The organism is Paenibacillus sp. Soil787 (assembly GCF_001429545.1).
GTDB lineage: Bacteria > Bacillota > Bacilli > Paenibacillales > NBRC-103111 > Paenibacillus_E.
On sequence record NZ_LMSP01000012.1, the window covers coordinates 115,344 to 173,014 of the forward strand.

Annotated in this window: 61 protein-coding genes, 2 pseudogenes and 1 riboswitch (2 of these 64 cut by a window edge); of the genes and pseudogenes, 11 read left to right on the forward strand and 52 right to left on the reverse strand. The window is 43.4% G+C overall.

Annotated elements, in window-relative coordinates:
• From ASG93_RS13030 to ASG93_RS37175, 8 genes are all read right to left on the reverse strand, one after another.
• A protein-coding gene (locus ASG93_RS13030; protein ID WP_056832548.1) for an extracellular solute-binding protein crosses the window boundary here: on the reverse strand, positions 1–189 show its 5' end (the start). The gene continues 1,428 nt to the left of window position 1, outside the view; only the first 189 of its 1,617 coding nucleotides appear in the window; it begins with the start codon at positions 187–189; the stop codon falls past the left edge of the window.
• A gap of 46 nt (positions 190–235) precedes the next feature.
• On the reverse strand, positions 236–1,132 hold the full coding sequence (locus ASG93_RS13035; RefSeq protein WP_056832550.1) for a carbohydrate ABC transporter permease: 897 nt from the start codon (positions 1,130–1,132) through the stop codon (positions 236–238).
• Positions 1,133–1,157: 25 nt separating this feature from the next.
• Positions 1,158–2,108 carry an ABC transporter permease gene (locus ASG93_RS13040; RefSeq protein ID WP_056832552.1) on the reverse strand — a complete coding sequence of 317 codons (951 nt, stop codon included), beginning with the start codon at positions 2,106–2,108 and terminating at the stop codon, positions 1,158–1,160.
• A 171-nt stretch (positions 2,109–2,279) separates the two neighbouring features.
• Positions 2,280–3,989, reverse strand: a complete 1,710-nt coding sequence (locus ASG93_RS13045; protein ID WP_056832554.1) for a sensor histidine kinase — start codon at positions 3,987–3,989, stop codon at positions 2,280–2,282.
• 3 nt (positions 3,990–3,992) lie between these two features.
• Positions 3,993–5,540, reverse strand: a complete 1,548-nt coding sequence (locus ASG93_RS13050) for a response regulator transcription factor (RefSeq protein ID WP_056832556.1) — start codon at positions 5,538–5,540, stop codon at positions 3,993–3,995.
• A gap of 70 nt (positions 5,541–5,610) precedes the next feature.
• On the reverse strand, positions 5,611–6,264 hold the full coding sequence (locus tag ASG93_RS13055) for a M48 family metallopeptidase (protein WP_056832558.1): 654 nt from the start codon (positions 6,262–6,264) through the stop codon (positions 5,611–5,613).
• Between the two features lie 237 nt (positions 6,265–6,501).
• Positions 6,502–7,038, reverse strand: a complete 537-nt coding sequence (locus ASG93_RS13060) for an NADPH-dependent FMN reductase (protein WP_056832560.1) — start codon at positions 7,036–7,038, stop codon at positions 6,502–6,504.
• A gap of 90 nt (positions 7,039–7,128) precedes the next feature.
• On the reverse strand, positions 7,129–7,227 hold the full coding sequence (locus ASG93_RS37175; RefSeq protein ID WP_414858869.1) for an ester cyclase: 99 nt from the start codon (positions 7,225–7,227) through the stop codon (positions 7,129–7,131).
• A 397-nt stretch (positions 7,228–7,624) separates the two neighbouring features.
• On the opposite strand from ASG93_RS37175, the gene ASG93_RS35080 reads away from it, so the two are divergent.
• Complete coding sequence (locus tag ASG93_RS35080) at positions 7,625–7,777, forward strand: hypothetical protein (RefSeq protein ID WP_156410889.1); 153 nt, start codon at positions 7,625–7,627, stop codon at positions 7,775–7,777.
• 111 nt (positions 7,778–7,888) lie between these two features.
• On the opposite strand, the gene ASG93_RS13065 is transcribed toward ASG93_RS35080, so the two are convergent.
• Together ASG93_RS13065 and ASG93_RS13070 are read right to left on the reverse strand one after the other, a co-directional pair.
• The gene (locus ASG93_RS13065) at positions 7,889–8,329 is read right to left on the reverse strand and encodes a type II toxin-antitoxin system VapC family toxin (protein ID WP_056832562.1); all 441 of its coding nucleotides are present in this window, start codon (positions 8,327–8,329) and stop codon (positions 7,889–7,891) included.
• Positions 8,323–8,574: an AbrB/MazE/SpoVT family DNA-binding domain-containing protein gene (locus ASG93_RS13070; RefSeq protein WP_056832564.1), complete on the reverse strand. Its 252-nt coding sequence runs from the start codon at positions 8,572–8,574 to the stop codon at positions 8,323–8,325. The genes ASG93_RS13065 and ASG93_RS13070 overlap by 7 nt, the downstream gene beginning before the upstream one ends.
• A gap of 519 nt (positions 8,575–9,093) precedes the next feature.
• On the opposite strand from ASG93_RS13070, the gene ASG93_RS13075 reads away from it, so the two are divergent.
• Complete coding sequence (locus tag ASG93_RS13075) at positions 9,094–10,164, forward strand: SDR family oxidoreductase (RefSeq protein ID WP_056832566.1); 1,071 nt, start codon at positions 9,094–9,096, stop codon at positions 10,162–10,164.
• 57 nt (positions 10,165–10,221) lie between these two features.
• Here ASG93_RS13075 and ASG93_RS13080 read toward each other — a convergent pair whose 3' ends face one another.
• Positions 10,222–10,596 carry a winged helix-turn-helix transcriptional regulator gene (locus ASG93_RS13080; RefSeq protein ID WP_056832568.1) on the reverse strand — a complete coding sequence of 125 codons (375 nt, stop codon included), beginning with the start codon at positions 10,594–10,596 and terminating at the stop codon, positions 10,222–10,224.
• 191 nt (positions 10,597–10,787) lie between these two features.
• Here ASG93_RS13080 and ASG93_RS13085 point away from each other — a divergent pair.
• Together ASG93_RS13085 and ASG93_RS13090 are read left to right on the forward strand one after the other, a co-directional pair.
• Positions 10,788–11,583, forward strand: a pseudogene (locus ASG93_RS13085) (LLM class flavin-dependent oxidoreductase); the annotation flags it as partial.
• 253 nt (positions 11,584–11,836) lie between these two features.
• Entirely contained in the window at positions 11,837–12,226 is a 390-nt protein-coding gene (locus tag ASG93_RS13090) for a PaaI family thioesterase (RefSeq protein WP_056833444.1), read from the forward strand.
• Positions 12,227–12,693: 467 nt separating this feature from the next.
• Here ASG93_RS13090 and ASG93_RS13095 read toward each other — a convergent pair whose 3' ends face one another.
• The 4 genes from ASG93_RS13095 to ASG93_RS13110 form a co-directional block, all read right to left on the reverse strand.
• Positions 12,694–13,563 (reverse strand): phytanoyl-CoA dioxygenase family protein, encoded by an 870-nt coding sequence (locus ASG93_RS13095; RefSeq protein ID WP_056832570.1) that lies wholly within the window; start codon positions 13,561–13,563, stop codon positions 12,694–12,696.
• Between the two features lie 173 nt (positions 13,564–13,736).
• Complete coding sequence (locus ASG93_RS13100; RefSeq protein ID WP_056832572.1) at positions 13,737–15,443, reverse strand: ABC transporter substrate-binding protein; 1,707 nt, start codon at positions 15,441–15,443, stop codon at positions 13,737–13,739.
• A 96-nt stretch (positions 15,444–15,539) separates the two neighbouring features.
• A complete protein-coding gene (locus ASG93_RS13105) occupies positions 15,540–16,475 on the reverse strand; it encodes a carbohydrate ABC transporter permease (protein ID WP_056832575.1) in 936 nt (311 codons plus the stop codon).
• 12 nt (positions 16,476–16,487) lie between these two features.
• Positions 16,488–17,393, reverse strand: coding sequence for an ABC transporter permease (locus tag ASG93_RS13110; RefSeq protein WP_056832577.1), 906 nt, complete (start codon positions 17,391–17,393; stop codon positions 16,488–16,490).
• A 183-nt stretch (positions 17,394–17,576) separates the two neighbouring features.
• Here ASG93_RS13110 and ASG93_RS13115 point away from each other — a divergent pair, with 183 nt between their 5' ends.
• Together ASG93_RS13115 and ASG93_RS13120 are read left to right on the forward strand one after the other, a co-directional pair.
• Complete coding sequence (locus ASG93_RS13115; protein ID WP_056832580.1) at positions 17,577–19,304, forward strand: sensor histidine kinase; 1,728 nt, start codon at positions 17,577–17,579, stop codon at positions 19,302–19,304.
• Complete coding sequence (locus tag ASG93_RS13120) at positions 19,301–20,818, forward strand: response regulator (RefSeq protein ID WP_056832582.1); 1,518 nt, start codon at positions 19,301–19,303, stop codon at positions 20,816–20,818. The genes ASG93_RS13115 and ASG93_RS13120 overlap by 4 nt, the downstream gene beginning before the upstream one ends.
• Before the next feature lie 185 nt (positions 20,819–21,003).
• Here the strand turns inward: ASG93_RS13120 and ASG93_RS13125 are convergent, their stop codons facing one another.
• Both ASG93_RS13125 and ASG93_RS13130 read right to left on the reverse strand, forming a co-directional pair.
• Positions 21,004–21,984 carry an aldo/keto reductase gene (locus ASG93_RS13125; protein ID WP_056832584.1) on the reverse strand — a complete coding sequence of 327 codons (981 nt, stop codon included), beginning with the start codon at positions 21,982–21,984 and terminating at the stop codon, positions 21,004–21,006.
• Between the two features lie 173 nt (positions 21,985–22,157).
• Positions 22,158–22,499, reverse strand: coding sequence for a zinc ribbon domain-containing protein YjdM (locus ASG93_RS13130; protein ID WP_056832586.1), 342 nt, complete (start codon positions 22,497–22,499; stop codon positions 22,158–22,160).
• Between the two features lie 153 nt (positions 22,500–22,652).
• Here ASG93_RS13130 and ASG93_RS13135 point away from each other — a divergent pair, with 153 nt between their 5' ends.
• Positions 22,653–23,033: a hypothetical protein gene (locus tag ASG93_RS13135; protein ID WP_063891865.1), complete on the forward strand. Its 381-nt coding sequence runs from the start codon at positions 22,653–22,655 to the stop codon at positions 23,031–23,033.
• An 823-nt stretch (positions 23,034–23,856) separates the two neighbouring features.
• Here ASG93_RS13135 and ASG93_RS13140 read toward each other — a convergent pair.
• The 4 genes from ASG93_RS13140 to ASG93_RS13155 all read right to left on the reverse strand — a co-directional run bounded on the left by ASG93_RS13140 (position 23,857) and on the right by ASG93_RS13155 (position 27,869).
• Positions 23,857–24,456, reverse strand: a complete 600-nt coding sequence (locus ASG93_RS13140) for a response regulator transcription factor (RefSeq protein ID WP_056832590.1) — start codon at positions 24,454–24,456, stop codon at positions 23,857–23,859.
• Positions 24,453–25,589 (reverse strand): sensor histidine kinase, encoded by a 1,137-nt coding sequence (locus ASG93_RS13145; RefSeq protein ID WP_056832592.1) that lies wholly within the window; start codon positions 25,587–25,589, stop codon positions 24,453–24,455. Before ASG93_RS13145 ends, ASG93_RS13140 begins: the two co-directional genes overlap by 4 nt.
• 78 nt (positions 25,590–25,667) lie before the next feature.
• On the reverse strand, positions 25,668–26,723 hold the full coding sequence (locus ASG93_RS13150) for a fatty acid desaturase (protein ID WP_056832595.1): 1,056 nt from the start codon (positions 26,721–26,723) through the stop codon (positions 25,668–25,670).
• A gap of 303 nt (positions 26,724–27,026) precedes the next feature.
• Entirely contained in the window at positions 27,027–27,869 is an 843-nt protein-coding gene (locus ASG93_RS13155) for a helix-turn-helix transcriptional regulator (RefSeq protein WP_056832597.1), read from the reverse strand.
• 118 nt (positions 27,870–27,987) lie between these two features.
• On the opposite strand from ASG93_RS13155, the gene fabF reads away from it, so the two are divergent.
• A complete protein-coding gene (fabF, locus tag ASG93_RS13160; protein ID WP_056832600.1) occupies positions 27,988–29,223 on the forward strand; it encodes a beta-ketoacyl-ACP synthase II in 1,236 nt (411 codons plus the stop codon).
• Between the two features lie 97 nt (positions 29,224–29,320).
• On the opposite strand, the gene ASG93_RS37180 is transcribed toward fabF, so the two are convergent.
• From ASG93_RS37180 to ASG93_RS13180, 4 genes are read right to left on the reverse strand one after another with little or no spacing between them, the layout of a single operon-like run.
• Positions 29,321–29,563, reverse strand: coding sequence for a CLC_0170 family protein (locus ASG93_RS37180; RefSeq protein ID WP_414858862.1), 243 nt, complete (start codon positions 29,561–29,563; stop codon positions 29,321–29,323).
• Positions 29,564–29,587: 24 nt separating this feature from the next.
• Positions 29,588–30,811, reverse strand: coding sequence for a Ger(x)C family spore germination protein (locus ASG93_RS13170; RefSeq protein ID WP_056832603.1), 1,224 nt, complete (start codon positions 30,809–30,811; stop codon positions 29,588–29,590).
• On the reverse strand, positions 30,783–31,904 hold the full coding sequence (locus ASG93_RS13175) for a GerAB/ArcD/ProY family transporter (protein ID WP_056832606.1): 1,122 nt from the start codon (positions 31,902–31,904) through the stop codon (positions 30,783–30,785). Before ASG93_RS13175 ends, ASG93_RS13170 begins: the two co-directional genes overlap by 29 nt.
• Entirely contained in the window at positions 31,852–33,507 is a 1,656-nt protein-coding gene (locus tag ASG93_RS13180) for a spore germination protein (RefSeq protein ID WP_156410911.1), read from the reverse strand. Before ASG93_RS13180 ends, ASG93_RS13175 begins: the two co-directional genes overlap by 53 nt.
• Positions 33,508–33,752: 245 nt before the next feature.
• Here ASG93_RS13180 and ASG93_RS34155 point away from each other — a divergent pair.
• A pseudogene (locus ASG93_RS34155) lies at positions 33,753–33,896 on the forward strand (ATP-binding protein); the annotation flags it as partial.
• Positions 33,897–34,117: 221 nt separating this feature from the next.
• On the opposite strand, the gene ASG93_RS34160 reads toward ASG93_RS34155, so the two are convergent.
• The 20 genes from ASG93_RS34160 to ASG93_RS13270 all read right to left on the reverse strand — a co-directional run bounded on the left by ASG93_RS34160 (position 34,118) and on the right by ASG93_RS13270 (position 51,932).
• Positions 34,118–34,282 (reverse strand): YozQ family protein, encoded by a 165-nt coding sequence (locus tag ASG93_RS34160; RefSeq protein WP_162262853.1) that lies wholly within the window; start codon positions 34,280–34,282, stop codon positions 34,118–34,120.
• Between the two features lie 91 nt (positions 34,283–34,373).
• A complete protein-coding gene (locus ASG93_RS13185) occupies positions 34,374–35,336 on the reverse strand; it encodes a S8 family peptidase (protein ID WP_056832608.1) in 963 nt (320 codons plus the stop codon).
• A 245-nt stretch (positions 35,337–35,581) separates the two neighbouring features.
• Positions 35,582–35,665 carry a putative holin-like toxin gene (locus ASG93_RS37185; RefSeq protein ID WP_367618672.1) on the reverse strand — a complete coding sequence of 28 codons (84 nt, stop codon included), beginning with the start codon at positions 35,663–35,665 and terminating at the stop codon, positions 35,582–35,584.
• A 116-nt stretch (positions 35,666–35,781) separates the two neighbouring features.
• Positions 35,782–35,862: riboswitch (cyclic di-GMP riboswitch) on the reverse strand.
• Positions 35,863–36,032: 170 nt separating this feature from the next.
• Positions 36,033–37,226 carry an alanyl-tRNA editing protein gene (locus ASG93_RS13190; protein WP_056832610.1) on the reverse strand — a complete coding sequence of 398 codons (1,194 nt, stop codon included), beginning with the start codon at positions 37,224–37,226 and terminating at the stop codon, positions 36,033–36,035.
• 32 nt (positions 37,227–37,258) lie between these two features.
• Positions 37,259–38,014, reverse strand: coding sequence for a class I SAM-dependent methyltransferase (locus tag ASG93_RS13195; RefSeq protein WP_056832611.1), 756 nt, complete (start codon positions 38,012–38,014; stop codon positions 37,259–37,261).
• A 213-nt stretch (positions 38,015–38,227) separates the two neighbouring features.
• Positions 38,228–39,403: a GntR family transcriptional regulator gene (locus tag ASG93_RS13200; RefSeq protein ID WP_235550842.1), complete on the reverse strand. Its 1,176-nt coding sequence runs from the start codon at positions 39,401–39,403 to the stop codon at positions 38,228–38,230.
• Positions 39,369–40,577, reverse strand: coding sequence for a trans-sulfuration enzyme family protein (locus ASG93_RS13205; protein WP_235550843.1), 1,209 nt, complete (start codon positions 40,575–40,577; stop codon positions 39,369–39,371). The genes ASG93_RS13200 and ASG93_RS13205 overlap by 35 nt, the downstream gene beginning before the upstream one ends.
• Positions 40,577–41,407 carry a carbohydrate ABC transporter permease gene (locus tag ASG93_RS13210; RefSeq protein ID WP_056832615.1) on the reverse strand — a complete coding sequence of 277 codons (831 nt, stop codon included), beginning with the start codon at positions 41,405–41,407 and terminating at the stop codon, positions 40,577–40,579. Before ASG93_RS13210 ends, ASG93_RS13205 begins: the two co-directional genes overlap by 1 nt.
• On the reverse strand, positions 41,408–42,289 hold the full coding sequence (locus tag ASG93_RS13215; protein WP_056832617.1) for a carbohydrate ABC transporter permease: 882 nt from the start codon (positions 42,287–42,289) through the stop codon (positions 41,408–41,410).
• 64 nt (positions 42,290–42,353) lie between these two features.
• Positions 42,354–43,724 (reverse strand): ABC transporter substrate-binding protein, encoded by a 1,371-nt coding sequence (locus ASG93_RS13220; protein ID WP_056832619.1) that lies wholly within the window; start codon positions 43,722–43,724, stop codon positions 42,354–42,356.
• A gap of 251 nt (positions 43,725–43,975) precedes the next feature.
• Positions 43,976–44,521, reverse strand: coding sequence for a DinB family protein (locus tag ASG93_RS13225; RefSeq protein ID WP_056833450.1), 546 nt, complete (start codon positions 44,519–44,521; stop codon positions 43,976–43,978).
• Between the two features lie 197 nt (positions 44,522–44,718).
• Positions 44,719–45,192, reverse strand: coding sequence for a MarR family winged helix-turn-helix transcriptional regulator (locus ASG93_RS13230; protein WP_056833452.1), 474 nt, complete (start codon positions 45,190–45,192; stop codon positions 44,719–44,721).
• 94 nt (positions 45,193–45,286) lie between these two features.
• Positions 45,287–46,762, reverse strand: coding sequence for a phospholipase D-like domain-containing protein (locus ASG93_RS13235; RefSeq protein ID WP_056832621.1), 1,476 nt, complete (start codon positions 46,760–46,762; stop codon positions 45,287–45,289).
• A 199-nt stretch (positions 46,763–46,961) separates the two neighbouring features.
• Positions 46,962–47,777, reverse strand: coding sequence for a uroporphyrinogen-III synthase (locus tag ASG93_RS13240; RefSeq protein WP_056832623.1), 816 nt, complete (start codon positions 47,775–47,777; stop codon positions 46,962–46,964).
• Positions 47,778–47,843: 66 nt separating this feature from the next.
• Positions 47,844–48,062, reverse strand: coding sequence for a hypothetical protein (locus tag ASG93_RS13245; RefSeq protein ID WP_056832624.1), 219 nt, complete (start codon positions 48,060–48,062; stop codon positions 47,844–47,846).
• Between the two features lie 227 nt (positions 48,063–48,289).
• A complete protein-coding gene (locus tag ASG93_RS13250) occupies positions 48,290–49,156 on the reverse strand; it encodes an SDR family oxidoreductase (protein ID WP_056832626.1) in 867 nt (288 codons plus the stop codon).
• Between the two features lie 107 nt (positions 49,157–49,263).
• A complete protein-coding gene (locus tag ASG93_RS13255) occupies positions 49,264–49,680 on the reverse strand; it encodes an Rrf2 family transcriptional regulator (protein ID WP_056832628.1) in 417 nt (138 codons plus the stop codon).
• 68 nt (positions 49,681–49,748) lie between these two features.
• A complete protein-coding gene (locus ASG93_RS13260) occupies positions 49,749–50,105 on the reverse strand; it encodes a hypothetical protein (protein WP_056832631.1) in 357 nt (118 codons plus the stop codon).
• Positions 50,106–50,638: 533 nt separating this feature from the next.
• Positions 50,639–51,166 (reverse strand): GNAT family N-acetyltransferase, encoded by a 528-nt coding sequence (locus ASG93_RS13265; RefSeq protein WP_056832633.1) that lies wholly within the window; start codon positions 51,164–51,166, stop codon positions 50,639–50,641.
• Positions 51,167–51,425: 259 nt separating this feature from the next.
• A complete protein-coding gene (locus tag ASG93_RS13270) occupies positions 51,426–51,932 on the reverse strand; it encodes a DUF3189 family protein (RefSeq protein ID WP_056832635.1) in 507 nt (168 codons plus the stop codon).
• A 206-nt stretch (positions 51,933–52,138) separates the two neighbouring features.
• Here ASG93_RS13270 and ASG93_RS13275 point away from each other — a divergent pair, with 206 nt between their 5' ends.
• Complete coding sequence (locus ASG93_RS13275) at positions 52,139–52,321, forward strand: hypothetical protein (protein WP_056832636.1); 183 nt, start codon at positions 52,139–52,141, stop codon at positions 52,319–52,321.
• A 63-nt stretch (positions 52,322–52,384) separates the two neighbouring features.
• Here the strand turns inward: ASG93_RS13275 and ASG93_RS13280 are convergent, their stop codons facing one another.
• The gene (locus ASG93_RS13280) at positions 52,385–53,632 is read right to left on the reverse strand and encodes an MFS transporter (protein WP_414858863.1); all 1,248 of its coding nucleotides are present in this window, start codon (positions 53,630–53,632) and stop codon (positions 52,385–52,387) included.
• Positions 53,633–53,803: 171 nt separating this feature from the next.
• Here ASG93_RS13280 and ASG93_RS13285 point away from each other — a divergent pair, with 171 nt between their 5' ends.
• Positions 53,804–54,568, forward strand: a complete 765-nt coding sequence (locus ASG93_RS13285; RefSeq protein WP_056832638.1) for a C40 family peptidase — start codon at positions 53,804–53,806, stop codon at positions 54,566–54,568.
• A 43-nt stretch (positions 54,569–54,611) separates the two neighbouring features.
• Here the strand turns inward: ASG93_RS13285 and ASG93_RS13290 are convergent, their stop codons facing one another.
• The 6 genes from ASG93_RS13290 to ASG93_RS13315 all read right to left on the reverse strand — a co-directional run.
• Positions 54,612–55,157, reverse strand: a complete 546-nt coding sequence (locus tag ASG93_RS13290) for a GrpB family protein (RefSeq protein ID WP_056832640.1) — start codon at positions 55,155–55,157, stop codon at positions 54,612–54,614.
• Positions 55,158–55,165: 8 nt separating this feature from the next.
• The gene (locus ASG93_RS13295; protein WP_056832642.1) at positions 55,166–55,642 is read right to left on the reverse strand and encodes a GyrI-like domain-containing protein; all 477 of its coding nucleotides are present in this window, start codon (positions 55,640–55,642) and stop codon (positions 55,166–55,168) included.
• A 22-nt stretch (positions 55,643–55,664) separates the two neighbouring features.
• A complete protein-coding gene (locus tag ASG93_RS13300) occupies positions 55,665–56,015 on the reverse strand; it encodes a VOC family protein (protein ID WP_056832644.1) in 351 nt (116 codons plus the stop codon).
• A gap of 138 nt (positions 56,016–56,153) precedes the next feature.
• Positions 56,154–56,414 carry a hypothetical protein gene (locus ASG93_RS13305; RefSeq protein WP_056832646.1) on the reverse strand — a complete coding sequence of 87 codons (261 nt, stop codon included), beginning with the start codon at positions 56,412–56,414 and terminating at the stop codon, positions 56,154–56,156.
• Positions 56,411–56,809 (reverse strand): hypothetical protein, encoded by a 399-nt coding sequence (locus ASG93_RS13310; protein ID WP_056832648.1) that lies wholly within the window; start codon positions 56,807–56,809, stop codon positions 56,411–56,413. The genes ASG93_RS13305 and ASG93_RS13310 overlap by 4 nt, the downstream gene beginning before the upstream one ends.
• Positions 56,810–56,823: 14 nt before the next feature.
• Positions 56,824–57,671 carry the 3' portion of a rod shape-determining protein gene (locus ASG93_RS13315; RefSeq protein WP_056832650.1) on the reverse strand. 196 nt of this gene lie beyond the right edge of the window, so 848 of the gene's 1,044 nt are visible here — the last part of the coding sequence; its start codon lies beyond the right edge, outside the window; it ends in the stop codon at positions 56,824–56,826.

Genomic DNA, 57,671 nt, shown 5'->3' on the forward strand with positions numbered 1-57,671 from the left:
TTCATCCAGGTTCCAAAAGGTGAGCTTCATTTTGGACTTCGGTTTTTGTCCGCTATCCGTTGACTCGGAACTTTGTTTTTTTCCACTATCGGCAGTATCTCCTGATGATTCGCTTTTGCTGCACCCGGCCATCACGGACATGATCAAAACCGCGGACAACGCTCCAGGCATCCAACGCTTTTTATTCAATTTAACCAACCCTTTCTTTCTTTTATGTTTCTATTAATAGGGGAGATTACCCTTTAATAGCGCCAATCATAACGCCTTTGACAAAATATTTTTGAATAAACGGATATACAATCAGCATCGGAATAATTGAAAACATCACGACCGTCGCTTGCAGCTGCCTGCCGGAAAACTCTGTTTTGCTGCCTATATGTTGAATGACACTGTTAATGTCCGACATGTTGTTTTGGATAATAATTTTACGCAATACGATTTGCAGCATTTGTTTGTCCGGATCGGAGATATAGATCATGCTGTCAAACCATGCGTTCCAATGTCCAACCCCTACCCATAACGCAATCGTTGCCAAAACCGGCTTCGATAACGGAATGACGATTTGGGTGAAAATCCGCAAATATCCGGCACCGTCAACACGGGCTGACTCCTCCAGCTCATCGGGAATCGATCGGAAAAAGTTACGCATAATCAATACGTTAAAGGCTCCAATCATGCCTGGAATGACTAGTGACCAAACCGTGTTAAGCATGTGCAGTTCCTTGATGAGTAAATACGATGGGATCGTCCCCCCGCCGAACAGCATAGTGAATAAGATGAAGCTCGTAAACGCCCTGTTGAAAGGCAAATCCTTCTTCGCCAGAGGGTAAGCGGTGATCGCCGTGAAAAATATGGACAGCACGACACCGATAGCCGTTCTAACCATCGTATTCCTGTAGCCCATCCATAACGCATCGAACTTGAAGGCCAACTTATAGCTATCGAACGTCAGTTGTGTTGGCAGCAATTTAATCCCTGATGAGTAAGCTGCGCTTTTGGCTCCACCACCGTCCAAGGAAATAACAACCTGAGTCCAGAATGGGTATATGGTGCAAATCATGATGCCAGTCAAAATGACGTATATAAGGACGTCAAACATTTTGTCGCCTAGCGATTTTTTCACATTTATCATCTATCTCGCTCCTTCATAGGGCAAACTACCATATGGCATGCTCCTTTCCTCCGATCCATTTAACGATACGGTTTACGGCAAGAATCAGGAGCAGAGCGACGACCGATTTGAACAGCCCAACTGCCGTGGCATAGCTGTAATTCAGCTCAATCAAGCCTTTGCGATACACATATGTGTCAATAATATCGGATACGTTATATACTTTGGCATTGTACATATTGAATATTTGATCGAAACCAGCATCCAGAATGCCGGACATAGACAAAATCAGCATAATCGCAATGATTGGAACGAGCATGGGGATGGATATGTAAATCATCCGCTTGAACCGCCCCGCCCCGTCGATAACAGCCGCTTCGTACAACTGCGGGTCAATACCCGATATCGCCGCAAAATAAATGATCGAACCCCAGCCGAACCCTTGAAAAATGCTTGTGACTACGAGGATTGTTCGAAAATAGCGGTCGTCCGCCAAATATAACATCGGATCGCCCCCAAATAGTTTGACGATCGCATTGATCGGACCGTCCAACGAAAATATCGTAAAGAAAATACCAGCCAAGACGACCCACGATATAAAATGCGGCAAATATGAAACCGTCTGCACGACTTTTTTAAACTTCAAATTCGAAATTTCACTCAGCAATAAGGCGAAAACGATCGGTACCGGGAAGCCGAAAACAAGCTTGTATAAGCTTATGACAATCGTATTTTTCAATACCGTGTAGAAATACGAATCGTGGATGATTTTCTCAAAATGATAGAGTCCAGCCCAAGGACTTCCGAGAATGCCCTGCGTAATTTTAAAATCTTTAAAAGCGAGAAGCACGCCGATCATCGGAAGATAGTGGAAAATGATGTAATAGATGATCGCCGGGATCATCATGACGAGCAGCACGCGGTATTGCTTATATTTTTTGGTCTTTTCTCGCTTTAGCTTTCGTCTCGTGCATACGGTCGCCACAGTTTCGTTCATTGCTGTCTTTCCCTCCTTCATGTAAACGCTTCCGTTTCGATAAATAAACTATAGCATGGGCTGTAGAGAAAAAAATTATCAAATAGTAATGAAATTATTCAGTTTTTTACGGAGTTGCAAAAAAAGCCTGCCTCGCGGCAGACTTAGGTGGGAGAATGGCAGATTTACTGATCACAATACAGCATTCATGTATTGTGGAATAACGACGGTCATGACCGTACCATGGCCGATCCGGCTTTGGATGCCTATGCCGTATTCAGCTCCAAACCGCAGCTGCAGCCGTTCGTTGACGTTGTTCAGCCCGTATCCGACTGACTGCATTGTCAGTATCGTATCGATCGTCTCCTGCGGCATACCCGGACCATTGTCTTCGATTGCGAATTCGATCGTACCATGACCGAGACGGGCGCTCACTTGCAGTAATCCCCTCCCAGACGTTTTCTGGTTGACGCCGTGTTTGATTGCGTTTTCGGCCAACGGCTGCAGGATGAGATTGATCGTTGAATATTCGTAAACCGCTGCGTCGATTTCATAAACAACATCGAAGCTATATTCACCCATGACCTGAATAATTTCTACATAGGATTTGATATTTTCTAGTTCATCCCGTACGGAAATAATATTGTTGCCCCGATTAAGTGCTGTTCGGTAAAATGTCGACATCGACGTGACGACATGGCTGATGTCATGGGCATCGCTCCGCAGCGCCTTCCAATTGATGAATGAAAGCGTGTTGTACAAAAAGTGTGGATTGATTTGCCATTGAAGTGCTTTCATCTCTGCTTCTTTTTGTACGATTTTGCTGCGAAACGATTCTTCAATTAATTCATTTAGCCGGATCAGCATGTTGCCGAACCGATTCGTAAGCTCACCGATTTCATCTTTTGACGAGCTTTGCACCCGCAAGTTCAATTCCCCCATCTCGACTCGCTTCATCATGGCATTCAACCTAAAGATGCGCCGAATCATCGTTTTGGAAAATATCGAAATGATGACAAGCAAGCTGACGATACATGCCAGGATCACAATCAACGTGGCATTAATGATCGTTCCGGCGTTTGGGGACACTTGCTCGGCAGGTACGAAGCAATACATGGTCCAATTCGTTTGCGGCACTGTTTTTTTGACAAGAAACATCTCAGTTAAGCCGATCCTTAACCTTCCTTCACTTAGTTCCATCATTTCTCTAGAGTCTAAGGTGGGTATCAGCTTTGCGCTTTGGTTCGCATAAATGATCCGGTTTTGAGCATCTGCGATGACAATGCCGTAATCCTTGGACATATCGGTCACACTTCTGAAAAAACTTTTGTCATTTATACGCATATAGACAATGTTCGTATACCGCTCCGCGAAGAATTTCGGGAATTTAGCGGTTACAAACAGACCCTTATCATAAAACCATTGATTTTCGCTTCCTAGGACAGTCTCATTGTACCACGGTTCGTTTTCAACACGTTTGTAGGAAACAACGGAATCGCCGTATTCCGGGACATTGCTTTGCGTATAAAACGTTATTTTTTCAATTTCTTTATCCAGATTCATCATCATGATGAAATAAGGCGATAAGTAATTGTTCAAATCACCTGACAGGTTGACCAGATCTAGATAATCATTGGCGACGATTTTTTGAAATGTCTTGTTAAAGACAATCGACCGGATCGTATGGTTATACCGTTCGATAGAATTGTTGATGCTTTCCGAAATCGTACTGACGTTTTTGTCAATTCCTTGAAACGCCTGATAATTCAACATTTGCTTCGATTGATTGTAAGCATATAGGCCAAGCACCAAAATCGGAATAATGATAACTGTGAGATAGGACAAAAACAACTTTTGGTTAAAGCGCAGCCGATTGAATAGTCCGAATATAGTCTGTTTCACAAGTTATGTCTCTTCCCTGAATTGGGACGGGGATTTGCCATAATGGTTTTTAAACAACGAGCTGAAATAAGGAAAATTGCTGTAACCGACGTCTTGTCCGATGTCAACGATTTTTCGGTTTGTCGAACGCAGCAGCTCCTTCGCCTTTTCCATCCGGTACAATGTGATAAACTTGTTGATGCTGATCCTTTTTTGCTTTTTGAATAAGTGGCTTAAATAATTTGGCGACAAATAGATCCGTTCGGCTAATAATTCCAAAGACAAATCCGCATTGTATTCGCTTTCAATTATTCGAACAACTTCTTCAATTGCTTTCGTCATCGGTTCGGCGCCGTTTCCGCTGGATGATTCGTTTTCCTCCAAGATCGTCAGTACCACTTTGCGTAAATCATTCAGCTTTGTTGTCCTATAAATACTTTCCAAACTCACTTTGAAATTATCCGTGTTCTTTTTGGCAGAAGCATCGAATATCGCTTTGACGATTTCTGAACAAACATATTTGATGTAAATGACGGAATAATGATCGCTGCCTTGCAGAGCGTCAAACAACTGTTCGAACCGCAATCTCGCGACATCATAACGGTTGTGCTGAATATTTAACGTTAGCTCCTCCAGTCCATTGTTGACCGCTGCGGTAACATCATCCGTGGCAAATGATGTACGGTTAGCCAGCAGCACTGTTCCTTCGTCGAAAAAAAACTTATTTTCCAGCATCGATTCCATTGCATGATATTCTTTGTACAGCTGCTTCACATCGTCCACCAAGCCGCTAACCACGATACAGACTTCCTGTCCGTACTTGTCCCGGAACCATCGGATCAGTTGCTGTCCGAGCTCCGTTAACGCTTCCAGTGATTCTTCGGCAAAAGCTTCCACGAGCAGCAAACCTTGAAATTCATTCAAATGGATGAAATCAAAACCTCGACGAACCGTTTCCGCAAGCTGGCGTTCGAGATCGGGATCGAGCCGGTCAAAAAAACGGCTGCGCGAGTCCAGCATCAGCATCCTCACATAACAGTATCCATCGAACCCAGTGATCGGCATGGATAGCTCCCTTTCTTCGTCCGCGACTTCGGCTTTGCCGAGAATGAGGTCGGACATCAGCTTTTGCTTCTCGTAACGAACCTCTTTCTTCAACGCCTCTTCCATCCTATCCTGCTGCGCCTTCGACTTCAGCTCCTGCTCGCACAATTGGATGACCTGAGACACAACCTTAATAAATTCGCTCACCTGAACCGGTTTCAAAATATAGCGGATCGCTTTCAGATCGATCGCCCGCTGTGCATATTCAAACTCACCGTAAGCGCTCATGAAAATTACTTTAACCGGCCGGCCGAGCTCACGTACTTTTGCTGCAAGCTGTAATCCGTCCATCCCCTTCATTCGGATGTCTGAAAACAATATATCGATATCGTTGCTTTCGATGAACGCAAGTGCGCTTTCCCCGCTGTCCGCTTCGCTAATTTCCAAGTTCAAGCCGTATTTCTCGATTAAAAACTTGACTCCGTCCCTTTCGAATTTATCATCGTCGACCACGAGCATTTTCAGCATCGGTTCCACCGCCTTTCACGCAAAAAAATGTATTTACAAAAGGAGTTTACCATAAATTTAACACATAGTCTCAAAGTGTCATAGCATGTCCATGCCGTGCCAAATATGCTTCTTTTTCTTTATAATCCGGCATAATGCTCCCTACCCGTCTCCAAAAAGATCGATCATGATTCATATGAAGGAGATGACATAGTTCATGGATGATGACATAATCAATAACTTCAATTGGAGCCATGGCTAACCGATAATTAAAAGTTATTTTTTTATCCGAGCTGCAGCTGCCCCATTTGGTTTTGGACTCATCTACCTCAATCGTTTTGGGTTTTACTTTCAGCTCAGTTTGATAAATTTTGATTCGTTCCCCAATTATCTTCTTGCAGCTTGAGAAATAGAACTTCTTAAGATTCATTTTCAATTCTTCTTCATTTAACCCATTCGTCTCGATTAATTCCTGGAGATAAACATATTTTCCAAGATGAAGGAACTTACCATTATCCTGATACTCTCTTGTCTTTGGGATTTCTCGAGCCTTCGCAATGAGTTGTAATTTCTCTAAAATCGTTTTCCCATGATGTTTTACAGCGCTCATAACCATCTCCTTACTTGTATCATTTGGAGCTTTTACAGTTATGAAACCCATAGAATCGATATGAATCGAGATCTTTTTTCTAATTCCATATTGAACATTAAATTCTATCGTACTATTTTCAAATTCCATTTTCATAATCATCATCGTTCCTATAAGGTTATTTATAAATCGTATAAACGTATCAAATCACTAATCCGTATATTTTGCAAACAAGGATAAACGACTCCATTGTCCTTCAGGGACGAGCGCGTTTGTCAAGGTAGATGAAAAGCAAAAGTATAAAACTTATACTTTCTTCTCTACTCAAAAAAACGCTTGATCCCTGAGTTAAGGGACCATGCGTTTCTTATCTGGTAACTATAAAGTATACAACTACTGACGTAGTGTTTGGAGCGCTCCACTCCATGCGATCACTTGATCCAGCATAAGTTTGATATTCCCGAGATGCAATTCTGCTGGCTTAAATGTGCTATAATTCTCAAAATCGGTAAATATCGATAACGTTGGATGTGCTTTTACGTCAGCAACTAGTAATTCTCCTAATATTCCTCTCAAATGTTCAGCCGCTCGCGCGCCACCCGTTGATCCATAACTAATGATACCCGCAGCTTTGTTATTCCATTCTCCACGAGCTGAATCGAGTGCATTTTTCAAAACACCAGTAATGCTGTGATTGTATTCTGGCGTAATAAACACAAAACCATCCAAGCTATTCAATTTTTCAGTCCAATTTTTGATTTGTTCTTCGCTACCGGGTTCACCAAAAAAGGGCAATTTGTAATCTGCGATATCCACGATTTCATAACTTGCATCACCGCGTTTATCTGCAATTTCTTTGAGCCAATTCCCCACTTGCGGACTCATCCGGCCTGGTCTAGTACTTCCCAATATGATTCCAATTTTCAACATAAAGAGCCTCCTCGATTTAAATTCCTATTTTGAGTGTATGATTTGATTTTACAAGTATTCTTATGGGAAAAATTCACTACATCCAAGAAATTAGTTCGCTTTAATTTGACGCCACATGGTCATCATATCGATCCAACCTCGGTGTTCAGCAATCTTACCATCAACGACTCGATATTGACGGTAAAAAATACTCCTTTATGCGTACCTTTCACAACCATTCTTACAATTACTTTCTCACCTTAGGCTATGACCTCTTCCACTGTGTATCCCGCGTTTTCAGACACAGCATCTGAGAGCCCGTCACGTATTACGTGGGAAATCGATTCTCATACCCTAGTGAGTGAAAAATAAACCGAGAAAACGACGCTTCTGATTAGAGGCGTCGTTTTTCTGTCCTTTTGCAGACCACGAGATTATTGGACTATAGAGGCTGTCTGTTTATCCGCTGCCGGAATGAATGAATAATGATTATACCCAAAACCCTTCACCAAAGCAGCAGATCTACTCTAAAATCAATTCGTCAAATCCCTACTCGAATAAATGTCTATATCTTGGAAACTCTAATTCAATGAAAGGAGGTTCAAACATGGTTGAGTACACAAATATTCAAGACAATTCCGAAGAAATAATGAAGTGTATCGTTAACTGCGACACCGACACCGAGCAAGATCAGAAAAAAATAGATAAAAACCTTTTGAACAGCATCCCAAACGAAGAAGAATATATCGATGAACCTTAATTCGTTAACCGCCTAAGATGGCGGTTTTTTTTAGATGACAGGAAATTTCTTGTTCAAATGAGTCGTATCCTGTCACGACGCTGGTATTACCCACAAGTGCCAACTTACAATCTATACCTGTCCAAGAGACACACATTTTATTTCTCTCACTTGTTCCAATCGTAAATCATTGGTTATAAATAATTCAGCGCCAGCAGCGATCGCACTAGCTACAATTAATGCATCCGGAGTTTTTAAGCCATATATCCCACGTAAGTACGCAGCTCGTTCCGCTATGGAATTATCAATAGGTATAATACTGAGGTTCGGAAAATGAGTGAAAAGAAGTTTATATTGCTTTTCCAGATTCAAGTTACCCTCTCGAATGGGTTTGACCAAAATTTCTGTTAGGGAAACCGCAGAGGCTACTGCCGAAATCACCCCATTTTCAACTTCTTCTAAAATTGCTTTGGCTTTCTCACCAAAATCGGGATGCTGCTCAAAAACATATATGAACATGTTGGTGTCTAACGCTATTTTCTGAACACCTGCATAAAAGTTAGATGCTACCATTCGTCACGCTCCTTGCGAATGTAATCATCAACCGATTCTTTTTCCCATATATTTTTGCCAAGTCCCCATAATTTGTTTGAGAAAGATTTTGGTTTCGGCATAACAATAATTTCTTGTCGCAACTCATCGTACTGCCATAGTAATGAATCGCCAATATTTAGTTTTGCCCTCGTTCTTATATCTTCTGGTATTGTTATCTGATATCTTGTGCGTATTTCACTTTCAGATTTAATAACATGCTCCATTTAAATTATCTCCTTATAATTTTCTTTTATAAATAAATATATCACACAAAATTACAATTTGTCTAACAAAAACGTTTTTTATCGCAACCCATAATAAGGAAATGACAATCACACACAATTGGGTTGTGTGTGATTGGGGAAATTGCGCAAACCCGCGCCAGCACTGAGCCTCGGCTCCCCGAGCTCTCGCTGAACGCAGTTTCCACGCCTATTTGTTTGGCGGCGCCCGATTAAGCTCGGTTTCCGCGCTTAATCGGCATTGGCGCGCGGGACCGAATAAGAAAAAAAGCTAGATTAGGGTTCGCCTAATCCAGCTTTTTTTATTGTTAAATCACTATTTCGAGTTACGAGTACACTTATACTCTTCGATTTCTTACCAAATTAAATAAGATATTGGCTGTTCTCCACTGCCTTTATGACTTCAAAGTAACTATATGACATCAAAGTGCGTACTTTTCATTCCATACTCCAAAGTGCACAATGAACATGAAACCACCACGGAGTAGGAGAGGATATTTTATGAATACAAACGAAGCCACGCCACGCAAAACCGCACTTGTTGTCGGAGCTAATGGTGTTATTGGAAGTAATCTTATCGGCTATTTGGAGCAGCTCCAAGACTGGGATATCATTGGTGTATCACGACGAGGCGGGGAGTCCAACAACCGAGTCCGATATATAGCTGTCGATCTGCTTAATGAAAATGATATCCATGAGAAACTAGGAAGTCTTACGGAAGTCACCCATATCTTCTATGCTGCTTATCAAGAACGTCCTACCTGGGCCGAATTGGTCCCCCCAAACTTAGCCATGCTCGTCAACATCGTCAATGCGATTGAGCCAATCTCTCCAAGCCTCCAGCATATCAGTCTCATGCAGGGCTACAAAGTATATGGCGCGCACCTCGGTCCCTTCAAGACACCAGCCCGGGAAACTGACGCCTATCACATGCCGCCAGAGTTTAATGTCGACCAACAGCAATTCCTCGAACATCGGCAGCAAGGGCGCAGCTGGACCTGGTCTGCCCTTCGCCCTTCCGTCGTTTGTGGATTCGCTCTGGGTAATCCAATGAATCTTGCGATGGTTATCGCAATCTATGCTTCCATATCGAAGGAACTCGGGTTGCCGCTCCGTTTTCCTGGTAAGCCGGGTGCTTACAACAGCCTGCTGGAAATGACAGACGCTGGATTGTTGGCTAAGGCTACTGTCTGGGCAGCGACAGATGAACGCTGCGCGAATCAGGCGTTCAACATCACGAACGGAGATCTCTTCCGGTGGAACGAGCTTTGGCCAAATATTGCCACGTATTTCGGGCTAGAGACAGCACCTCCTCTGCAGATGTCCTTGGATGTAGTCATGGCTGACAAGGAGCCGTTATGGAACTCGATGGTGAAGAATCATGGGTTGGTGAATAACAGCTATAGTGACGTTTCCTCCTGGCGGTTCGGTGACTTTGTGTTTTCTTGGGATTATGACTTTTTTGCTGACGGCACGAAAGCACGACGTTTCGGCTTTCACGAGTTCATTGATACAGAATCAATGTTCCTAAGCATATTTGAAGATTTACGACAACGCAAAGTTATTCCATGACTAAACATAAAAAACCGGCCTCTGAAATCCAGAGACCGGTTTCTGTCTTATTACTGATCATGATTCATTCACGCCTGGTACCTTTTCTAAGATCTTGACATTATCACCGAACACTCGCTCAACATGCCTATCTCCCCATCTGCACATGATATGAAGAAGTTCCTTCAAACTCCAGCCATACTCGGTCAGCTCATACTCGACTTTTGGCGGTACCTGGTTATATGAAATTCGGGTAACAACCCCATCCTCCTCGAGTTCTCGCAGCTGCTGGGTTAGCACTTTTTGTGTAACCGTTGGCATCAAGCTTATCAGCTCACCGTTACGTTTCTTTCCGAACGTGAGATGGAACAAAATGACTGGCTTCCACTTGCCTCCGATCACTTCGAGCGTTACTTCCACAGCCGTATTATACGTTTTCCCCGGATCCAGCATAGGATTCGCATCGCCTCCCTGATCTTTACGATACCGTCTTGAGCTCATACGTGCAAGCCCTGTGTATTTTATTATCGTTCTAATGTCTTCATTACCCCCTCAATTCTCTTACTATATTTAAGAAACCATAAATAAATGAGTTAATATAGATAATGAAGGAGGCGAAAACAAGATGGCCGATATGACACTAAGACGATCCGGTTCGCGTGTATCAAGCATTCTCCACCCTCGACGGCATCTCTAACGGCCGAGCCGAAATTAGCGGGCCGGGGTTCGTTCATTGAGTCCTTTCCGCTTTTCGGATATAGTCTGGATCATTATGACGAATTGTTCGATGAAAAGCTGGAACTGCTGCTTGCGATCAGATCTTCCGAAAAGGTAACTTGGCGCGGCGGGCATCGTCCCGCCATCCAGAACCTCGGTGTCTATCCTCGGTCCGTTCAGAGTCCACTTCCGGTGTGGATCGCAAGCGGCGGGAATGCACAATCCGCTGTTCGGGCAGGAATGCTGGGTCTACCGATTGTATTCGCCATTATAGGCGGAATGCCCGAGAGTTTTGCTCCCTTAGTCGCACTCTACAAAGAGGCTGCCATGAAAGCTGGGCACGATCATGACAAGCTGTCAATTGCAACGCACTCGCACGGATTTGTCGGAGAAACGACTGAGCAAGCTGCCAATTTATTCTTCCCGTCAACACAGGCCCAAATGAACGTTATCGGGCGTGAACGGGGTTGGGGGCATAATTACAACCGCAGTACTTTTGATGCAGCACGCAGTATTCCGGGTGCTCTTTATGTCGGCGATCCCGAATACGTCGCAGAAAAGATCATTCTCCTCCGTAAAAACTTGGGGATAACTCGTTTCTTCCTGCATGTAAATGTCGGCACAATGCCGCATCGTGAGGTCATGCGGTCTATCGAATTGCTCGGATCTAGAGTAGCGCCAATTGTACGACATGAGCTTGCCCGAGTCGAGGAAAAGAAATAAGATGAGCTGTGAAGAGCCCCTCCCTCACTTCCAGCCGAGATTATGAGCCTATGTTTGTGCCGTTGGACATAAAATATTATACAATTCATATTTCTACTATCGTTCTGATTTGTATGAAGTTGTTCCGAAGTTGTTTGGTTGCTGACGGAAGGATTCGTACTATTTTCTAAACCCTAGGGAGGTTATGGTTATGATCGTATCCGAAGAAATTTATCAGTCCTACGGCATGGATAAAGATTCCTTTATTGCGTTTATGAAAGAAAGAAGTCAGAACACCGCTATCCGAACGCTAGGTATTGAAATTGTAGAGCTAACTCCTGATCGCGTTGTGATGACGATGCCAGTTGGACCGGCAACTCACCAACCAGCGGGGATTTTACATGGAGGGGCTTCTGTCCTATTAGCTGAGACTGCCGCCTCTATCGCTTCTGAAATTAATATCAATAAAGATAAACATGCAGCTGTAGGACTTGAAATTAATGCCAATCACCTCAAAAGTAAGAGAGATGGGATCGTAACAGCTGTTGCAACTCCTTTGCACAAAGGCAGGAAAACAATGGTTTGGGAAATTAAAATTTCCGATGAGAATAATCAGCTCATATGTATTTCTCGCTGTACGGTCGCTATCATTGACAAAAAATGATTATGCTTCAATAAAAATGGAGCAGCTGCCCCAAAAGTGATATTAGGGGCAGCTTTTTCATGTATCTATGCATCCTTCTCTTCGCTAATGGGAACGTATGTACGCTTTTTACGTGAAATATGCTCTAATTCCAGCAAACGAGGAACGTAGAGACACTAATTCGTTTGTTTTCAGCTTCGAATAGCACATATTTCATCAAATAAAGCCCTCACGTTCCGCAAGTTGGTTATTTTCCTCAAAAATGCCAAAATAGCGAACCCTCGTTCCCCTAATTTAATTTTCAACTCATTTCTTCCACTTTAATGGCTTATCGTTCCTTTAAGAACAACTCTAACCAAAAAGGACAACCCTCTATTAGCGGAGGTCCTCATGGATAAGTGTAATCATCTTCAAGGTAGATCCCCCTTGTCTATAACCCTCTTGGCTCAACCCCTTTTCATACGTAGGTTATGAGAAGTCATCCACACTTACATGCCATGCTCAGGACGTCCCTCTAACCAATCTTCAAGAGTCGCAACTCGCTCTGGATATTTGCAGCTTCTAGCCAAGAATCCTGCTCCATGCGCTATCATGGGATCTTGGTCTGTCGGCTGGTAGCGTAAATCCACACTCCACCTTACTTCATCAGACAGATTCGGCGTTGACATATGGAGACAACGGTCGTTGAATAATATTGCGCTGCCAGCGGAGACGGGCAACACAACAGATTTGGTGTTCCCTAATTGACTTTCCTTCAATGCCGTGTAGCCGGTTCCACTTTCAGATTCCTGATGCCATTTCAATAGAGGCTTTCGGTGTGTCTTCGGTTTAATATGCAAACAGCCATTCACTTCGTTAGCGTCGACTAAAGGGATCCACACTGTAATAACAGGATTGGAATTAGCATCCGGCCAGTATGATTTATCTTGATGCCATGGCACAGCTCCAGCGGCAACCTTCGGAATCTTCGGCCTAACATTATAAACCGGATTCGAAAAAAGCTCACCGCCAATCAAAGATTCAACGGCATTAAGAATTTTAACGTTGCTCATTAAATGAAAATAACCAGGTATCCGCTCGCGCCAACTTCGTCCATATTTCAGAAATTCATCTGCGGTTAAATGTTCAAAAAGTTCCGCAAGTCGATATTTAAACGGGCGGTCAACTAATTTGTCTTCAATAAGTCCGTCACGAAATAATTCATCGGCAATCATTGAAACCTTGTAGGTCATCGCTTCTTGAGCTGGCGCTAGTTCCTCATTTGATAATAAACGATCAAGTACGATGTAACCTTCCTCATTATAAAATTCAATTTGTTGTTTAGTTAAATATCCGCCGCTATTATTTTCTTCCTCCATCTCTATCACCTTCCATTAGTTACTTAAATACGTGATAATAATATGATCATAGAATTTCGTATTTGTTATATCGTACTAACATTGATTTCATCAATGCTCAATGGTTAAAGAACCTTCAACCCTACTATAGGATTGAAGGTTATTTACTAATTCGCACTAGCAGAAGCAATCACTTATTTTTTATAAACTTTGTCATAGGCATCCTGATAGATTTTGATGAATTGATCCATGCCGGAATCTTTAAGGCCTTTCAAGTAAGCATCCCAGTCTTTGTCAATGCTTTTAGCCCCCATGATAAACTGCAGCATGGACTGTTTGACGTAATCTGTAATGATCGGCTTCAATTGCTTAACTTGATTGGCTTGATCGCTAGTCAAGAAAATATCTGTCGGGAATTCTTCTTTCGGTTGATGTCCTTCGTATAATTCCTTGGTGGCCTTGTACAAGCGAGTTTCCAAGCCATCCATTGTATAGATTTCCTGACTGGCTGCATAAGCAGTTTCGCGATATTCAGCCGAACGAAGGTTCGGTCCCATTTGATTCCAATGGTCGTTCTGCACCTGTCCTACCCCGTAAGACGTTTCTTTCACCTTGAACTTAGCTGCGGTTCCACGCGTATTTTTATCGTTCGAATCCGCCTTCACCCAGTTGCGTCCTTCTTCCCCAGAGTTGGACATTGTCGTCCCCTCTTCTGAGTACAGATAATCGGCTATACGAATGGCCGCTTCCGGACTTTTATTTTTATTCGTTATTGCAAACACCGAGTTCCCGATACCGATGTAGTGTGCTGTGAATGAGGCCCCGTCAGGTCCTGTAAGCGGCGCGATCGGATCATAATCTTTGTGTCGTGTTGCTGCCGGTGATGCATCCGTGAATTCACCGAACCAGCCTGCTGGAATAGCACCGGCAATCGCCGCATCAGGACTATTCCCTTTTTGGGTAAGCGCATCCGATTTTTGTGTAAATGCTTCCTTATCAATCAAGCCTTCCGCATACAGTTTGTTCAAAAATTGCAGACCTTTTTTGAAGCCTGGTTGGTCGACCGATGTTGCCAGTTTGCCGCCGTTCATCGTGAAATAGTTGTTATCCGCATTGTAATAGACGAACGCGTTCATCACGAACGTCTCAACATCCGTGTGCCAACCAGTCGGAGAACCCGTGAACGCAATTTCATCAGCCTTACCGTTTCCATTCGGATCTTTTTCTTTAAAAGCTTTCAACATGTTATAGAAATCGTCAGTCGTCTTCGGTGCGCTAAGACCGAGCTTTTGCAACCATTTTGTGTTCACCCACATTTTGGCTGAGAACTGGCAGTGATAGCATTCATTTACGGAAGGGATCGCATAAATATTGCCATCTGGTGCTGTGATCGCCTTCTCCAAATACGAAATGTCTTTAAACGCTTTCTTAATGTTCGGTGCGTATTGATCGATTAACTTGTTTAACGGGATCAATACGCCTTGTTGACCGTACAGCAGCTGCTCTTCTTTTGTTAGATTCCCTTGCATGAAAATATCGGGATAGTCGCCGCTGGCGAGCAACAGCTGCTTTTTCTCATTCAACGCCGCTGATTCTCCCGGTACAAGCTGCCAGTTCAAATGAACATTCGTCTTATCTTCCAAATACTTGGTAAACCAATTTGTATTCAAATCTGCGATATTAGCCGATTGCGGCGCGAAAGCACTCATCGTAATTTTATTTTTGGCGATAGGAAAGCCTGTTGCATTAACGTTCGCTCCCCCGGCCGCACTTCCTCCCCCATTAGGGCTTGCGCTATCCTTCGGCTCATCACCTTTGGAAGTACATCCGATTACAAGCGAAGTGATGAATAAAATCAGGACCACCAATAACCATGTTTTTCTGGTTCTTCTACTTACCATATTCCAAACCCTCCTTGTTTTTAATAGCCAATTAAGCCTCTGGGGCAAACCTGAGCAGATCTTGCCTCGCATTCCTCCTTTCAATAGCAACTACACTCAACCTTTCAGAGAACCAATCAATAACCCCTTCACAAAATGTCTTTGTACAAATGGATACAAAATAAGAACAGGTGCGCTTGCGACGACGATTAGCGAATATTTAAGCAGCTCCTTCAATCCTTGCCTTTCCGCAAGTTCTCTCACATCTTTAATCATCGTAGGATCAATCGAGTTCAGAATCAGAATGTTCCTTAAAATGAGCTGCAGCGGATACAGCTTAGCCGATTTCAAGAAAATTAACGCTTCAAAATAGGAATTCCAATAGCCAATGGCGTACATGAGCACTAGAACAGCGATGATAGGTTTGGAAAGCGGGATCACGATTCGAAATAAAAACTTAAAGTCGCTGCATCCATCCAAATGTGCGGCTTCCGTTAATTCTGAAGGAATTGACGTCTGGAAAAACGTCCTCGCCAGAATGACCTGCCATACCGAAATCGCGCCTGGAATAATCATCGCCCATCTCGTATCGAGCAAGCCCATTCCCTTGACGGTCAAATAATAAGGAATTAATCCCCCACTGAACAGCATCGTAAAAACGAATAGTGCCGTAATGACGTTGCGTCCATAAAAGTTTTTTCGGGAAAGCGGATAAGCAGCCGTTATCGTTAACGAAACGCTAAGCAGGGTCCCAAAGAAGAGATAGAACAAAGAGTTACCGTACCCCGTCAAGATCTGCGGATTTTGAAATACGGCTTGATAGCCACGAAGTGTAGGTTCAACCGGGAACAGCCAAACCTTGCCTGAAATGACCGCTGATGACGAGCTGAATGATGAACTAACAATGTAGATGAGCGGATAAGCTACGATAATCAAGCATAGGATCAAAAACAAATAGACAAAGAACAAATAAATTCTGTCCACACTGTTTTCAAGAATGCGGGTAGGTGCCTTTCGCACTTCTAGCGTCAAAGTCTGATCGGGATTTACCATTTTTTCTTCCTCCTACCACAAACTCGTCTCCGAATTTTTTCTTGCCACATAGTTGACTATAATGAGCAGCAGCAAATTTACGATTGAATTAAACAGTCCGACTGCAGCGGAGAAACTGAAATTCGCTCCGACCAAGCCCATTTTGTAAACATAAGTGGAAATAACCTCAGACGTCCCAACATTAATCGCATTTTGCATCAAGTACACCTTCTCGAAGCCAACATTCATGATTTGCCCTGCATTCAAAATGAGCAAGATGACGGCAGTCGGCATTAGGCTCGGCAAATCGATATGAATCATCCGTTGAAAACGGGATGCACCATCCACCTTAGCCGCCTCATACAAATGCGGGTCTACCCCTGCAAGAGCGGCAATGTAAATGACCGAGGCGTATCCTGTGAATTGCCAAACGTCGGAAAGTACATACACGGTTTTGAAATACTCCGGCTTTGACATGATATTTTCAGCTGGAAATCCGAACTTATCTGCCAAGAGATGGACGAAGCCAAGCTGCGGCGAAAGGAAAAGCATAATAATCGAAACCATGATGACCGTTGAAATGAAATACGGCGCGAATGTGACCAGCTGTACAGCCCGCTTAAAAATCCCATTTCTCAATTCATTCAATGCTAGAGCAAGTATAATCGGCGCCGGAAACCCGATAAGAAGCGAGTAAAGGCTAAGCAGCGACGTGTTCTTGATAACCCTCCAAAAAATAGGCAGATGGAAAAAGTCTAAAAAGTGCTTAAAACCAATCCAATCGCTTCCCCATATCCCTTTGGTCACCATATAATTTTTGAAAGCGATCTGCACGCCTGCCATAGGTACGTATTTAAAAATTATCAAATACACGAGTGACGGCAAGATAATCAGATAGAGTTGCCAGTTTTTCTTTACCATTCTAAGTGCTATACTCATGATACTCCCCCTCACTACATTTACGTTAAAGTTATTATTAAGCGCTTACAGGATCTATGATATAGGAGCTAGAATTAAATTTATAGTGATCATTCTTAAGCAGTAGTGTCCGTTCATAAGGTGGTGAAATGAGTCATAGCGAAGCCAACGATTAACTTTCAAAACTTATCCATAGTGAAAAAAATGGCGATTGGCTATATCGTCATCATCTTCATTCCGATTATTTCGTCCGGCCTGTTTCTGTATAACCAGAACTACAACAGTTTTCTCGAAGAGTATGCGCAAGGCAGGCAGAAAATTGTTAATCAGGTACTTAACAACTTAAATGTGAGCACGGTGCAGATCGAATCCGCCTATCAGCTGTTTCAAAATAATTCGAATACCATTGCTTATTTAAGCGGGAATTATCGGACCGATTTCGATCAAGTATCCAATTTTTTGACCTACATTAGACCCTTATTTTCTTATATTCTATCATCCAATCGACTGATCGACAGCATGACCATCTATATGGAGCAGCAGAACGGTATGATTTTTCGGCCCGAAATGGCCAAGATGGACGAGTCCAAATTAGATGATAGCATCAAGAAACTTCCGCTCGGTGTTGGAAAATGGATTACATTAAACAACGGGTCGAATCCAGACATCAATCTACATTTTGTCCATAAAATCGGAAACCGGAATTTTGAGCAGGATATCGGTCTCCTCGATATTAAAGTAACTTCAAAATTGATTAAGCCTTTGTTAGAATCATTAAATTTGAACAACAGAAGCAATTTATATGTTCTCGATCAGGATCACCAAGTCATTTCTCTTGTGGAAAAAATCCCCTTGTCTCAGGATTCCGAACAGGCCCTATTTGCCGATGTTTTCCAATCGAAAGCAAAATACTCGTATCAACAAGTGAACGGAAATAAAATGCTCATTGAATCGTTTTTTGCCGAAAACCTTAAGCTGCAGTTTGTCATGATTGAGCAAGTTGACGACGTCTTTATTGGCATCAAAAAAAATAAGTACGTACTCGTATTAACGGTGTCCATCCTTTTATTACTACTTTCCGGCATTTACTATCTGATCGCCAGTTCCATTACGAAGCGCATTTTGAAGCTTTCCAAACATATGCGTCAGGTTGATGAAAATCATTTCCCACTCTATCACGGGGAAATTAATAAGGATGAGGTCGGGCATTTGACCACCGCTTATAATGCGATGATCAGGCGCATGGATGAGCTGGTAAATACCGTACACCGCTCGGAAATGCTGCGGAAGGAATCAGCCTATCTCATGATGCAGGCCCAAATCAAGCCTCATTTCCTGTACAATACCCTTGAATCAATTCGCATGATCGCCGAAACGAACGATGACCCAGAAGCAGCTGAGATGTCCTATACACTTGGCAAACTATTTCGCTACAGCCTATCGGGAACGAAAAGAGAGACTTTGCTGAAAGAAGAAGTTGAAAATGTTCAAGATTATATCAAAATCCAGCAAATTCGACTGGCTGACCGGCTGCAAGTATCTTTCGATATTGACGCTGATATCGATAATTTTCATTGCCCCCACTACATGCTGCAGCCGATTATTGAAAACAGCATTGTTCACGGGATCGCAAATGTAAGAAAACAAGGCACGCTTTCGATCCGCATTTGGGAAAATTCCGAGTGTATGTTCATTGCCGTTGAGGATTCTGGTGCAGGTATTGAGCAAGAAAGGCTTGTGCTCATCCAAGGCGTCTTAAACGGTAAAATGGATGTCCAACATTTGCAGACGGATGGAGGGGGTCTCGGTATTTTCAATGTCAACGAACGTGTAAAAATGTTTTTTGGTGAAAGTTCGGGCATTCAATTGGAGAGTAAGCTTAACGTGGGGACTACTTGTTTACTCAAGTTAGCTAAGGGGGCAGCACAATGAAGCTGATGGTTGTCGATGATGAGCCAATCATTTTAAACGGAATTATCCGCATGATCCAGAAAGCGAACACATCGTTTATCGAAATCGTCGGCGCTGCCGACGGCATTGATGCCTTGCAGAAGCTCGCCTATTTTCAGCCCGATTTGATCCTTACGGATATTCATATGCCGGAAATGGACGGACTCGCACTTATTAAAGAAGTACAAGCTCTGAACCTTTGCAGCCGTTTCGTAATTTTAACCGGTTATGGCGATTTCGCCTATGCTAGACAAGCTCTGCGCTATCAAGTCATCGATTATTTGTTGAAGCCGATTAATAAGGAAGAACTGCTTACTGTACTCTCGAAAGTTGAGCAAACGATTCGGGAGGAACAGCAAATGACCACCCAGCATGACTTACTGCTGCTCAAAGAGCATATCCTTTACAACACGCCATTGGAGGACATGCCGCTGAGGCCTGAGCAGCTGCATACCCTACTTCCTGATCCGTATACGACGATCATCGTATTCCAAGCCTACGAGAGTGTTCCCCTTTTGACAGCCGAACGTCTGGAACGTATTTGTGCCCTTCTGGCGCACGTTTGCAAGAAAACTTACACCGTCCAGTCCCGTTTCTTACGGCAAACTGTCCTCATTGCGAACGGTGTGCATGTACCGACAGACGAAGATTTTCAGCGTGCATGTGGCGAGTTGTTCGATACAAGGAGGATACTGGGCAGCGGATATTGCATTGGGGTCAGTGTGAGGAAGAACGATAACGATAATTTGCGAGAACTGTATATTGAAGCGATGGCTGCGATGTTATTCAATCGGTACTTTTCCAACTCCAATTTGACGATACACAGACCCGAGTCGGAGAACCTTCATAATGACTATGATCATCTTGTGCAATATATTGAGCATTCGCTTGTCCAGCAGATTACGATCGAGCAGATAGAAAAGGACATCCAGTCCATACTGCCTCATTTCTCAGGCCATGCCGATTGCAATAACAAGCTGCGTGAGAAGTTTCTTATCTGTGTTGGCGTCTACTTGCAGAGTGTTGGTCTAACGCCAGAAACCATTTGGGGTGAACATGGGGCAATCAAACTATTTTCGCCCGGCCACACCCCGCATGAGAATATTAGTGTATCAGAGATCATCGCTCAGCTAATTCGCTATGCACGCAGCACCGATCGCCACCAGCCTAACACACAGGCAATCGATAAAATCGTCGCTTTCGTGGAACAAAATTACAAGCTGGATTTATCGCTCGATGCCGTTGCGGATCATGTGCAAATGCATCCCAATTATATCAGTATGTTGTTTCGTAAAGAGATGGGACTAACCTTCCTCCACTACTTGCATACGTTCCGACTTGCGAAAGCCAAGCAGATCATGCAGGAGAATCCGGAATGGCCGATCAACACCATTGCGGAGCTTGTTGGTTACGAAAATCCGCGGCACTTTTTCAAAGTGTTCAAAAAATTTGAAAATGTCACTCCGGGGCAATACCGGCTTGGAATATCTTCGTGATGAATTTCCGAAACTTCATCCCTTCGAATTATGAGAAAACCTCTATCGAGGCCATTCAAAGATGAGCGACCGCGTTTAGAGGTAAGTTTTATCGCCAATAAGAAAGCGGTTTTCGTGATCCGAAAACTTATACTTTCTTATGTGGTAAAAAAGCCGCTACTAGAGCGGCTTTTTTCTTAAACATTTTACCAAGCATATGCCTGAGGAGCTGCCCCCCCTGGACCTGGGAAGATTTCATCTAGTTTCTGCAGCGTTGATTCGTCTAGAACAATATCAACAACACGCAATGTATTTTGAAATTGTTCTAACGTACGCGGCCCAATAATCGGTGCTGTCATTGCCGGGTGAACAAGTGTCCATGCCAATGCCACATTCGCTTCACTCTCACCAAGTTCCTTGCTTAACGACGAGAAAGCCTCCAGCTGTGCACGAAACTTCTCTACCCTTTCAGGGTTACTCGCACGTTTAGATCCCTCAATCGGCTTCAAAGCATTGCCGCCTAACAGTCCTCCATCTAGCGGGCTCCATGCGATTACGCCAATTCCAAGTTCTTGAGCCGCTGGCAGTACTTCTAGTTCAGGCAGCCTGCATAGCAAGCTGTATTTGTGCTGCTCAGAGACGAGACCAATTAGATGACGAGCTTTGGCTTCATATTGCGCTTTAACCAAATCACGGCCTGCAAAGTTACTAGAGCCAACATAGCCGATCTTCCCTTGGTACACCGGGACTTGAAAAGCTTCCCAAAGCTCATCCCAAGATACATTCCGATCCACATGGTGCATCTGATAAAGCTCAATATGATCCGTTTGTAGGCGGTGTAACGACGCGTCCAAGTGACGACGAAGCTTGTAAGCGGAAAGTCCGCCTTCCCGGTTAGGTCCGTCATTCACATCATGCATATCTCCATAGAACTTCGTAGCTAGGATTGTTTTCTCTCTCCGTCCGCCGCCTTGTGCGAACCAGCGACCAATAATTTCCTCCGTACGCCCAGCATTCTCTCCCCAACCATAAATATTTGCCGTATCGAAAAAGTTGATTCCAGCATCCAATGCAGCATCCATGATTCGAAAAGCTTCTTTTTCCTCTGTATCTACACCGAAGTTCATCGTTCCAAGGCACAATTTACTGACTTTTAAGCCCGAACGACCTAAGTAAGTATATTTCATCTTTATCGCCTCCATTTCAACATTATCATACCTGAATCTGGGCGGCTTCAAAAGTACGCACTTTTCCTTAACATAGTTGGTTTTGGGTAATCTACTTACCTAGAAGTAAGTACTATTTTGATAAAAAATAGCCCGAAAAACAAAAAAAGCCGCGACTAGCGCGACATTCAAGCTTAAACCTTTTTAACAAATTCAGATTTTAATTTCATAGCTCCGAAATCATCAATTTTGCAATCAATATCATGGTCTCCATCAACCAGACGTATATTTTTAACTTTTGTGCCTATTTTTATGACGGATGAACTTCCTTTTACTTTGAGGTCTTTAATTACTGTTACCGTATCGCCGTCGTTTAAGACATTTCCATTGGCATCTTTAACAATTTTGTTATCGGCACGATCTTCCGTTTCCAATTCTAACGTCCACTCATGCGCACATTCTGGGCAAATCAATAGACTCCCATCTTCGTAAGTGTACGCGGATTGACATTTTGGGCAATTTGGTAATTCTAGCATTAATCTCATTTCCCCCATTCGTTATATGCTTATATACTGCCATAGTCTGCTCAAATTAACAACCCTTCTTCCTTCCTTCTTGTCGTACAAATGTACAAACACACTTGCCGCTTTTGCATTTACTGTATTAATGAAGGAAGGAGAAGTGATAGGATGATTGCAAAGCGAGTGACATTCTCAACTGGTATTCTGCGGAGGCCAAATAAAACGAAGTTTGCCCTTGTCGATGTCGTTAACTTCAATAAAAAGTGCTCCTGCAGGGTAACGGTACAAGTGTTTGACTGGTCCACGGGTTCACCGATTCCCTTGAAGGTAAGTCCTTGCAACAGAAATAAATGTACGGTAACAGTTGCAGGGGGTAAATCGGTTTTCTTGTTTGCAGACGTGTCAAAGGTAAAGTTTAAGTATGAGGTTCGCATTACACAGCATAAGGATCGCAAGTTAGTAACGAACGTAACTGGTGTTACGAATGCACCTTTTACGCCACAAGAAGGGGATACGGTGCTTCAACGAAGTTTAATAAGAATAAAATAGTTTCACTATTTTAGCTAAAAAAACAAAAACGAGCAAGCTGCGGCAGCAGCTGCTTTTTTTTCTAGGACGGACCAATTAACACACACAGCTAATGAAACCACTGGAAAATACATTTAACGGACCTGGATGCCGTTAAATGCCTATTTGGAGCGATGATTCCGAACTTACGGACTTCAACGCCGTTATTCGGTTTCAATCTATCTTATTTTCATAATTTGAAGTAGATTAAGGGCTGCCGAGTCCGTTAGATTTTCAAATTCACTCTTTTTCGGGGATTAACGTCACTCCAGTCCTTTAGCCGGGAAAGATGAATCTGAAGTTGAATTCGCACCCATTCCTTACTTAACAGCTGTATGTCGATTGGTCAGTCGTCGTTTTTTTTCATGTTATTTTACTTTTAACTATATGACCTATGCAGTTGAAGTGAATTTCTGGAAATACCCTTGATCCATTGGAAATTATCCTGAAAATACGATATCTCATGTCTGAACAAGTAATCTATTGGATTTTCTCCAATGATATTGATCGTATTTTAGCTTATATCCAATTAAATCCAGAGATACTACATAACTCATGTTAACTATCGAAACATCTACAGCATTTCAACCCCGATCTTGACGTCGATGATGGACCAGAATCAGTCATAGATCTTCGTACACGACTAATTTATGATTATCGAGCACCCACTAAGAGTCAAATTTCATAATGTAAAAAACCTCCATCTCCCACTTAATTAGTGGAATTGGAGGTTCATATGTATACTATTTGGGACGTTCTTAATCGTGCGAACACTTTTGAGACAGCCCCTCTTTAGCTGTATGTGCTACTTGAACCAACCCTTTTCTTTAAAACGCATAATAGCCTCAATTCGATTACTTACGTTGAGTTTATCAAGGATTACAGAAATGTAGTTACGGACGGTTCCCGTTGTTATATACATCTGATCGGCGATTTCCTTCGTATTTTTACCGTCGGCGATAAGGATCAGCACTTCCTTCTCCCGCTCGGTCAAAGGATTTTCTTCCCCGTATGCGTCATCTACTAACTCTGAGGCATAGATGCGGCGGCCAGCCATGATACTGCGAATCGAAGTTGCGAGTTCCTCACTCGGGCTATCTTTCAACAAATAACCGTTGGCTCCTGCCTTCACAGCCCTTTCAAAATATCCGGAACGAGCAAACGTAGTCAGTATCATCACCTTGCAGCCAAATCCCTTAAGTTCCTCAGCCGCGTCCAGTCCGCTCTTGACCGGCATTTCAATATCCATGATACAAATATCTGGCATATGAAGATGAACCAGTCTCACTGCATCCTCGCCATTGCTTGCTGTACCAACGACCTGCATATCCTCTTCCAAATCCAGCAAGGAAGCAAGTGCGCCAAGCAGCATTCGTTGGTCCTCGGCAATTACAATTCGAATCATATCCCCGCCTCCCTTTCCGGTGGTTTGAAGACATTCGGCACTTTGATTACGATCGTCGTTCCACGGTTTGATACAATTTCCATGCATCCATTGACAAACTCAAGCCGTTCTTTCATGCCGCGCAGTCCATTTCCAAGTAAAACAACAGATTCCTTAGCCATGCCGACACCATTGTCCCCTACTTTGATAACCAAATCAGTTTGTGATGGTTCAATGGAAATCGAACAGGTAGAAGCGCTGCTATGTTTTATAATATTAGTAATGGCTTCCTTTAAGCACATACTCACCACATTCTCGTTCATCAGGGAGGTGTTCGTTAACTGAGGATCCCCTTCCAAAATGAGGTCGATCTCAGCAGCCTTCAAAATCTGCTTAACGCGAAACATTTCATCCTCGAGTCTAGTACCCCGCATGGATGTAACCATTTCTCGAACTTCCTTCAATGCACTTCTAGCCGTCTGCCGAACATCATTGATTTCAATTTGTGCTTGAGATGGGTTTTTGCTAATTAATTTCCCTGCCAAATCACTCTTTAAGCCAATTAATGAGAGCTTCTGACCAAGTGTATCGTGTAGGTCGCGGGCGATTCTTTGGCGTTCTTCCAGCTTAACCAGCTCAGAAATACGCTTATTTGCATCCTCTAGCTGTCCCTGCAGCTTATCACTCCTGTTTCGGTTGTACGTGGTAACTGGAAGGAGAATAACACCAATCACGTTAATAATGACGAACGGCAGCTGCGTAATATATACAGGGTTTTGGGATACAAATCCATAGTTGATCGTTACAATTGTGCTTAATAGATGAATGGTGTATAACGTAATAAATCCGGCTCGATTTTGAATATTGCCTATAAAAAAAGCTAAAAACAGCGAGAAATATACATAGCTAAACAGTAAGGTCATGGTAATTGAAATCAGAATTTGTACACTCGACCAGAAGTACATGAGCCAGCCTTTAGAGACAAAAGAAAGCACGTAGCAAATAAAGAATACAATAATCATGCTTGTGCCTAATACGATTTGGTAAGTGGCAGAAGAACGAAAAATGAAATAAAAAGGGAGAATATAAAAGACAACCCATACATATGGACTAAGACCTGTTTTTTTGTGAAAAATTTGATGCCATTTTTGCATGGTCCCTTAACCCTCTTTTTCTTCGCCATTGATTTCATTCTATTTTAACATAAACATGAATGGACAGGATTATTTTCCTTATATGACCGATCTACGGACTTTTATGTTGTTCCCCAAAGAATCTTGCTTATCAGGGTTAGAGAGCACCTGTTTTTTGTTTTTATAACCAACAAACTTTTTGTTCTGCTCGTCCCAAAGACGAAAACGTAATGATTGCAGACTCGTGCTAATTGTAATCGTCGTTGCTTTTTGCAGCGGAGGTGTTGCATTATGTGCCTTCTCTAAGTTATAATTTGGCACTTTCGGACTCAAATGATGCACATGATGAAACCCAATATTTCCGGTTATCCATTGTAAAAGCTTGGGCAGCTTGTAATAAGAGCTTCCATCTACCGCGGCTTTCACATAACTCCACTCATCTTCGTTCTCAAAGTAGGAATCCTCAAACTGATGCTGTACATAGAACAGCCAAATCCCCAGCAAGCCGGCTACGAAAAGGAGCGGAGCTTGGATCATAACAAATGATTGCCATCCAATTGCAAAGCACATAAATGAATATAAAACGATAATCGAAACATTAGTCAAGTAAGTACTGATTCTTTCCTTACGCTTCGCACCTTTTGTATTAAATCGGTTCGTAACTAGGAATAAAAAGATGGGGCCAAGTCCAAACATAACCAAAGGATTCCGATATAATCGATAGGCAATTTTGCTTAATAATGGAGAAGCCGCGTATTCATCGACTGTAAGAACCCACATATCACCTGTGCCGCGTTTCTCAAGGTTACTGCTCGTTGCATGATGTATAGAATGACTGTTCTTCCATTGTTGATAAGGAAAGAGTGTCAGAATACCCGTGATCGTACCGATGATATCGTTAGCTCGACGGCTTTTGAAGAACGATTGGTGACAACAATCATGGAAAATGATAAAAGTACGTATAACGAACCCGGAAGCAATGAACGTAATCGGCAACGTTATCCAATAAGATACGGAAAGGCTTAGATATGCAGCGTACCACAGCAGTAATAAGGGGCCTAAGGTGTTGAGCAGCTGTTTAACACTCGCCTTCGTATTCGATTTTTCATAAGGGGCAACCTGTTTTTTTAAATTGGATAGTGTTGATTGAGTCATTGGATAGTTCCTCCTCGGGTATGGTAAGCGGGTCATGTTGTCGAACGTAAGTCACAATTACCTATCTTCATTATAGAGATCGCTTTCATTCCGTTGTAGTCATAAACGTCAAGTAGCGGGTATGACAAATGTCATGTCCAAACATCAAAAAAAGTGCCGCTACTCCGTAAATTAGGAAATAGCAGCACTTTTCACATCGATTTGATGAACTTAAGACATCCTTACTTTAGACGTTGACCCGCCGATAACTTCTCTAAGGCCTTCTCAATGCGGGCGCTCTTGTATCAGCTTTAGGCACCCTTCCTAATCTTCTAATTTACTCATCAAAAGTCTGACTTTCGAATCGGTATCCGAACCAGGAGAAGGTGTATACACACTGCATCTCAGATCGGTACGTCCTTGTACTTGAAGCGTTGTCAAATCGAACAGCATCTTCCCCACTTTGGCATGCCTGAATTCAATGAAGACTTCAGGTGCAGAACTCACATCACTTTGGTTCCAAAAAGTTCTAAAATCCTGACTCTGCTTACTCATCTGCTCAATAAATTCACTGTACCAGTTATCACCCACATATTGCCCATAATAAGATCGAAACATCGCTAAGAATCCCCTTACAAAATCATGCCAGTTGACAGCCAGAGCTTTCAATTCTTTCCGTGTAAAAAGCAGCCATATCATGTTTCTTTGCTCTTCAGGGATCATCGCAAAATCTAGGAATATAGCCGCGGCTGCTTGATTCCATCCAACAATATTGCAGCGGCGGTCCGAAATAATCGTGGGGCAATCGTGGAGCTCTGTCAGAATTCTGGTTAACGCTGGACTGACCGTAGGCATTTTATCTACAAATGTGGTCGGTGCCGGCTGCTCGAGAGCCAGCATGAAGAGATACTGGCGCTCATCCTCATTAAGCTGCAAAGCAAACGCGATACGGTCCAGTACTTGCACGGACATTTTGATATCTCTTCCCTGCTCTAACCAGGTATACCAGGTCGTGCTGACACCAGCAATTGTCGCCACTTCTTCTCTGCGTAAGCCAGGGGTTCGTCTGCGGCTCCCGCCAAGCACCCCAGCCTCATTGGGCTGAATTCTAGCACGATGAGTCGTTAAAAACTCGGACAGCGCCTGTAACCGTTCTTTTGTATCCACGTCACAATCCTCCAAAGCATTTATCATAGAAGCTATTATACCAGTATAAACCGTAACTTGTAATAGGATAAAGAGTGTGACATTCTAATGGAAAGCTAACGATTAGGAGGAATAACAAATGAAACGTGTAGTTGTGACAGGTATGGGCGTCATTACACCCATTGGGAATCAGGTGGATACGTTCTGGCGGAATCTTACGGATGGTAAATCAGGCATTACCCAAATAGATCATATGGATGTAACAGATTATAAAACCAATTTCGCTGGTGTGGTTCGGAATTTCGATGCAGAAGCAGCAGTTGGTCGGCGAGATGTACGCCGGATGGATCGTTACTGCCAATTCGCTGTTGCTGCGGCCAAGCAGGCGCTTGATGATGCAGCCTTAGTGATTGATTCAACGAATGAGGAACGTATCGGCGTCTATATTGGCTCTGGCATTGGCGGTATTCAAACGATTCTGGACAATTATCGGACGTTACTGACCCGCGGACCTAGCCGCGTGAGTCCGACCGTTGTCCCTATGATGATCGCCAATATGGCGGCGGCTCAGGTCAGTATCTTGTTCGGTGCCAAGGGCCCATCACTAGCTCCAGTGACCGCTTGCGCCACGGGAAATAACGCCATTGGCGAAGCTTTTAAGCTCATCCAGCGCGGAGGCGCAGACGCTGTCATTGCCGGCGGCGCCGAAGCGACGGTCACTGACCTCGCGCTGGCTGGCTTCGGTAATGCGACGTCGCTGTCGACGCGCTGTGACGCGCCGGAGCAGGCTAGCCGCCCGTTCGACGCGGAGCGGGACGGCTTCGTCGCCGCCGAAGGCGCCGGCGTGCTCGTGCTGGAGTCGCTCGAGCATGCCGAGCGGCGGGGGGCGCGGATCCATGCCGAGCTCGTCGGCTATGGATCCACCTCGGACGCCTACCACATCGTGGCGCCAGACCCTGAAGGCTCGGGGGCTTATCGAGCCATGCGCGAAGCGATATTCGACGCCGGGATCGACGCGGCTGAGATCGACACGATCAACGCGCACGCGACGAGCACGATCGCAGGCGATCTCTCGGAGACACTTGCCATCAAGCGGCTGCTTGGTCGCGGTGCTTATGACGTGCCGATCAGCGCAAACAAGTCCATGCTCGGCCATATGCTCGGCGCAGCTGGCGGTGTAGAAGCCGTCGCGCTGATCAAAACCTTACAGGACGGCCTCATCCCTCCGACCATTAATTTAGAAAACCCGGATCCACAGTGCGATCTCGATTACGTTCCACTCGTTGCAAGACGAGTTGAGCTTCGATATGGCTTGTCCAGCTCATTCGGATTTGGCGGGCATAACGCCGTCCTCATTTTCAAGAAACATGAATGAATAATCAATCCATTTCTTCTACTCTTTAAGTAAATAAACCTAATCCCTTCAGCAATGCTGTATGGATTAGGTTTATTCTATGAATGGTTCAGGAAGTCTAATGCCAGAACCATCTCTCATAAATATAGTAGCTGCAAAATGAAATGAAAGAGAGGGCTATACTGAGCCACCCTGTAATAAGGGCACCCTTTTTTTCTTTGATCATATCCGCCTTCACATAGATTCTAACATCGAAACATAAAATGAGGATTCCAGAAATTAGCAATAACAAAACCGTGTAATAGTTAAAGGTAATCATAGTCGAACCCCTTCTCACCCGACCCGCGGTCGACAAACGCATTGCATGGAACCAAGCATTAACGAATTATTTGGTTTTCGTGCCGATTCGTCGAATATTGATATGTAGACTTACCTCAACGCTCATTTCTTTATACATTTCTTCCCACTTCTTCTTCGTTTTAATTTCCTTATTCCAATACCAAGGATGGAAAGCACGCACATCTTCCCCGAAACCGAAGATGTCGCAACCCTCCTTTTGGGTCTGGTGAATTAATTTTTCGAAACCAATTTTCCCGTCCTTTTCTATGGCTTGTTCTAATTTTTTAATTGTTTCCTTCGTGATCGTCAAATTTTCATCCGATTTCTCTCGTAAATCTCCTTCTATTTGACTCACCACTTTGGCATGAATTTTACCGTTAATGATTTCTGTAGTGATTCTCGCTTTACGATGGGTAGATTGAAAGATGACAGAGGTTTCTGACCCTGGTATATGTGTGATAACGCTATACCCTCCAGGATTAATTTGCTTCATTGCCATAAAGTGACCGATTTGCAGAGGTGTCGTGATTCCCTCCATTTTATCGCCTTTAAAATAAGCCAATCCGGCGATTTCAATGTTAGATTCTTTCTTCAAATCCAGATAAGGGAGAGACCCTTCCTGTCCTTTAGCAGAACTAGCACTAAAGAAAACGCCTAGGAAATTATTGGGAAGTTTCCCCATTTCCTTGGCATGATCTAAGGTAGCCACTAGATATAAAGTGGGAACACGCTCCAATTGGGGCGTGGCTCTCATGATATCAGAAGCTTTCCCTTTGGACACAACCATCCAAACGGTTCTTCTTACCTGGGGCTGACGACGGAAGAAATCTTTCTCATTTTCAATCCCCTTCCTTGCCATCACTTCAGATACGACGATGACACGCAAATGACCTAAGAATAAGCGATCCGCCAATTGCTGCTGCAGATTCATCAAAGAATCGTTGATGGTAGTCCCAACGCTGCTCAACACCCAGACTGGCTTCTGCCCTGACGGGCCCCCTCCGGTACCTCCGGTACCCAAAGGAATGCGCCCTGGAACGGCAATTTGTACGGTGATTCGTATTAATCCTTTTTTCGACTTTGGATCTTTAAGGATTTGCGTTGCATTGCTGCTTTCATTCGCTTCTTCCGGTTTGGCTTCATCGATGGCAATGGCTAAAACAACGGCTCGATCTTCGATTTCTAAACGATCCCAGCATCCTGTTAGCATGGGTAAAAGCAATAGAATAACAAGATTCCGGCTAATCCATTTTCGCCACACCTTGATCACCCCGACTCCCCTTCTTTTTCTTCCGAATGAGGGCTACGATCAGTAGAACCAATGGATAGAAGACTGTGATGACCAGTCCCCAACGACCAACAATTTGAATAATGCCATACATCTGAAGCAGGTTTTGGGGAAACATGGCTATGACATAGATGAAAGGAATGAGAAAAAATGAAAACAGCTTGTGATCGCGCAAATGTAACAGCTGGCTGAGAAAGTGAATGGCCAAGTAATAGGTCGACAACAATGTCGTAAATACAGCTGTGACCCAAACGGCAAGAAAGGCGCCATCCAATCTCTCCAGGATGTTGGCGGGCAGTGAAGTGGTTTTGGCTAATTCCAAGGTAGGCCAAACTAAATTTTTGATTTCCTCAGCTCCAAATACGCCGACTGTAGCAACTACAATGAGTAAATAGAGTCCCCCCGAAATCAACATGCCGACTACGCTTGCCAACATCGCCCTATCCGGTTTACGCATCGCGGGAATTACGAGGGTCATGATGAAAGATCCTTGAAACAGGGCAGCCATGGTAAGAATTCCTTTAGACATGCTACTATGTTCATCCCCCCATACGGGCAATAAATAGACCAATTGTGCATTTTTTAGCGATAGAACGACGATCAATACAAGTGGGAATACAATAAGCGGGAAATAAAAATGATGGAAATAAGTAAAGGTAGTCATATCTGCACGCGAGGAAACCGCCGCTAATAACAGCATCACAATAACCGTTACTTCCAGCGGCGTTTTCGTTAAAACGGAAGTCACGACGACTTCACCGAATTCACGCGAAGCCAGAGCTGTGAGGACGGAAAAGAAAACAATAATTAAGACGCTGAATACCCGAGCCGTCCATTTACCGATCAGAACTTCACTGTATTCAATAATCGTTTGAGTTGGAAAGCGCATGCCGAGTACGGTAACAAGCCAAAGCCCCAGAGAGCCGATTAAGATACCTATAAAGGTTACAAGCGGCGCCCCTGAATCGGCAGCTCTAACAGCGAAAAGCGAGAGTGCTAAAACACCGACCCCAATTATCGTGCTAATTAGAATTATCGCTGCTTGAATCATCGTTACTTGACGAGGATACTCCATCTTTAATGTCCCTCCTTGTATTCCCTACTTTCAATGGATCTAAAGTATTGCTTGGCGGATGCTTCATTTCTTTCGTTTTCATTCCCAGACGGGTATCATTCGGCGTATGAAGGAGTGCCGGTCTCTTTGGCATAGACCAGAGCGGCAGCCTTGCTATAGTATCTTTCATCCCTTGGAAATTCCCTGGGACAATCGGACTCAAGTAAGGCACCCCGAACGATTTTAAGGAGAGCATATGGTTGGCAATCAGGATAAGCCCGATCATCACGCCGTACAAGCCAAACATGCCAGCCAAAATCACAAGCGGAAAGCGCAGCATCCTTAACGCCAGCGCCGCGTTGTACGCCGGTGTTGCAAATGAACCGATCGTTGTTAAAGCGATGATGACAACCGTGATTGGACTGATGAAGCCAGCAGCAACCGCAGCCTGTCCAACGACTAGCACTCCGACAATCGATAGCGCTCCCCCAACCTGCTGCGGCAGACGCAGTGTCGCTTCCCTAAGCACCTCCATGGATATCTCCATAATCAGAACTTCAATAAGAGATGGAAAAGGTACTCCGGATCTCCCTCCCGAAACGGCCACAGCAAACTCTGTTGGGATGAGCTCCGGATTAAAAGAAATCAAGGCTACATATAACGAGGGGAATATCAAGGAGAAAACAAGGGCTACGAGTCGTGCTAGACGAATAAAGCTGACCAGTAGAAATCGTTCCGAGTAATCTTCGACCGTCTGGTAAAACTGACTGAACACAGTCGGCAATATGAGAGCAAAGGGGGAACCGTCGACCAACAGGATAACCCTGCCCTCCAGTAGATTAGCAACAGCCTTATCCGGGCGTTCCGTATTTTGAATCTGCGGGAACGGGGATAAATGGTTATCTTCGATAAATTGTTCCAAATATCCAACATCAAGAATGCCATCAACATCAATCAACGCTAATCGTCTGAACACCTCTTCAACAAGTTGGGGATTGACAATCCCATCCAGGTAACAGATTGCTACTTTTGATTTGGTTACACGCCCAATTTTAATCGTTTTGACCTTTAAATCCGGTGTCGGGAGGCGATAGCGAAGCAGCGAAAGGTTCGTGCCTAACATTTCGATGAATCCTTCACGTGCTCCGCGGATGACCTGCTCTGTTTCAGGTTGAGTGATTGAGCGCTTGTCCACATTTCGTGTACTGAATAGCAGCGCTTCCTCCAACCCATCCACTGCGAGAACCGTTTCTCCTTGCACAACGGCTTGAATCAACTCAGATAACTGTCCTTCTGTTCTCCCTTCACAGGCATACAGCGTATCACCAAATAATACATCCTTTAAGGGGCGGCTATTCTTCGCTCTCCCTTGTTTATTAGCCGACGATAACATCAGCGGTTTTAAAATGTGCTCATTCAAATATTGCTTCTCAATTAAGTCTGAGAAATACAAAAGCACAGCCGGGTACTGATCAAATATACGAAACCGGTGCATAACAAAATCGTCATTATCACCAAGTATCTTGTCCATGAATGAAATCGTCTCTTCGAGAAGTGGCGTAATTTTCCCTTCTTCATTTTCTTCCAAAACCTGATGGGCAGGCGGCTCCGTCGGCGGGATCATGCGAGGTTGCTGGCTTTGAGATACTTTAATAGACCTCCGTTTATACCATTGCCACATAGCCACGTTATCACCGCCTCCTGAAAACAGTCCCCAGATGTTGTATTCTTCCTGTTTCCCATTCATTTCCTTCTCCGTATTTTTATCCATTTTCCCGATAATATACATGGAAATAGGTAATCAATCTTGAAGTAGCTGCCCTACCGCAATTCCAAAGAGGAAGTTTCCACAGATACATCGAATAATTTTACTATTCAACGAAAAGCCAAGGTACAGGATTAGGACTCACCTATTCGTATCAATTAATCCGTTCGATGAACGGTGTTGTCAATGTTCCGAGTACAATAGGAAAAGGAACAGAATTCGTTATCTCGTTGCCTTTAATTAACTGACAATTGATGACAAGCTGAGCGGTAATTTAATGAAAGTACGTCGTTTCCGCGCTCGCCAAAAAGCAGCTGCCGACTTGCCCAAACATGAGCATTAACGACAACTGCCTCTTTTGTGAGGAAGTTCAATAATTGGTGTAAGAAACGGCTTACTGGATCATCATGTTCTCGCCCTGTCTTATACGTTTTAGAAGCCTTAACCGGTTAACGGTCAAGGCTTCTTGTTATTTTTGCCCGGAATCAAAAGGGTCGTCCTTTATTTGGACCTCCCCCTCTGCAAGCTGGTGTATACCGTCGCTCGTCCCCGCTGCATACACATCCGAAATTTGTTCATGCGTTAGTGAACTGCCTTCTAATTTATTGTCATAAGAATCCTTATCCTTTTTCACCGCATTCACCTCCATTTTCCTTCTATATCCGATATAGTTTGTACGTTCAGACTGAATCTATTCAATGAACCATGTTTGAGGAGGCTATTCATTATAAGCTCAGTAATTTAGCGACGAATTTAGAATTAAATACTTCGGAGAGCTCGTCCATTACAGTTAAATACACTAGCCCATTGCCTTCAAGTTTCGCAGAATTCCCTAAAGGTACGGTTCTTTTTATTAATTGAGCATACAGCTCACGCTCTGTGAGATTTCGCTCGAAGCTTGCATTCACAAGTACTTTTATTAACGCCATAGCTCCGGCGACATGTGGAGTTGCCATAGAAGTTCCGCTTAATGTCGCATAGGTTCCGTTTAAATAAGTTGATAAAATTTTCTCTCCAGGGCCAACTAGATCGACTTCATTGTTCGAATTCGAAAAATTAGACGAGTGTCTCTCCAAGTCAATCGCACCTACGCTTATGACTTCGTTATAACAACCTGGATAGTCAAACTCATCTGTCGAATCAACACCATCGCCTTCATTACCTGCCGCACAAATCACAAGAATATTGGCAGCTACGGCTTTCTGAATTGCTTCGTGTAACGCAGGTAGATTTTCTGGACCGCCAAGGGACATGGAGATAATATCCGCTTTTTGTTCGACCGCATAGTTAATGCCATTAATGATCCATTCATATTGACCAGACCCATGTTTATCAAGGACCTTAATTATAAGCAAATTAGCCTCAGGAGCTACACCGACAACACCATTATTGTTTTTGGTCGCAGCGATTGTCCCTGCAACATGCGTGCCATGACCATTGTAATCCTTGTATACATCCGTCTTACCGCCATCATCATTTGTAAAATTAATTCCGCCTATAATTCGTTCTTTTAAGTCAGGGTGAGTGAGATCACAACCGGTATCCAGTATGGCAACCGTTATCCCCTTCCCTTTGGTTTGATCCCAGATTTTTGGCGCTTGAATCATTTCCACTCCTGTTGGAATTTCATTGACCTGTTCAATCTTCTCAAGAACTTTAAACGGAATCACTTTTACTTGTCGCTCCATTTTTATTCCCTCCTAATTAGGATAAAATATTAAAGCTTGATTCATTCAAAATTTGATGTTGATCGACGGGTTATCTCTATGCTATTATTTGGGAGAACATTTTTACCTTATCGTTGTATTTTGCTAAAAAAAACAAGAGTGCTACCAACACTCCTGTTTTTTAGATACATTGGCTTTTGGGACCTCCTGGGGCTAATGGTTCATACACACCTACCTGATCGTTTAGCGGCGAAGGGGTAGGTTTTTTAGTGTATTCTAACAATGATTAACGCTATAAAAGTTAACAATGCCAAGAGGAAACTCCCAAATTGAAGAATCAACTTTATCATTTCATCTGGTTTCACCTTTACCCTCCTCCTTCCTGACGAAAGGGAGATCCGGGTGGCCTAGTATCTAACAATAGTGTCTACAAGGAGTCATTTTGGACAGAAAAAGCCTACCCTCATGTGCTAGCTGGCTGGCATAGTTTCCCTTAGCCCCTTTAGCTTTGCGTCACCGCCTTTAAACGGTTTTGCCAATAACGTGGGTAGACTTCTATATACTGTAAATCTATTATATGCCTATTTATTATATAAGAATATAGGGAGTAAGTCACATTCTAGATTGTAAATGCATACAACAAATTTGTCGAACTTAATCAAGAAATACACCGAATCATAGAAAATCATCTTCCGACTAGTTCAAAAGCAATGTAAGCTAAATTTCCGCCCTTAAGTTCTCGTTAACCTGCCCGATTGTGAACTCATAGAAAGCAAAGGCTTCCTCCCAAGTCTGGAATCCCGCCTGTGCGATGATATCGCTGCCTCCGCCTTTTCCATTGTATGTTCCTACATATTCTTTGAAGAAGGCACCGCAAGAAAGGGAAGTATTACTGTTGTTAGCAAGAATAACTTTGTTCTCAACAACAGTAGCGAGCAGTACTGGTGTATTACTTTCCGAAGCCAGCTTCACCGCCAGACTTTGCAAATCTTTAAGCGTCTTATCCTCAAACACACTTGCTATCAATTTGCCATCACTGCTTGATAACAGCTCCTGTGCTGCATAAGCGTTGTTTCTTTCTTTGAGAGCAACAATTTCAACCTGAAGCTGCTTTTGTTCATTTTCCCATTTCTCAATTCGATCGATAATCTCGTCTTTACCCGTGTTGAATTTGGATGACAAGGTACCCAAAATCCGCTGGTTTTCATTAAACTCCTTCAGGGCGCGGTATCCGCATAAGAAGTAAATCCGAGTGTTTCCCTTTTGCTTTTCGGCTTTCAACAGCTTAATCATACCAATTTCGCCCGTTGATGAAACATGTGTCCCTCCGCAAGCATTGTGTTCTAAGCCTTTTATCTCGACAATTCGAATATGATCTGTCACTTTGGGCTGTTTAACTAGCTTCAAATGAGCTACTTCCTCTTGGGTAATAAAATAACTAACAATGCTGCTGTTTAGGTAAATTTGCTTGTTCGCTTCATTCTCAATGGAAACAAGCTGGTTTAGCGTCAGTTCCGGCAACTGCACGTCAATGGTGGCATAATCGGTACCCAAATGAAAGCTTACCGTTATGGCCTGATAGAGGTCGCGGCATACCGCTGAGAGCAAATGCTGGCCGCTGTGCTGCTGCATATGGTCGAATCTTCTATTCCAATCGATCTGGCAAGCCACTTTACTTTCATTGGGTAGTCGTGTCAGCTTATGCAGCACTTCATCCTCTTCACTGATCACATCAAGCACAGGAATCCCGTTGATATACCCAACATCGCAGGGCTGTCCGCCCCCATGAGGATAAAAAGCCGTCTCCTTCAGGATGACATAATACCCATCTTCTCTTTCAAGCATTTGGTGTATGTCTGTTTGCCATTCGGTTACATAAGCGGAATTGTAATATAGTTTTTTGGATGACATGTCGATTTCCTTTCTGCTTGCTAGCCATTCTATTATACCTCTCCCCAATATACCTCAGTTTCATAGTCGAAAAACACATTTCCATCCTGCTCATGCCGTTCGAATATTTGCTGCAGTTCCGTCATCATCGGCGCAAAATTGGGGTGCTCGGGTACGGGAATGTAGGAAGATGACATTAACCTACCTTTCAATCCTTCCAAATCAAAAACCTGTGTTATCGTGAATCGTTCTACCTGCATACTATCGTTCTTGAAAAAAGACGCCAGCGTTTCTTGCGAAATATTTTTATGAGTTACTTTTTCATAATCGGTTCCAAATGTACGGAGCAGTAAGTCGTACTCTTCTCTGAAGGCATTGCCATGTTCCAGACGCGAGTTCCAGATCAACAGCACCTTCCCGCCAGGCTTCAGAATCCGATGGAATTCGGCATGTGCGGCCATGCGATCAAACCAGTGAAACGCTTGGGCACATACGATAAAGTCGACGGACTCATTCGGTAGACCCGTTGCTTCAGCAGACCCCGGCACGGCACGAAAATTTGCATCTTCGCTTAACATTTGCTCAGCGGCTTCCCGCATCGCTTGATTCGGTTCAACGGCGATGACTTGGCTTCTTCTTTGTAAGAGCAGCTTTGAAAAAATACCTGTCCCTGCGCCAATGTCCGCAACTACTGCATTTGCGTGCAGACCAACGACGTCATACAAATAATCAATAGCCTCTTTCGGATAAGTCGGTCGGAATTTCACATAGGTATCAACGCGATTTGAAAAACGGTCTTTATTATTCATCTCATACCTCTCCCATCTGATTATATATCCTTCTACAAACAAAGCGGCCACCTGTTGTTGAGTTAAGCAAGAATACATTCCGTTTCACTTAGTGAAACAGTGTTTCATAATATTCATTTATATCATATTCAATTATTTGACAAAAGTCCATAACAAATACGTCGCTTTACAACACAAAAAACGACCGCTAAACTCGCGGCCATTCAAGTTTTTTTATAGTTCTTCAGTAGATTCACCAAACACTAAGGCCGATTTTACGATGACTTTATTGGGCTCAGTCACACTCTCCTGGTTATTCAGCAATTTAAGCAGAAGTTCAGCCGATTTTGCACCAATTTCCAGCTCATGTTGGTCTATATGCGTGAATGCAGGTTTTTCGTCTATCGCTGATGAGGGATTATCGTACGTTATAATAGAAAGGTCGCGCGGTACATTTATTCCCAGTCTTTTAGCAACACCAGCTATATTCAATCCCAACTTCAAATTCAATGTGATAAATGCGGTTGCAGTGCGATATTTGAGATAATGATATAACGGATGCTTTTCTGTGGGGATCGTATCCGTTAATTGAAAATCTGTCACGATTAATGCCGGGTTAATCATCGAGCCTTTTTGTTTCAGTGCTTCCATATAGCCGCGAATCCGCTCGCCGACAGTCACTGTATGGATCGAAATATCGGAGCAAATAGCAATGTCCCTATGACCTAGCTCCCACAGATGGTTAACCGCCAATTGAGCGCTCATCCAATTATCCGAACAAACACAATGGGTATCAAAGCCTGGTAAGTAACGATCAATGAGTACGAACGGAAATTTCCGTAGTTTCAGTAACAAGATTTCTTCGTTGTACGTTTCTGCGTCAATCGGAAAAATAATTAGTCCGACGGCCCCATTCTTAATCAGCTCCTGAATCGCTTCCTTTTCCCGCTCCTTGCTATTATGAGTTAGCACTATCGACACATAATATTCGGTGTTCGCGAGCACGGAATTGATTCCTTTTAATAGTCGGATAGCAAAGAAATCCTCCAGTAAGGGTAGAACGAAGCCGATCATTTTACGAGAGGAAGCACGCTCATCATGCTCCTGCACATCCGTAGCGTCAAGCTGCTTGTTCTCCAGATTCTTAGCTTCTTCTGAGCGAATTTCTGGACTAACGAAGCTTCCTCTCCCTGGAATCCGGTAAATCCATCCGTCTTTAGCTAGCTGCGTTAGCGCATTGGAAACCGTCATTCGACTGACCCCGAATTGCTCCATCAGCTGCTTTTCCGTTGGGAATTTGTCGTTATCCTCCATTGCTCCTAATTGGATCAACTGTTTAAAATGCTCTTGGATCTGCAAGTATAGTGGTTGTCGTTCATCCGTCCTGGCTGAAACCCGCATTCTGCTCATATGTCTCCCCCTCAGAAGGGCGCTGTGTGACAGATCGCCACGCTTCTTCCATATCCTGAATTAAATCGTCCGGATCCTCGGAACCTATATAGAGTCGAACAAGCGAACCTGTTTGCTGATTATTGTAATCTAAAGCATTTACGTTGATTAAGCTTTCGAAACCGCCCCAACTGGCTCCAATCCGGAAATAGTGTAGATGATCCGCCCAAGCCCTTAATTTGACAACCGGCTCATCGGATTCGAACGAAAATAAACTGCTGTACCCCGACATCTGTGTACTACCCAGCTCATGCTGAGGATGGAAGGTTAACCCCGGATGGTTAACCTTCCGGACATAATGCTGACTACCTAAATATTCGGCGACCTTCAACCCGCTCGTTTCATGCCTCTCCATCCGCATTGGCAGCGTACGAAGTCCACGGGTAACCAAACCCGCCGTCTGCGGGGTCATGATGCCGCCGAACAACATATATTCCGTCGACATCAGCGGGTCCATGAATCGATGGGAGCCGACCACAACCCCCCCCACGCAATCGCTATGACCGGAAATATACTTTGTGATCGAATGGACGACGAGGCTAACCCCCATCGTGAGCGGATTTTGATGACAAGGCGTCGCCCACGAATTGTCGAGAATCGTTTCTGCTCCTATACTTTGAGCCAGCGCCGCACAACTTCGGATATCTTGGAGCTGGAACATCATGCTAGTCGGGCTCTCCAAATACAGCAGTTTGGTATTCGGCTGAACCGCACGTTGCCAGTTTTCCAATGAGCTGCCATCGACAAAGGTCGTTTCGACCCCAAACTTATGCAAATAGACGCCTAGAAATTCTCGTGTCGGTCCGTACGCCTGATGTGTGCAAATGACGTGGTCACCCTGTTTGATTATGGACATAATCGCTGACGAAATCGCCGCCATACCAGATGAAAAGCACTTGGCTCTTTCCCCTTGCTCGAGCTGGGCCAGCTTGTCCTCCAGATACCTCACCGTCGGGTTATTGCCTCTGGAATACACGAAGTTTTCTTGCTCATCAAGTCTCGCCAAGTTGAATTGCTCGTACGTATCAAACGAAAATAAACTCGTCTGATAGATGGGAACACTGATGGCGCCGTGATGACGATCATCATGCGCATCATGCGCCACTATAGAGTACATCTTCTCCTTTGTGCTCACTACCCTTTCACCGCCCCTTGGGTTAATCCTTCTACAATAAATCGCTGTGCTAGGGCAAACAAAAGTATTGTCGGGAGTACAGAAAGCACAGTTCCGGCGGACATAGAGCCCCAATCGACATTAAATTTGAGGATAAAAGAATTCATCGCTACCGGCAGTGTCTTTAACGATTCGTTATCGATAAACATGACGGCCAAGAAAAGCTCGTTCCAGTTCTGGACGAAGGCAAATATGAACATCGAGGAAATGCCCGGCATCATAATCGGAATAATGACTCGCATGAGGGCAGACAGCTGAGAACAGCCGTCGATCATCGCCGCTTCCTCCAGATTGGACGGAATTCGCTGGAAGAAGCCTCGCAGCATAATCGTAGAGAACGGGATCAAGATGACCGTATACATGAGGATCAACGAGATTCGCTGATTAAGCAGATGCAAGTTTGACATCATCATATAAAGCGGAGCCAGAGCAATGAATCCAGGAAGCATCTGCGTAACGAAGAATGCGAGCATAATTTGCTTGTGGCCGCGAAACCGAAATCTTGCGAGTACGTATGCGCTGCATATAGCGATTACGATAACGATCAGAGCAGAAGAAATCGAGACGAGAAGACTATTGGCAATATATACATTAAACTTAGACACTTTGAAAATGTTGATGTAATTTTGCAGCGTGAATTGCTCGGGCCAGTAATGAACGGGATAACTGAATATTTCCTTTTGCGGCTTTAACGAGGTGATGACGATCCAGTATAACGGAAACACCATTACGAGTAAGTACACGGAAAGAAAAGCAACTTTGATGAATCGATACCCATAATTTCGTTTCATTTAGAAGTCACCTACCTTCTCCGACTTAGTTACCATCAAATAAAACAGCGTGTACAAAAACAACATGACGATCATAACGACTCCGACAGCCGATGCAGCCCCATAATCTCCGTCATAAATAATTTTATTGAGCATCAAGGAGGATAAAATATGGGTCGCCCCTCCCGGTCCGCCATTCGTCATGCCGTAAATGAGCGTAGGATCGTTGAAGATCCAAATAACCCGCAGAAGCGTTGTGGCGATGATGGTCGGCATGATGTACGGAATCGTCACATACAGCAGCTTTCGATAACCGTTTGCTCCATCGATACTCGCTGCTTCGTACAGCTCGGAAGGTATAGATTGCAGAGCAGCCAGCAGCATGATGGTAAAAAAGGCTATCCCGTACCATACGTTAGCGACGATAACGGAGGACATCGCCCATTTCGGATCCGACAAGAATCCGATCCGATCTTCAATAATACCTAGACGCAGTAAGAGATCGTTGATAACGCCGATTTGTGAATTAAACAGCCATTTCCAAATAAGGCCGATCAGAAATCCCGATAAAGCCCATGGATAAAAAATAAAGGCTTGGTAAACGCCTCTTCCCCAGAACTTCTTGTTTAGAAACAGTGCCAGGATGAACCCTAAGAGAAATTGTAAAATAAGAGAGAAAAACACCCAGTAGGCGCTGTTTTTCAATGCGGCAAGAAATTGATGGTCTCGAAACGCATCAACGAAGTTTTGCATGCCGACAAAATGCACCTGTTTCAGATTGAACAGCTTGTAACTTTGAAACGCCATGACTACGCCCTTAAAGAAGGGATAGTATGTAAAAACCAGCACAAGCAGCAGTGCGGGCAGCAAGCTGGATAGAATGAATTTTTGCCGAGAACTCACGTGTTCACCCCCCGGTAAGAAAAAACGGCTAGCGATGACCGCCCGCCGCTTTCAACTACTTTCGTTATTTTTTCATTCCCGCTTTCTGATCTAACCAAAACTTATCCCATTCCTTCAGCGTATCGTCAGTCGATTTCTTATCGAGCAAATACGATTGCTGCCCTTTCATGCTCAATTCACCCCAGCTACCGTTGCCTGGATATTTGAATGGCGGTGTAAAGTTGACGAAAACATCATCTTTTGCCGTCATATCAAGCAGCGTCTTGTAAGGGCCTGTTTGGAAGAACGTATCGGCTGTCGCCGATGTATGAATCGGTATCGTGCCAATTTGCTTAGAAAACTCCGTATTTTCTTTTGGGCTCGAGAGATAAGATATCAATTTCCAAGCTTCATTCTTACTTTTGGAATTCGCTGTAACACCCCATCCAGCAGCCCCGGTACTGACCAGTGATTTGCCGTTAGGACCGAGTGGCATCGCTGCCGTTTCTAATGTTTTGGGGTCCATCTTGTCCTGCAGCACCTTGATAACGTCTGGATCCTGGAGTAAAATGCCGGTTACCCCAGATGTAAAGGCTTGAACCTGATCCTGGAATCCCCAGTTGATCGAGTCCGGCGGCGACGCCTCTTTATAAAGCTTCTTATATAGCTCTAATGCCTGTTTAGCTTCAGGTGTGCTGTACACCGACTTGCCGTCCTTCGTAAACGGTGCATCGTCGAGATTCATCACTTTATCGTTATAATCGTAGATCATATGGTCAAAGTTACCGTTAGCTCCCGGACCTCCGCGGAATGAGAAACCGTACCGGTTTTGCTTCGGATCGGTCAGCTTCTTGGCTGAATCGACCAGTTCTTCCCACGTCTTCGGTGCAGTAAGCCCCTTGGCGTCGAACCAGTCTTTCCGATAGAACATTTGTCTTTGATAAAGAGCGTTCGCAATAAAGTAGAGTTTGCCGTTAGTCGAGCCTACAACTTTGGACGTACCAGAGAGCGTTTTACTATCTGCCCAACTCGATGCGTAGGTATCCAATGGTTCCAAATAACCATTATTCACATACTCGGCAATGTTCAGATCTCTTACCTCGAGGATGTCGAGTTCTTGCTTGGCGGCAAGCATTGTTCTTATTTTGTTGTCCGCTTGATCGAATGGCGGGGAGATGAGTTCTACTTTGATGTTTGGATTGTCCTTTTGAAACCGAGCTATGGCATCTTGAAGCAGTTTGGTGCGTTCCGGACTCGTCAAACTTTCAATCATATGAAGTGTTACTTGTTTGGCTGGTGCCTCCGTACTCTTCGCGCTCTCACTGGGCGCTGCCGTACTTCCGCTTGGAGTTGCCGTATTCTCGGTGCTTCCATTCCCGCTACATCCTGCTAAGGTACCTAACAACATAACGCTGGCAAACAAAGTTGTCCATCCTTTGACCACAGCTGCCCCCATATCTGACGCCCTCCTCAATTTAGTCATATTCAACTATATTGTCTTAATTAAATAGATATGTCTTAATACTATTTCTTTAAATGAAAAAACGCTGATGACATTCGCATGTCAGCAGCGTTTCGATTTCCTATTTGTTATACCCCTTCATTAACATCATGATTTTGTTACCAGTAATAAAATTGATTCGGAGCCGTCTTTTTTCAAATATAAATACGAGAGCGCCTTATAGGGAGCTCCCGCGTTTTGTTGATTTATACGGTTTCCGTGCTGTTTATGAAAACTTTCAAACGCTCTAACTGAAGAAGATGATGGCGATAATGCATCTCAATGAGAGCAAACCATTCTTTCGCGTTAAGCGCGCCTAATCTTGGGTGCAGCGAGGTCCTTTTCGGAGATATGTCCGCGAGCAAAGGTTCGATTTCTTTCAATCTTTGGAGCACCGTATGCATGCCATCAATGATCTGCTGTTTACTAGCCGGCTGCTCGGGCGTATATTGCGGAGAAGCTGGAACTTTAATGCGTTCAGGTGGAAATCCGCCTAGTGTAAAGATGGCTGCTCCCGCTTCCGTTTTTTCTCCAACAGCATCGATTGCATCTGCACTCTGACTTTGGCATTTCTCAATATTGCCAATCTGCATGAAGAGAGCTGTTTTGATGAGATGGAGGTATAACTGTCCTAGCGACCATTCATTCTCATTAGACTGAAGCTTCAGTTGTTCCATGCTCAGTGGTTGCAATTCATCTAGGTAATGGTGCGTAAGCTCCTCAATTCGTTCCAATGTTTCGGCTGTTTTCATCATTTTATTAGCTCCTCTCGAATCTTGTAACTTAAGTATACCAAACACTACTGACAGCTGTATGTCAGTAGTGTTTATGCGTTTTAAGATTTTCGTATGAAATAAATTCCTTGCGGAATGGCGACCCAGAAGCCCGATATAGGCTTATTATTGTAGCACCTCCAATAGTACGATTTCGTAGTAATTACACAAAAAAATTAATCGATTTCAATCGTTCTCGTCTGCGTCGATTTCGAAGGTCCGGCAGGATCTGCTTTCTGTTGCAAAGCTTTAGCCACTTTTAACGACAGATGGATAAATTGCTGAAGCTCCTCAGCCGTCAGGGCACGTTCAATACGCCCAAACATGATATTCATCGTACCTAGCGCCCTACCTGCTATCAGTTCCCCGTCTTCCGTCAATCGATTAACTATGATTCGCTGGTCTTGCTGTGAATTCTCTCTATAGATGTAGCCTTTTCGAACAAGCCGCTTGGCGATACTGGTCGCTGTACTAAGTGGCGCACCCAAGTGATCAGCCATTTGGGACATGGTCAGCTGCCCATGAAATTTCAGCAACAGCAATGTGGAAAAATCAGAACTCGTGAGCTGCAGTTCCGGGTAGGTCGTATCCGGAAACATACTAAGTGGGCGAAGTCCATTTTTGAAAATAAGCTCAAACAGCTGCTGCATGTACATCCCTTTCTTCTTTCAATAAACTACGATATCGTAATTCCTATACTACGTAATCGTATTAATGTCAACTACCAAGCTGGACTTGTAGGTTCTATAACAAAGGGGAAAATAGTCGCGCTGTTTGCTCGATTAGGCGCTGTGGAAAGGAACGCTGGATCAATTCTTCCCTTTGCAAAGGTACGGAATCAAGGAGATCACGCTCGAATTGCTCTGTGAGTTCGCGTCCCACATCGGCACTATATAAGAGTTCAATGACCTCGAAATTTAAACGAAAACTTCGCATATCGTAATTCGCCGAACCTACGCCAGCCATTTCTTCATCAATGATCATTACCTTTGCGTGAAGTATGTCTTTCTCATACATATAAATTTGAACGCCTGCTTCAATCAATTCTCCATAATAGGTACGGCTCGCAGGTCCCACGATTTTGGGAGTAACATGACGTGGAACCAGTAATCTTACACGCACACCGCGTGCCACGGCTGTCTTCAACGCCATAATGATATCTGATTCGGGCACAAAGTAAGGCGTTGTAATATCTATCGACTTAGTCGCTTGTGTCAGACAAATGAAGTAAGCCTGCCGGATAACTTCAGTAGGAATCCCAGGATTACTCTCTAACGTTTGCATATATGCAAAGTGCAGCGACTCTGTGCCAGAAACGGGATCAACGCCTGCATCCAATTCCGCCCCCCATTCTTCCGACCATCCGGAAAGTGAAACTTTGGCAGTTGGAATGATTTGCTTTGACCTATTTCCTTTACCCTGTTTAGCCTTTTGCATAATCTTTTCCTTCGCAGCAATATTCCAATGGACATCGAATATTGTCCGCAGATCAATTGCAACTTCTCCGACTAATCGCATATGAGTATCACGCCAAAAGCCTACATCCGGCTTTAATCCCGTATACTCATCCCCTACATTGATACCACCTGTGAAAGCTTCGATTCCATCGATGACGACAATCTTACAATGATCCCGATAAGTCAAAGTGGGTATCCAAGGAAAACTCAATGGAAATATCGTCCGGCATTCAATTCCGGCATCCATCATTCGATTGATCACATGTTTAGGCAATTGTTTACTCCCCCATCCGTCTCTAATGAAACGGATCTTCACGCCAGCTTCGGCTCGTTCAATCAGGATATCCGTCATTCGTTTGCCAATCTGGTCATCCCGATATAAGTAATACTCCACTTCCACGGTGCTTTGCGCATTCCGTAGGGATGCGATAAGTTTATCATAGGTTTCTATGCCGTTCGTAAGCAATTGAACTCGGCCACTCCTAAGTCCATGCACCGTCAACTGACTTATAGATTGAGCGATGATGGAGGAAGCAGGACTGAACGAATCAGGCAATGAATCTGTCACATTGTTCGGAGAAGTGAGTCTCACTTTACGAAGATGAATTGGGTTGGCAATGATGAGATATATGACGTATCCTAGAACAGGAAATATCAGACATATAGCTAGCCAATTCAAAGCTTTTTCCGGACGACGCACTTCACGGATCGCTACGATTAACATAAAGATTGTATTCAAAACGTAAAGTCCAATAAACCCCATGAAATAGCCCCCCAAAGTTATATTCAAAACACAACATATAGTAATAAACATCCAAAAAATTTCACAACAAAACTTTTTCTTATGATTCACATAGGCAACGAATTGCATACTAACTATTGGAAAGTACTTTTATTGATGAATAAAAAACCGCTTATTTCCTGGTTAAGGAATTAAGCGGTATCCGTTTCATTGGTCCGAATCAAGGCAACAATTGATTTTCATAATACTTAACTAATTCAATAACCATGGCCCCCATCCGTTCAATTTCAGGTACTATTACATGGTCCAGTTTTTCATCTCTCAACGCTTCTTCCGTTACTTTGCCGACCGCGACTGCATGTACTCGTGTGTTGAACGATTCTCGAATGATATCCGTAATCCCCTGACGTTTCGCATATTCAAACAGATATCGCACCTGCACCGCGGTTGTGAAACAAACAGCATCAATCGATTTCGTTGAAAGTTCATGACACAGCGTCTCCAAAGTGGATAATTCCGGCTCTACATGGCGATAAGGCAGCAGTTGAATAACATTTGCCCTCTGATTCTCTAAGAACTGGATCAAATCGGGCTGAGGTTCACCATGTAACTGGACAACGACTGTTTTGCCCGCGAAATCGCAAAGATTCATACTTCGAATTAATCCTTGCGTCGTTCCATCCTCATCGACAATTTCAGATTTGATATCTAATTTCTTAAGCAAAGCAAACGTCTTATAGCCGCGTACCGCTACCTTCGCTTCCTTCATTTTTTGAATGAGAGTTGAATGAATGCCTAACCTTTCTGCAGCACCCAGCAGCGTATCTGTTCCAGTGCCTGTTGTAAAAACAAACCAATCGATCTTATTATTCACGCAAAATAATAATTCTCGTTCTATTGCCGACTCATCAAAATATAAAAGACCTTGCAAAGGACGAATGACAGGGATACCTCCCTGCTTCTCAATTAATAGGCTCATTTCCTCTGTTTTTCTTGAGCCTGCAATTACGATTTTCTTGTTGTTCAGCTTTTCCATTTTTCTATGAATCCCCCTTTTTAAAATGACCACGCTTCGCATTGAATAGTGAAGACGTGGTCATTTTTATCCGATCGAATAACGAATATACGCTATCAAGGCTAGCAATCCAGCAGCAATTGAAATCACATAAAAAGAAGTAAGCCGAACCCATTTTACCTCTGTTTTCTGGAAGTAGGTTTGATCGCCTTCCCGATTCTTACGAGAAAAACCAACCATAAAGGTAACGACTAAACCAAATAATAGTATAATTGAAAATATCCCAAAATAGATATACATATTCATAAAATAACCACCTTTTCTTTGTAATATTGGTCCTTCGGTGAAAATTATAGCGGAATTTGTTCTGAAATTCATCAACCACTTTCGTGGTATTTATACCATCCAATTTCTCAAAATAGCAGCTAGACTTCTCCTCAACTCGTGTAAAATGCACTGCAAAGAAGCCAAAAAATCACAAAAAGCCGCGGTCTATTAAAGACTGCGGCTTAATTGCGTTGTTTATGCTAGCTTTATGACTTCAATCCGTTCACAATCTCTTCAATCGCCTTGCTTAGTGGTGTAACCGGGCGGCCAAGAAGTGTCTGAAGATCGCTGCTCTCTAATTCTAGAACCCCATCTCTAATCGCGCTTTGGATGGCAACAAGGATCGGAACCACTGGCTCAGGAACCCCAGCACCGGCCATGATTTTAGCATAAGTCTCATCGTCAACTTGCTGAATCGGAACCTCACGATCAAGGACCGTAGACAGAACCGCCGCGAGGTCTTCATGAGTGATCAGTGCACCCGATAGCTCATAAACGGTATTCTCATGTCCGTTACCTGCAAGCACATTTGCTGCCGCTTGTGCATAATCACCGCGAGAAGCCCACCCTACTTTGCCAGCTCCTGCCGAGGTCACGAGCGGAGCACCCGCCAATACGCCTTGAATTGTTCCAATCTCGTTCTCGATGTACCAGTTATTACGTAGAAATGAGTATGGAATTCCCGTTTTGCGAATCGCTTCCTCTGTCGCACGATGCACGGGCACGAGAAAGAGAGAGCTTTCCTGTGCGTTTGTGGCACTCGTGTACGCGATGAAACCAACCCCAGCGCGCTCAGCCGCGGATACAGCAGCTAAATGCTGACGAATACGAGTTTCGTTATCCCCTTGCGTTGAAACGATAAGCAGGCGATCAACGCCAGCGAATGCTTTATCAAGAGATGCTGGATCATCAAAATCACCATGGCGAACGTCTACTCCCCGAGAACGTAAATCGGATGCTTTCTCCGTATCTCTTACGCTAACAGCTAAATTTTCAGCTGGCACAGCTGCAAGTAAAGCCTCGACCACTTTTGATCCTAATTGTCCCGTAGCACCAGTTACTAGAATTTTCATTTGTAAAAACCTCCATCAGATTATTTAATAATAGGTTAGAATCGCTATAGTTATAACCATATCAGTTACAACTAAGTTATAAAAATTAGCTCATTTAAGAGCTATTTTTATTTAAAATTAGATATCAGTTGTTGCAAGGTAACATTAGATAATCTTTGTTCCATCGCGGTTTGAGCATCACGCATTTCTGCACGGAGGGCTGATTCAATATTTCTACCAACCAGACAATTGGGGTTAGGATGGTTGTGGAAATTGAACAATTCCCCATTCTCGATCACTTCCACTGCCCGGTATACATCAAGTAATGTAATTTGGTCCGTATCCTTACACAGCGAAGTTCCGCCAACTCCAGCACGAACATCAACGAGCCCCGCCTTCTTTAGCAGCCCAATAATTTTGCGAATGATCACAGGATTCGTATTCACGCTGCCAGCAATGAAATCACCTGTACATTCTGTTGGAATGGTCGCTATTAACGACAGGATATGAACAGCTATTGAAAATCGGCTGCTAATCTGTTTCATTCATTATCACCTACTCGTTGTAACCAGTATAGTTCTAACTAATTCCAAAGTCAAGTTTGTCATGTAAGTTAAATCGTTTTGTTCGTTAAATGTTCTAAAATACGTTCTTTGACTTCTGATGGATTCTCAATTTGAAAAACAACTATTCCAAACTGATGATTATTTAATTCAAGGATGACGACATCTTTATGATTCTCATAGGATATGAAACACCATTTATCTCCGATCAGAAAGCGTCCTTCTCTAATGTCAGCTATTGAAGTACCTACTCTAAATTGAAACATGGATAACTGGAAATCATTTATGGATACATTCATGATATCCGAATACGAAATTTCAACACGTTGCTTCAAAGCCGCAGCACTTGTCAATCCCGTTAGATGAAGAATAAGCGCATCCTTCGTAAATTCAATTGTTCTAGCCATTTTTAATTACCTCCGATTTATAAATTTTGTATTTTCAAGTGGAAACACCTATAGTACGACTGAGTATGAAAAATCGTTCATTCATTCAAAAAAATTATTAAAAAAAGAGCTGCCCTAAGGTCAATTGACCTTGAGAGACAGCCCTAAACTTACTCGTTTCTAGTATTGTAGCCCCTAATGATGTTTGTTAAGAAGAAAAAGAACCCCTTTCGGAGTTCTTCATGACGGTGAATTGATTGATGGTACTTATGCCTTGATCCTTACTTGGCTTGGTCTATACCTCATCCATTATTGCAGTACATGTACTACACTAAGAGTTTGCGGCACATCTCCTCGCTTCTATACGGATTCAAAAACAACTTCCCTGGTATTTATCTCGTTGAATGTACAACGGAATCACACCTCTCTTGTTTCACCGTCATAAGTATTATGTATGATCCGAATCAAATTATACGTGTTCATTTCATAAAAAGAGTTTACGCCCCAATGTTGATTCTTCATTACTGTATGTAGTTCTCTAAAGGTGCTCCGTCCTATGTTGCAGCAGTAAGGTCCAATCTCCAGTCGTTGCACCGCATAAAGCTTCCAGGCGGGTATTCGAAGCTGCACTCGGCCATGAACGTGAAGCCGAATTTCCGGCAAATAGCATTCGATGCGGGGTTGTCGACCGACGGGAACGCATGAATGTGCCTGCTCTTTTGTTCCGCTTTGGCGCTTGCAACAGCCGCCGCGGTTGCTGCGCTGGCAATACCTTTGCCTTGGAAAGTCGGCAAAACGCCCCAGCCGATCTCGTACACGGTCTCTTCCTTCCAGACGCGCTCCCAGTAACCGATGTTGCCGACTGCTACTAGTTCTGGAAGCAGGACAATGCTGAACATCCGGCCCTTTCCCCTACCGCTAATCTCGAAGTAACGTTTGTGGCGAGCCAGGATCTGTTCCTCCGTCTCCGGACCACCCAAGTGTTCAAGCATCTCTGGTGCATTCAAGCGATACAACAGTTCAAGATCAACCTCTGCCCAGGGCTCGATCCTTACCTTCAAATCGTTCATTCGATTTAGCATTTTTCTCACTCCTACGAAGGAAATTATTTCATAATAAGTTCTTTCTCATTGTACTTCTGAATTATGAGCCTCATCAATCAAGCTTCCTTTTTACGATCACAAAGTGTTAAGGCTTAACACAAATACTCAGAGGTCCGAGAGGTCGGAAATTGACTTCTCAGCTGACCGGCATTTCTCATAATTTCCTATACAAAGAAAAACAGGTCGCCGCGGCGCCTGCTCTGGCCATCTTATGTGTATCCTTGAAACCCCTGAATACTTACTTGAAGTCTTTATTATCAAGCATAATTAATTGGGAGGTTGACGTTTTCGCGGTCTGTTTCGTATGTTGAACGAGATTGAAAATGTCTTTATACGCTTGTTTTGCCCCTATAACCAATAAAGGCACACCTATGAAATCAATTTTTAACCAACGTGAAAGCATACCGCCGCATGTCATCGTAAAAGGCACTGTCGGAGACGTGTTGGATAAAATGATTTTTTCGTTGAGAACCTCTTCTTCTAATAGCATATCAATGAGATTAAATACACCCGGTACTAGGATTTTAGACCTTCCTCTGCCCATTGTGTATACTTTATTGCCATCCTCATCCTTGCCATGAAAATAAAACTTCCCCCTGTCTTTGTAAACTAGCTTATTGAAATTGTGTGTATTCAGTATCTCATTTGTTGTAGGCTCGCGAGAACCGTCCAACTTTTTGAGATGATAAGCTGCTGCTAAACATGTTGTATGTGTTCCCCCGAAATCGTTATAAATATAGATCATTGTTCATACCCACCACCCAAAGTACAATATTGTATAAAACTTCATTACTCATTATCTCCTATAATAACAAAACAACCTTATTCTTACAGAGTTATATTCGTCGTTATCATCCAGGTAAGCGTTTAACTTGTATAAGAGACCACTAATCCGAGCATATTACAGTTTGTTGTATCCTTTTAAATAACAGCGAGGGAGCATTCTTAAATATGACAACAAACAGCGGACATCAAGGAGCGCATGGGATCGGCCAAGAAATTGAACAGTTGAACAATCAGGCGCAAGCGGCTGAGCTGATGCAAGGAAAAAATAAGGTAGATCAAGAAATCATTGCTGCAGCTAACGAGCACAGTTCCGAACTAGACCAAATCATTGAACGTGAGACAACGTAATTGTAACGAATTTGGAGAAAAAACACAGAGAAACCACGCACAGATGCGTGGTTTTTTTGGTATTCAGCTAGGAATATCACTTTGATCAGATGTATAATCGGGATCCATATTTTTTGTTTCTTTGCCAAAAAACAATAAAACCAGCGCTCCGATGACAATTGCTACGAAGAATACCATAAAAATGGAACTTATCGCTTTATTACTCGCCACCAATAGCCCTACAAGGTACGGACCAATAATACCGCCAATACGTCCAAAAGATGCGGCAAGCCCTACACCCGTAGAGCGTACTTCTGTCGGATACAACTCAGGTGTGTAGGCATACATAGCCCCCCAAGCACCAAGATTAAAAAATGATAAGCTTACACCGGCTGCTATCAACATCCCTTCCGTTTCAGCACTACTAAACCATATTGCGCTTGCTGCAGTTAGCAGCAAATAGGTGACGAGCACAAACTTACGACCGAATTTCTCAATCAAATAAGCAGCGGTAAAATAACCTGGAAGCTGGGCCAACGTCATAATCAATACATATTGAAAGCTTTTCACGAGACCAAAACCCTTAAGAACCATGACGGTTGGAAGCCATAGAAACATCCCGTAATAGGAAAATACCACCGTGAACCACAAAATCCAAAGTGTTAAGGTAGATCTTCGGTATTTAGATGACCATACGGAAGCTACACGTTCGCGGAAAGACAACTTCCGGCTGTGCAGCTCGGTATATCGAGGTGAATCTTGAATCGATCGTCTGAGGTATAAAGCATATAAAGCCGGCAGCGCACCAATAATAAAGGCCGCACGCCAGCCGTAAGTAGGAATTACGAAGTAAGCAATAAGCGCCGCAACGATCCACCCGCAAGCCCAGAAGCTTTCAAGCAGCACGACAGCACGTCCCCTTTCATTAACGGGAAACGACTCAGAAACAAGAGTTGACGCAACGGGAAGTTCCCCGCCAAGACCTACCCCAGTAACGAAACGCAGGATACAAAGGATAACAAAGCTAGTGGCAAGAGAAGAGAGTCCGCTTGCAGCAGAGAATATAATAAGCGTTCCAAGTAACACCATCCGACGTCCGTATCGATCAGCTAGGGAGCCAGCTAGTAAAGCCCCTACGGCCATTCCGATCGAATTAATGGCTGCCAACAGACCAATCTGCTGTGCGCCTAATTTCCACTCGACTGCTAGCGCAGCCACAATAAACGAGATAATCCCTACATCCATAGCGTCGAACAACCAGCTAATGCCAGTACTGAAAAGCAACTTTCGTTTCGCTGGTTCGCGCAACAAATTTGTTTTATTCACATTCAAAACGCATTCTCCTAATCATCGCGATAGCTTACCTTACCCCTATTTTGTGTTACATAACCGAAAAACACTCCCTCTGTAATTCAATTCTCAGACTTCAAGTTGAAACATCCAATCATCGCATTAAATGTGAACAATCTAAACATAATATGGGTATCAATTACAGGAGGAAACATGAAACATTCAAAAAAAATGCTTACAGTATTAAGCTGTTTACTTGTTTTAACTGGTTGTGGTAAAGGGAATGTCGCCCCTCAGAAAGTTGGAGTCTCCACACAACAAGGCGGTATGGATAATCGGATATTGGATCCTAAAATTATAAATCAAGACGTGTTGCTTCAAAGGGGTGATGCCAACGTTGAACTAGAACAACGCGGCTATCGCGCGCAAGATGTTGCTCCTTCCACTAATGGCTCTATCAAAATCCTCAGCGGAAACCATGAACTCGTTCAAGTTTGGCCCAATCCCTCCATCCAGCCTAAAGAAGGTAGTTATGCAGAGAATGTGGTCTCACAAGCTGCAATGTTCTATGGAACTCCGTACGAATTCAGTTCGGATCGATCGGACCCGTCCACTTTTGACTGCTCCGACTTCACACGTTGGGTTTATCTTTCTTCTCTAGGGATGGATCTCCCAAAAGATTCTCGGAGTCAAGCGTCCTATGTTCAATCTTTTTCCAATCGGACATATACATCTATCGATCAAGCCCAGCGTGGAGATTTGCTCTTCTTCGTCAGCTATAAAGGGACAGATCCGGATCAATACATCGGGATAGATAAATCAATCGGAAACATTACACACGTTGGTCTCTCTTTGGGTAATGGAAAAATCATCCACACTGCCTCAGCCGCCACAGGTGGCGTACGTATAGATGAACTTGCCAATAATCATCTAACCTATCGATTTGTCTTAGGAGGTTCACTACTAAACACCAAATAATTATTCGAGATCTATGAGGACTTCCGCAGCAGTCGGCAAACTCTCACATATCTGATCGCCCTGGTTTCCATCCAACTTCTTGAGACCAAACATGAGCTTTTTGTAATATCTCCCAAACGACTGGCCCTTTGCCTTCAACATACTTGGTTCGATCATTTGTAAATAAACTCATTAATCTATGTTTTTCCTGCGCATATCTCAAACAATCTTGTGAATGTTCTCGCAAGTAATCTCTGAAAAGCAACGTTTTTTGTTCTGCAAAACTCCCCATCTCTCTAACATGTATGTGCGTTCTTCTCTTTCCTGGCAGCTCCCGAAAATACTTTTTGGTTTTGTCAGGATTCTCTTTCCTTAATCTAAAGCCAGTTTCTTCGATTTTAGATTTATAACTAGAATCATCGTCCAATTTAACAACTGAGATTTGAATATCAATGATCGGCTTAGCATCCAAACCAACAATTGATGTGGACCCAACATGATCAATACGAACAGCCACGTTTCCTAAAGAGTCTCTTAATTTTAAGCCAATCTCATCAAAAAGGTCTCTCCAATCTGAATTATACTCCGCAATTTTCCATTGATCTTCCATGCTTGTAATTAATCCCTTATAGGAATTAATATTTCAACATTTTCTTCCTCTACATTTTCCTCATAGTAAAATATTTCGATCGGACATGATTGATCCAAAAACTTCTGTTGATATCCATTTTCTTTCATCCACTCAAAAATTCTCGAGTATGCTTCACCTATTGTTTTGTTTGTACAATTTATTTTGGCATAAGTGACGGTTGGAAGTTTAAAACCAATCATTCCATCGGGTATTAAAGTTAAATCATCCACTTCAAGGCATGCAAAATAAGTAGCAAATATCCCATTGCACATATATGGTGAAAATAAGACTTCCTGATCCTTCGAATTTATGATCTCATGTCTTCTCCCACCAAATTGAGTTTGGATCTGTACGGCAGCATCTGGGAATCCTTTTGGAAAATTGGCTGTAAGACTCTGACCAACTAATTGAAACTCTCGTCTAAGAGTCTCACAGTGATATGTAATCATCGTTTTATTTTCCAAAGCAATCGTCCCTCTCTATTGATTATTTATTTTGTATTAAACCGATCCCATTCCCTACTGGATCCACTAGATAGGCTAGATAAAAATCATCAAATTCCATTTTGCCTCTAACAATTTGTGCTCCCGATTCAACGGATTTAGTAAGTGCCTCATCTATGTTGTCAACTTCGATTTGAATTCTAATTCCATGTGGAAAATCACTGGGTCCCTTAGAAATACCGCCATTAATGCCAGATTTATCATCATTCCCAGTTGTCACTGGATGATATCCCCAGTTAGGCTCTGCAATCTTCCAACCAAAAACAGACGAATAAAAACTTGTAGCACGTTCCGGATCTTGACTATTCATTTCAAATAAAACAACACGACCCAAATGACTCGACCTCCACAATTGGTATTTATACCCATCTCCATCATACCGAATATTTGTTCCCATGTAAATGAAATTATTTCTAAATTGAACAAAAAAAACCGATCCTCGATGACCAAGGAACGGCTTCTTTTGGGGGTATTAATTATAAGTAATCTTTAAACCTAATTCCAAAGCTCGGGCAAGCGCCCCTTCAGAAAATTTAGGTTTCTTATATTTCTCTTCAAATTCTTCCTTAGATAGAGGTGTCCAGATGAAATCTTTATTCTGATAAATCCACGTTTTGGTTCCCCAATCGACGTGAACCGTACGGCTCGCAACCTTTTTTACGACGCCAATCTCGATAATAACACCCGTTTTACCGAATATTTTGGCACAGTATTTGTTAAGCATTTCACTCATAACAACACCCCATTTCTAACGCCTGATCTTAGTGAATGTAGGATACTTGAAGCTACTTCAAAAGACTGTTCGTCATCTTGAAATTCATCACGAAAGGAATCACTCAATACCTTATTAATCGCCTTACCGAGTGATAAAGCATCCAGATCATCTAGATGTTTAGTGATATAAATGGTTATCGTTCGCGTTTCACCATCATACTCATCATCCGGACTGCCCATCGCTAGAAGCTTTACGGGGTCCCATCTATCGATGTGATGTTTCACGACCTCCATAATAGGCGTCGGGTCATAAGGTAGGGATTCTAAATACTTATTCTCTTTCATGATTTCCTTTTTAATACTCCAAAGCATAACATTCATTTTCGTCTGATCAGATACTGCTCTAAATTTCAATAGAAAAGCCTCCTTTACAGGACGCTTTCTCGATCTTCTGTCACAATCTTTTCAGACCGTTCAATTATCGCCCCATTGAAGTTTAGCATTTTCCCTGTACCTTGAGCAATACATTCCATCGGATGCTCTGCGAGATGAACCGGAACGCCTATGTCCTGCTGCAATCGCTTATCCAATCCTTGCAATAATGCGCCTCCTCCACACAACAAGATGCCCTGCTCCATCACATCACCGGCAAGTTCTGGCGGACACTTCTCCATCGCGAGTCGAATACAATCTATAATGGATTTAATAAAATCATCCATAATCTCGAAAATTTCCTTCGATGAGATCGATATCATTCTTGGCAAGCCCTCCACAAGGTCACGCCCTCTTACATCCATCTTCACTTCATTCACAGGCATCACAACAGCAGCGACATTCTTCTTGATTTCCTCCGCAGTCCGTTCTCCAATAGCCATATTATAAGTTTTCTTCACATACTCAATGATATCCTGATCTATCGACATGCCTCCACGGCGAACTGACTCACTTACGACAATTCCACCAAGAGAAATAATGGCTACTTGGCTTGTCCCTCCGCCGATATCAAGGACCATACTGCCAATTGGATCTGCAACTGGAAGCCCGGCGCCCATAGCCGCAGCCAGCGGCTCCTCAATCGTGATAGATCTCCTTGCTCCTTTATGTACAATCATTTCTTCGACGGCGCGCTTTTGTACATTCGTAATTCCACAAGGCACAGAAATCAACACTTGGAAGCTGCGAAACCATTGATAACCTCTTTTTATTTTGCCTATAAAATATTTCAGCATCGCTAAGGTCATATCGAAATTCGCTATAACCCCATCCTTTAAGGGAT

What these genes read in the sequence shown, in the direction of transcription:
- ASG93_RS13195 (WP_056832611.1), bottom strand. Translation starts at nt 38,014, where the DNA reads ATGAATAATAAAGACCGTTTTTCAAATCGCGTTGATACCTATGTGAAA.
- ASG93_RS13090 (WP_056833444.1), top strand. Translation starts at nt 11,837, where the DNA reads ATGAAAGAAAGAAGTCAGAACACCGCTATCCGAACGCTAGGTATTGAA.
- ASG93_RS13060 (WP_056832560.1), bottom strand. Translation starts at nt 7,038, where the DNA reads ATGTTGAAAATTGGAATCATATTGGGAAGTACTAGACCAGGCCGGATG.
- ASG93_RS13075 (WP_056832566.1), top strand. Translation starts at nt 9,094, where the DNA reads ATGAATACAAACGAAGCCACGCCACGCAAAACCGCACTTGTTGTCGGA.
- ASG93_RS13230 (WP_056833452.1), bottom strand. Translation starts at nt 45,192, where the DNA reads ATGCAGCAGCTGTTTGAGCTTATTTTCAAAAATGGACTTCGCCCACTT.
- ASG93_RS13145 (WP_056832592.1), bottom strand. Translation starts at nt 25,589, where the DNA reads ATGCAAAAATGGCATCAAATTTTTCACAAAAAAACAGGTCTTAGTCCA.
- ASG93_RS13110 (WP_056832577.1), bottom strand. Translation starts at nt 17,393, where the DNA reads ATGAGTATAGCACTTAGAATGGTAAAGAAAAACTGGCAACTCTATCTG.
- ASG93_RS13125 (WP_056832584.1), bottom strand. Translation starts at nt 21,984, where the DNA reads ATGAAATATACTTACTTAGGTCGTTCGGGCTTAAAAGTCAGTAAATTG.
- ASG93_RS35080 (WP_156410889.1), top strand. Translation starts at nt 7,625, where the DNA reads ATGGTTGAGTACACAAATATTCAAGACAATTCCGAAGAAATAATGAAG.
- ASG93_RS13080 (WP_056832568.1), bottom strand. Translation starts at nt 10,596, where the DNA reads ATGCTGGATCCGGGGAAAACGTATAATACGGCTGTGGAAGTAACGCTC.
- ASG93_RS13065 (WP_056832562.1), bottom strand. Translation starts at nt 8,329, where the DNA reads ATGGTAGCATCTAACTTTTATGCAGGTGTTCAGAAAATAGCGTTAGAC.
- ASG93_RS13225 (WP_056833450.1), bottom strand. Translation starts at nt 44,521, where the DNA reads ATGAAAACAGCCGAAACATTGGAACGAATTGAGGAGCTTACGCACCAT.
- ASG93_RS13275 (WP_056832636.1), top strand. Translation starts at nt 52,139, where the DNA reads ATGACAACAAACAGCGGACATCAAGGAGCGCATGGGATCGGCCAAGAA.
- ASG93_RS13260 (WP_056832631.1), bottom strand. Translation starts at nt 50,105, where the DNA reads ATGGCTAGAACAATTGAATTTACGAAGGATGCGCTTATTCTTCATCTA.
- ASG93_RS13070 (WP_056832564.1), bottom strand. Translation starts at nt 8,574, where the DNA reads ATGGAGCATGTTATTAAATCTGAAAGTGAAATACGCACAAGATATCAG.
- ASG93_RS13035 (WP_056832550.1), bottom strand. Translation starts at nt 1,132, where the DNA reads ATGATAAATGTGAAAAAATCGCTAGGCGACAAAATGTTTGACGTCCTT.
- ASG93_RS37180 (WP_414858862.1), bottom strand. Translation starts at nt 29,563, where the DNA reads ATGCGTTTGTCGACCGCGGGTCGGGTGAGAAGGGGTTCGACTATGATT.
- ASG93_RS13245 (WP_056832624.1), bottom strand. Translation starts at nt 48,062, where the DNA reads ATGAATATGTATATCTATTTTGGGATATTTTCAATTATACTATTATTT.
- ASG93_RS13210 (WP_056832615.1), bottom strand. Translation starts at nt 41,407, where the DNA reads ATGAAACGAAATTATGGGTATCGATTCATCAAAGTTGCTTTTCTTTCC.
- ASG93_RS13040 (WP_056832552.1), bottom strand. Translation starts at nt 2,108, where the DNA reads ATGAACGAAACTGTGGCGACCGTATGCACGAGACGAAAGCTAAAGCGA.
- ASG93_RS13305 (WP_056832646.1), bottom strand. Translation starts at nt 56,414, where the DNA reads ATGAGTGAAATGCTTAACAAATACTGTGCCAAAATATTCGGTAAAACG.
- ASG93_RS13285 (WP_056832638.1), top strand. Translation starts at nt 53,804, where the DNA reads ATGAAACATTCAAAAAAAATGCTTACAGTATTAAGCTGTTTACTTGTT.
- ASG93_RS13105 (WP_056832575.1), bottom strand. Translation starts at nt 16,475, where the DNA reads ATGGTAAATCCCGATCAGACTTTGACGCTAGAAGTGCGAAAGGCACCT.
- ASG93_RS13180 (WP_156410911.1), bottom strand. Translation starts at nt 33,507, where the DNA reads ATGATCCCGCCGACGGAGCCGCCTGCCCATCAGGTTTTGGAAGAAAAT.
- ASG93_RS13250 (WP_056832626.1), bottom strand. Translation starts at nt 49,156, where the DNA reads ATGAAAATTCTAGTAACTGGTGCTACGGGACAATTAGGATCAAAAGTG.
- ASG93_RS13100 (WP_056832572.1), bottom strand. Translation starts at nt 15,443, where the DNA reads ATGGTAAGTAGAAGAACCAGAAAAACATGGTTATTGGTGGTCCTGATT.
- ASG93_RS13095 (WP_056832570.1), bottom strand. Translation starts at nt 13,563, where the DNA reads ATGGAGGAAGAAAATAATAGCGGCGGATATTTAACTAAACAACAAATT.
- ASG93_RS13050 (WP_056832556.1), bottom strand. Translation starts at nt 5,540, where the DNA reads ATGCTGAAAATGCTCGTGGTCGACGATGATAAATTCGAAAGGGACGGA.
- ASG93_RS13235 (WP_056832621.1), bottom strand. Translation starts at nt 46,762, where the DNA reads ATGGGGTTTATTGGACTTTACGTTTTGAATACAATCTTTATGTTAATC.
- ASG93_RS13240 (WP_056832623.1), bottom strand. Translation starts at nt 47,777, where the DNA reads ATGGAAAAGCTGAACAACAAGAAAATCGTAATTGCAGGCTCAAGAAAA.
- ASG93_RS13270 (WP_056832635.1), bottom strand. Translation starts at nt 51,932, where the DNA reads ATGATCTATATTTATAACGATTTCGGGGGAACACATACAACATGTTTA.
- ASG93_RS13290 (WP_056832640.1), bottom strand. Translation starts at nt 55,157, where the DNA reads ATGGAAGATCAATGGAAAATTGCGGAGTATAATTCAGATTGGAGAGAC.
- ASG93_RS13190 (WP_056832610.1), bottom strand. Translation starts at nt 37,226, where the DNA reads ATGTCATCCAAAAAACTATATTACAATTCCGCTTATGTAACCGAATGG.
- ASG93_RS13265 (WP_056832633.1), bottom strand. Translation starts at nt 51,166, where the DNA reads ATGCTAAATCGAATGAACGATTTGAAGGTAAGGATCGAGCCCTGGGCA.
- ASG93_RS37185 (WP_367618672.1), bottom strand. Translation starts at nt 35,665, where the DNA reads ATGATAAAGTTGATTCTTCAATTTGGGAGTTTCCTCTTGGCATTGTTA.
- ASG93_RS13055 (WP_056832558.1), bottom strand. Translation starts at nt 6,264, where the DNA reads ATGAAAATGGAATTTGAAAATAGTACGATAGAATTTAATGTTCAATAT.
- ASG93_RS13130 (WP_056832586.1), bottom strand. Translation starts at nt 22,499, where the DNA reads ATGCTAGAATTACCAAATTGCCCAAAATGTCAATCCGCGTACACTTAC.
- ASG93_RS13115 (WP_056832580.1), top strand. Translation starts at nt 17,577, where the DNA reads ATGGCGATTGGCTATATCGTCATCATCTTCATTCCGATTATTTCGTCC.
- ASG93_RS13200 (WP_235550842.1), bottom strand. Translation starts at nt 39,403, where the DNA reads ATGAGCAGAATGCGGGTTTCAGCCAGGACGGATGAACGACAACCACTA.
- ASG93_RS13185 (WP_056832608.1), bottom strand. Translation starts at nt 35,336, where the DNA reads ATGGAGCGACAAGTAAAAGTGATTCCGTTTAAAGTTCTTGAGAAGATT.
- ASG93_RS13140 (WP_056832590.1), bottom strand. Translation starts at nt 24,456, where the DNA reads ATGATTCGAATTGTAATTGCCGAGGACCAACGAATGCTGCTTGGCGCA.
- ASG93_RS13220 (WP_056832619.1), bottom strand. Translation starts at nt 43,724, where the DNA reads ATGGGGGCAGCTGTGGTCAAAGGATGGACAACTTTGTTTGCCAGCGTT.
- ASG93_RS13175 (WP_056832606.1), bottom strand. Translation starts at nt 31,904, where the DNA reads ATGGAGTATCCTCGTCAAGTAACGATGATTCAAGCAGCGATAATTCTA.
- ASG93_RS13135 (WP_063891865.1), top strand. Translation starts at nt 22,653, where the DNA reads ATGATTGCAAAGCGAGTGACATTCTCAACTGGTATTCTGCGGAGGCCA.
- ASG93_RS13255 (WP_056832628.1), bottom strand. Translation starts at nt 49,680, where the DNA reads ATGAAACAGATTAGCAGCCGATTTTCAATAGCTGTTCATATCCTGTCG.
- ASG93_RS13150 (WP_056832595.1), bottom strand. Translation starts at nt 26,723, where the DNA reads ATGACTCAATCAACACTATCCAATTTAAAAAAACAGGTTGCCCCTTAT.
- fabF (WP_056832600.1), top strand. Translation starts at nt 27,988, where the DNA reads ATGAAACGTGTAGTTGTGACAGGTATGGGCGTCATTACACCCATTGGG.
- ASG93_RS13120 (WP_056832582.1), top strand. Translation starts at nt 19,301, where the DNA reads ATGAAGCTGATGGTTGTCGATGATGAGCCAATCATTTTAAACGGAATT.